65 protein-coding genes and 1 tRNA gene (2 of these 66 only partly in view) are annotated in these 54587 nt (G+C 71.0%); 6 read left to right on the top strand and 60 right to left on the bottom strand.

Annotated elements, in window-relative coordinates; all coding sequences use genetic code 11:
- Nucleotides 1-432, top strand: partial view of a hypothetical protein gene (locus ACFFKU_RS15360; RefSeq protein ID WP_380139218.1) — the final stretch only. It extends 1152 nt beyond the left edge of the window; only the last 432 of its 1584 coding nucleotides appear in the window; its start codon lies off the left edge, out of view; its stop codon occupies nucleotides 430-432.
- Between the two features lie 53 nt (nucleotides 433-485).
- Here ACFFKU_RS15360 and ACFFKU_RS15355 read toward each other — a convergent pair whose 3' ends face one another.
- The gene (locus ACFFKU_RS15355) at nucleotides 486-935 is read right to left on the bottom strand and encodes a cupin domain-containing protein (RefSeq protein WP_380139217.1); all 450 of its coding nucleotides are present in this window, start codon (nucleotides 933-935) and stop codon (nucleotides 486-488) included.
- Between the two features lie 114 nt (nucleotides 936-1049).
- Here ACFFKU_RS15355 and ACFFKU_RS15350 point away from each other — a divergent pair, with 114 nt between their 5' ends.
- Both ACFFKU_RS15350 and ACFFKU_RS15345 read left to right on the top strand, forming a co-directional pair.
- Nucleotides 1050-2123 (top strand): helix-turn-helix transcriptional regulator, encoded by a 1074-nt coding sequence (locus tag ACFFKU_RS15350; RefSeq protein ID WP_380139216.1) that lies wholly within the window; start codon nucleotides 1050-1052, stop codon nucleotides 2121-2123.
- Nucleotides 2124-2188: 65 nt separating this feature from the next.
- Entirely contained in the window at nucleotides 2189-3052 is an 864-nt protein-coding gene (locus ACFFKU_RS15345; RefSeq protein WP_380139214.1) for a phosphotransferase family protein, read from the top strand.
- Nucleotides 3053-3058: 6 nt separating this feature from the next.
- Here ACFFKU_RS15345 and ACFFKU_RS15340 read toward each other — a convergent pair whose 3' ends face one another.
- The 7 genes from ACFFKU_RS15340 to glmS form a co-directional block, all read right to left on the bottom strand.
- The gene (locus ACFFKU_RS15340; protein ID WP_380139213.1) at nucleotides 3059-3832 is read right to left on the bottom strand and encodes an alpha/beta hydrolase; all 774 of its coding nucleotides are present in this window, start codon (nucleotides 3830-3832) and stop codon (nucleotides 3059-3061) included.
- A complete protein-coding gene (tsaE, locus tag ACFFKU_RS15335) occupies nucleotides 3829-4401 on the bottom strand; it encodes a tRNA (adenosine(37)-N6)-threonylcarbamoyltransferase complex ATPase subunit type 1 TsaE (protein ID WP_380139212.1) in 573 nt (190 codons plus the stop codon). Before tsaE ends, ACFFKU_RS15340 begins: the two co-directional genes overlap by 4 nt.
- Nucleotides 4398-5378, bottom strand: a complete 981-nt coding sequence (locus ACFFKU_RS15330) for an alpha/beta hydrolase (protein ID WP_380139210.1) — start codon at nucleotides 5376-5378, stop codon at nucleotides 4398-4400. The genes tsaE and ACFFKU_RS15330 overlap by 4 nt, the downstream gene beginning before the upstream one ends.
- A gap of 35 nt (nucleotides 5379-5413) precedes the next feature.
- Nucleotides 5414-6577: an alanine racemase gene (gene alr, locus ACFFKU_RS15325; RefSeq protein ID WP_380139209.1), complete on the bottom strand. Its 1164-nt coding sequence runs from the start codon at nucleotides 6575-6577 to the stop codon at nucleotides 5414-5416.
- Between the two features lie 50 nt (nucleotides 6578-6627).
- Nucleotides 6628-8103 (bottom strand): bifunctional ADP-dependent NAD(P)H-hydrate dehydratase/NAD(P)H-hydrate epimerase, encoded by a 1476-nt coding sequence (locus tag ACFFKU_RS15320; protein ID WP_380139208.1) that lies wholly within the window; start codon nucleotides 8101-8103, stop codon nucleotides 6628-6630.
- Between the two features lie 31 nt (nucleotides 8104-8134).
- The gene (locus ACFFKU_RS15315; RefSeq protein ID WP_380139207.1) at nucleotides 8135-8488 is read right to left on the bottom strand and encodes a holo-ACP synthase; all 354 of its coding nucleotides are present in this window, start codon (nucleotides 8486-8488) and stop codon (nucleotides 8135-8137) included.
- Nucleotides 8489-8597: 109 nt separating this feature from the next.
- Nucleotides 8598-10475 (bottom strand): glutamine--fructose-6-phosphate transaminase (isomerizing), encoded by a 1878-nt coding sequence (glmS, locus tag ACFFKU_RS15310; RefSeq protein ID WP_380139206.1) that lies wholly within the window; start codon nucleotides 10473-10475, stop codon nucleotides 8598-8600.
- A gap of 94 nt (nucleotides 10476-10569) precedes the next feature.
- Here glmS and coaA point away from each other — a divergent pair, with 94 nt between their 5' ends.
- Nucleotides 10570-11583: a type I pantothenate kinase gene (gene coaA / locus ACFFKU_RS15305; RefSeq protein ID WP_380139204.1), complete on the top strand. Its 1014-nt coding sequence runs from the start codon at nucleotides 10570-10572 to the stop codon at nucleotides 11581-11583.
- Nucleotides 11584-11590: 7 nt separating this feature from the next.
- On the opposite strand, the gene ACFFKU_RS15300 is transcribed toward coaA, so the two are convergent.
- The 5 genes from ACFFKU_RS15300 to ACFFKU_RS15280 all read right to left on the bottom strand — a co-directional run bounded on the left by ACFFKU_RS15300 (nucleotide 11591) and on the right by ACFFKU_RS15280 (nucleotide 16693).
- A complete protein-coding gene (locus ACFFKU_RS15300; protein WP_380139202.1) occupies nucleotides 11591-12277 on the bottom strand; it encodes a GNAT family N-acetyltransferase in 687 nt (228 codons plus the stop codon).
- A 77-nt stretch (nucleotides 12278-12354) separates the two neighbouring features.
- Nucleotides 12355-13707 (bottom strand): phosphoglucosamine mutase, encoded by a 1353-nt coding sequence (gene glmM / locus ACFFKU_RS15295; RefSeq protein WP_380139200.1) that lies wholly within the window; start codon nucleotides 13705-13707, stop codon nucleotides 12355-12357.
- Between the two features lie 146 nt (nucleotides 13708-13853).
- Nucleotides 13854-14351, bottom strand: a complete 498-nt coding sequence (rpsI, locus tag ACFFKU_RS15290) for a 30S ribosomal protein S9 (protein WP_380139199.1) — start codon at nucleotides 14349-14351, stop codon at nucleotides 13854-13856.
- Between the two features lie 38 nt (nucleotides 14352-14389).
- A complete protein-coding gene (gene rplM, locus ACFFKU_RS15285; RefSeq protein WP_380139198.1) occupies nucleotides 14390-14833 on the bottom strand; it encodes a 50S ribosomal protein L13 in 444 nt (147 codons plus the stop codon).
- 165 nt (nucleotides 14834-14998) lie between these two features.
- Entirely contained in the window at nucleotides 14999-16693 is a 1695-nt protein-coding gene (locus ACFFKU_RS15280) for an ATP-binding cassette domain-containing protein (protein WP_380139197.1), read from the bottom strand.
- Nucleotides 16694-16815: 122 nt separating this feature from the next.
- Between ACFFKU_RS15280 and ACFFKU_RS15275 the strand changes: the two genes are divergently transcribed.
- Nucleotides 16816-17205 carry a RidA family protein gene (locus ACFFKU_RS15275; protein WP_380139196.1) on the top strand — a complete coding sequence of 130 codons (390 nt, stop codon included), beginning with the start codon at nucleotides 16816-16818 and terminating at the stop codon, nucleotides 17203-17205.
- Nucleotides 17206-17242: 37 nt separating this feature from the next.
- On the opposite strand, the gene ACFFKU_RS15270 is transcribed toward ACFFKU_RS15275, so the two are convergent.
- The 47 genes from ACFFKU_RS15270 to ACFFKU_RS15040 form a co-directional block, all read right to left on the bottom strand.
- Entirely contained in the window at nucleotides 17243-17731 is a 489-nt protein-coding gene (locus ACFFKU_RS15270) for a SixA phosphatase family protein (RefSeq protein WP_380139194.1), read from the bottom strand.
- 25 nt (nucleotides 17732-17756) lie between these two features.
- On the bottom strand, nucleotides 17757-18650 hold the full coding sequence (gene truA, locus ACFFKU_RS15265) for a tRNA pseudouridine(38-40) synthase TruA (RefSeq protein WP_380139380.1): 894 nt from the start codon (nucleotides 18648-18650) through the stop codon (nucleotides 17757-17759).
- Nucleotides 18650-19231, bottom strand: a complete 582-nt coding sequence (locus tag ACFFKU_RS15260; protein WP_380139192.1) for a DUF4276 family protein — start codon at nucleotides 19229-19231, stop codon at nucleotides 18650-18652. The genes truA and ACFFKU_RS15260 overlap by 1 nt, the downstream gene beginning before the upstream one ends.
- Nucleotides 19228-20418 (bottom strand): AAA family ATPase, encoded by a 1191-nt coding sequence (locus ACFFKU_RS15255; RefSeq protein ID WP_380139190.1) that lies wholly within the window; start codon nucleotides 20416-20418, stop codon nucleotides 19228-19230. Before ACFFKU_RS15255 ends, ACFFKU_RS15260 begins: the two co-directional genes overlap by 4 nt.
- 111 nt (nucleotides 20419-20529) lie before the next feature.
- Nucleotides 20530-21150 carry a 50S ribosomal protein L17 gene (rplQ, locus tag ACFFKU_RS15250; RefSeq protein ID WP_380139189.1) on the bottom strand — a complete coding sequence of 207 codons (621 nt, stop codon included), beginning with the start codon at nucleotides 21148-21150 and terminating at the stop codon, nucleotides 20530-20532.
- Between the two features lie 62 nt (nucleotides 21151-21212).
- Nucleotides 21213-22226 carry a DNA-directed RNA polymerase subunit alpha gene (locus ACFFKU_RS15245; RefSeq protein ID WP_380139187.1) on the bottom strand — a complete coding sequence of 338 codons (1014 nt, stop codon included), beginning with the start codon at nucleotides 22224-22226 and terminating at the stop codon, nucleotides 21213-21215.
- A 146-nt stretch (nucleotides 22227-22372) separates the two neighbouring features.
- Nucleotides 22373-22780, bottom strand: a complete 408-nt coding sequence (rpsK, locus tag ACFFKU_RS15240) for a 30S ribosomal protein S11 (RefSeq protein WP_380139185.1) — start codon at nucleotides 22778-22780, stop codon at nucleotides 22373-22375.
- Between the two features lie 119 nt (nucleotides 22781-22899).
- On the bottom strand, nucleotides 22900-23280 hold the full coding sequence (gene rpsM, locus ACFFKU_RS15235; RefSeq protein ID WP_380139183.1) for a 30S ribosomal protein S13: 381 nt from the start codon (nucleotides 23278-23280) through the stop codon (nucleotides 22900-22902).
- Nucleotides 23281-23471: 191 nt separating this feature from the next.
- Nucleotides 23472-23585 carry a 50S ribosomal protein L36 gene (rpmJ, locus tag ACFFKU_RS15230; RefSeq protein WP_380139181.1) on the bottom strand — a complete coding sequence of 38 codons (114 nt, stop codon included), beginning with the start codon at nucleotides 23583-23585 and terminating at the stop codon, nucleotides 23472-23474.
- Nucleotides 23586-23646: 61 nt separating this feature from the next.
- Entirely contained in the window at nucleotides 23647-23868 is a 222-nt protein-coding gene (infA, locus tag ACFFKU_RS15225; protein WP_166605559.1) for a translation initiation factor IF-1, read from the bottom strand.
- Nucleotides 23869-24077: 209 nt separating this feature from the next.
- Complete coding sequence (gene map / locus ACFFKU_RS15220) at nucleotides 24078-24893, bottom strand: type I methionyl aminopeptidase (RefSeq protein WP_380139180.1); 816 nt, start codon at nucleotides 24891-24893, stop codon at nucleotides 24078-24080.
- A gap of 66 nt (nucleotides 24894-24959) precedes the next feature.
- A complete protein-coding gene (locus ACFFKU_RS15215) occupies nucleotides 24960-25532 on the bottom strand; it encodes an adenylate kinase (RefSeq protein WP_380139179.1) in 573 nt (190 codons plus the stop codon).
- Nucleotides 25529-26830, bottom strand: coding sequence for a preprotein translocase subunit SecY (gene secY / locus ACFFKU_RS15210; RefSeq protein WP_380139178.1), 1302 nt, complete (start codon nucleotides 26828-26830; stop codon nucleotides 25529-25531). The genes ACFFKU_RS15215 and secY overlap by 4 nt, the downstream gene beginning before the upstream one ends.
- A 180-nt stretch (nucleotides 26831-27010) precedes the next feature.
- Nucleotides 27011-27472 (bottom strand): 50S ribosomal protein L15, encoded by a 462-nt coding sequence (gene rplO / locus ACFFKU_RS15205; RefSeq protein WP_380139177.1) that lies wholly within the window; start codon nucleotides 27470-27472, stop codon nucleotides 27011-27013.
- 1 nt (nucleotide 27473) lies between these two features.
- On the bottom strand, nucleotides 27474-27656 hold the full coding sequence (rpmD, locus tag ACFFKU_RS15200; protein WP_380139175.1) for a 50S ribosomal protein L30: 183 nt from the start codon (nucleotides 27654-27656) through the stop codon (nucleotides 27474-27476).
- A complete protein-coding gene (gene rpsE, locus ACFFKU_RS15195; RefSeq protein WP_380139173.1) occupies nucleotides 27656-28315 on the bottom strand; it encodes a 30S ribosomal protein S5 in 660 nt (219 codons plus the stop codon). Before rpsE ends, rpmD begins: the two co-directional genes overlap by 1 nt.
- 49 nt (nucleotides 28316-28364) lie before the next feature.
- The gene (gene rplR, locus ACFFKU_RS15190; protein ID WP_380139172.1) at nucleotides 28365-28742 is read right to left on the bottom strand and encodes a 50S ribosomal protein L18; all 378 of its coding nucleotides are present in this window, start codon (nucleotides 28740-28742) and stop codon (nucleotides 28365-28367) included.
- Nucleotides 28742-29281, bottom strand: a complete 540-nt coding sequence (rplF, locus tag ACFFKU_RS15185) for a 50S ribosomal protein L6 (protein WP_380139170.1) — start codon at nucleotides 29279-29281, stop codon at nucleotides 28742-28744. The genes rplR and rplF overlap by 1 nt, the downstream gene beginning before the upstream one ends.
- A 13-nt stretch (nucleotides 29282-29294) precedes the next feature.
- The gene (gene rpsH, locus ACFFKU_RS15180; protein WP_380139169.1) at nucleotides 29295-29693 is read right to left on the bottom strand and encodes a 30S ribosomal protein S8; all 399 of its coding nucleotides are present in this window, start codon (nucleotides 29691-29693) and stop codon (nucleotides 29295-29297) included.
- Between the two features lie 155 nt (nucleotides 29694-29848).
- Entirely contained in the window at nucleotides 29849-30034 is a 186-nt protein-coding gene (locus ACFFKU_RS15175) for a type Z 30S ribosomal protein S14 (protein ID WP_380139168.1), read from the bottom strand.
- Nucleotides 30035-30036: 2 nt separating this feature from the next.
- A complete protein-coding gene (rplE, locus tag ACFFKU_RS15170; RefSeq protein WP_380139167.1) occupies nucleotides 30037-30627 on the bottom strand; it encodes a 50S ribosomal protein L5 in 591 nt (196 codons plus the stop codon).
- Nucleotides 30627-31010, bottom strand: coding sequence for a 50S ribosomal protein L24 (gene rplX, locus ACFFKU_RS15165; RefSeq protein WP_380139165.1), 384 nt, complete (start codon nucleotides 31008-31010; stop codon nucleotides 30627-30629). Before rplX ends, rplE begins: the two co-directional genes overlap by 1 nt.
- Nucleotides 31011-31012: 2 nt before the next feature.
- Entirely contained in the window at nucleotides 31013-31381 is a 369-nt protein-coding gene (gene rplN / locus ACFFKU_RS15160; RefSeq protein ID WP_166613999.1) for a 50S ribosomal protein L14, read from the bottom strand.
- A gap of 127 nt (nucleotides 31382-31508) precedes the next feature.
- Nucleotides 31509-31802, bottom strand: coding sequence for a 30S ribosomal protein S17 (rpsQ, locus tag ACFFKU_RS15155; protein WP_380139163.1), 294 nt, complete (start codon nucleotides 31800-31802; stop codon nucleotides 31509-31511).
- The gene (rpmC, locus tag ACFFKU_RS15150) at nucleotides 31799-32047 is read right to left on the bottom strand and encodes a 50S ribosomal protein L29 (RefSeq protein WP_380139161.1); all 249 of its coding nucleotides are present in this window, start codon (nucleotides 32045-32047) and stop codon (nucleotides 31799-31801) included. Before rpmC ends, rpsQ begins: the two co-directional genes overlap by 4 nt.
- Nucleotides 32047-32466 (bottom strand): 50S ribosomal protein L16, encoded by a 420-nt coding sequence (gene rplP, locus ACFFKU_RS15145; RefSeq protein WP_380139160.1) that lies wholly within the window; start codon nucleotides 32464-32466, stop codon nucleotides 32047-32049. Before rplP ends, rpmC begins: the two co-directional genes overlap by 1 nt.
- A gap of 3 nt (nucleotides 32467-32469) precedes the next feature.
- A complete protein-coding gene (gene rpsC / locus ACFFKU_RS15140) occupies nucleotides 32470-33288 on the bottom strand; it encodes a 30S ribosomal protein S3 (RefSeq protein ID WP_380139158.1) in 819 nt (272 codons plus the stop codon).
- The gene (rplV, locus tag ACFFKU_RS15135) at nucleotides 33288-33668 is read right to left on the bottom strand and encodes a 50S ribosomal protein L22 (protein WP_380139157.1); all 381 of its coding nucleotides are present in this window, start codon (nucleotides 33666-33668) and stop codon (nucleotides 33288-33290) included. Before rplV ends, rpsC begins: the two co-directional genes overlap by 1 nt.
- Nucleotides 33669-33742: 74 nt before the next feature.
- The gene (rpsS, locus tag ACFFKU_RS15130; RefSeq protein ID WP_380139156.1) at nucleotides 33743-34024 is read right to left on the bottom strand and encodes a 30S ribosomal protein S19; all 282 of its coding nucleotides are present in this window, start codon (nucleotides 34022-34024) and stop codon (nucleotides 33743-33745) included.
- Nucleotides 34025-34039: 15 nt separating this feature from the next.
- Entirely contained in the window at nucleotides 34040-34876 is an 837-nt protein-coding gene (rplB, locus tag ACFFKU_RS15125) for a 50S ribosomal protein L2 (protein WP_380139155.1), read from the bottom strand.
- A gap of 59 nt (nucleotides 34877-34935) precedes the next feature.
- Nucleotides 34936-35238: a 50S ribosomal protein L23 gene (gene rplW, locus ACFFKU_RS15120; RefSeq protein WP_380139378.1), complete on the bottom strand. Its 303-nt coding sequence runs from the start codon at nucleotides 35236-35238 to the stop codon at nucleotides 34936-34938.
- A 5-nt stretch (nucleotides 35239-35243) separates the two neighbouring features.
- Nucleotides 35244-35942: a 50S ribosomal protein L4 gene (rplD, locus tag ACFFKU_RS15115; protein ID WP_380139153.1), complete on the bottom strand. Its 699-nt coding sequence runs from the start codon at nucleotides 35940-35942 to the stop codon at nucleotides 35244-35246.
- A 1-nt stretch (nucleotide 35943) separates the two neighbouring features.
- A complete protein-coding gene (gene rplC / locus ACFFKU_RS15110) occupies nucleotides 35944-36603 on the bottom strand; it encodes a 50S ribosomal protein L3 (protein WP_380139152.1) in 660 nt (219 codons plus the stop codon).
- A 14-nt stretch (nucleotides 36604-36617) separates the two neighbouring features.
- Entirely contained in the window at nucleotides 36618-36926 is a 309-nt protein-coding gene (gene rpsJ, locus ACFFKU_RS15105) for a 30S ribosomal protein S10 (protein ID WP_012084982.1), read from the bottom strand.
- Nucleotides 36927-37355: 429 nt separating this feature from the next.
- On the bottom strand, nucleotides 37356-38549 hold the full coding sequence (tuf, locus tag ACFFKU_RS15100; RefSeq protein ID WP_380139151.1) for an elongation factor Tu: 1194 nt from the start codon (nucleotides 38547-38549) through the stop codon (nucleotides 37356-37358).
- Between the two features lie 136 nt (nucleotides 38550-38685).
- A complete protein-coding gene (gene fusA / locus ACFFKU_RS15095; protein WP_380139149.1) occupies nucleotides 38686-40788 on the bottom strand; it encodes an elongation factor G in 2103 nt (700 codons plus the stop codon).
- A 66-nt stretch (nucleotides 40789-40854) separates the two neighbouring features.
- Nucleotides 40855-41325 carry a 30S ribosomal protein S7 gene (rpsG, locus tag ACFFKU_RS15090; protein ID WP_380139146.1) on the bottom strand — a complete coding sequence of 157 codons (471 nt, stop codon included), beginning with the start codon at nucleotides 41323-41325 and terminating at the stop codon, nucleotides 40855-40857.
- Nucleotides 41325-41699, bottom strand: a complete 375-nt coding sequence (gene rpsL / locus ACFFKU_RS15085; protein ID WP_012084987.1) for a 30S ribosomal protein S12 — start codon at nucleotides 41697-41699, stop codon at nucleotides 41325-41327. The genes rpsG and rpsL overlap by 1 nt, the downstream gene beginning before the upstream one ends.
- Nucleotides 41700-41998: 299 nt before the next feature.
- A complete protein-coding gene (locus ACFFKU_RS15080) occupies nucleotides 41999-45880 on the bottom strand; it encodes a DNA-directed RNA polymerase subunit beta' (protein WP_380139144.1) in 3882 nt (1293 codons plus the stop codon).
- A gap of 127 nt (nucleotides 45881-46007) precedes the next feature.
- Nucleotides 46008-49493, bottom strand: coding sequence for a DNA-directed RNA polymerase subunit beta (gene rpoB / locus ACFFKU_RS15075; protein ID WP_380139377.1), 3486 nt, complete (start codon nucleotides 49491-49493; stop codon nucleotides 46008-46010).
- Nucleotides 49494-49893: 400 nt separating this feature from the next.
- The gene (gene rplL / locus ACFFKU_RS15070) at nucleotides 49894-50277 is read right to left on the bottom strand and encodes a 50S ribosomal protein L7/L12 (protein ID WP_380139143.1); all 384 of its coding nucleotides are present in this window, start codon (nucleotides 50275-50277) and stop codon (nucleotides 49894-49896) included.
- 82 nt (nucleotides 50278-50359) lie between these two features.
- Entirely contained in the window at nucleotides 50360-50923 is a 564-nt protein-coding gene (gene rplJ / locus ACFFKU_RS15065; protein WP_380139142.1) for a 50S ribosomal protein L10, read from the bottom strand.
- A 344-nt stretch (nucleotides 50924-51267) separates the two neighbouring features.
- Nucleotides 51268-51984, bottom strand: coding sequence for a 50S ribosomal protein L1 (rplA, locus tag ACFFKU_RS15060; protein WP_380139141.1), 717 nt, complete (start codon nucleotides 51982-51984; stop codon nucleotides 51268-51270).
- A gap of 139 nt (nucleotides 51985-52123) precedes the next feature.
- On the bottom strand, nucleotides 52124-52558 hold the full coding sequence (gene rplK / locus ACFFKU_RS15055; RefSeq protein WP_380139140.1) for a 50S ribosomal protein L11: 435 nt from the start codon (nucleotides 52556-52558) through the stop codon (nucleotides 52124-52126).
- Nucleotides 52559-52715: 157 nt separating this feature from the next.
- Nucleotides 52716-53588 carry a transcription termination/antitermination protein NusG gene (gene nusG / locus ACFFKU_RS15050; protein WP_380139138.1) on the bottom strand — a complete coding sequence of 291 codons (873 nt, stop codon included), beginning with the start codon at nucleotides 53586-53588 and terminating at the stop codon, nucleotides 52716-52718.
- Nucleotides 53589-53665: 77 nt separating this feature from the next.
- Nucleotides 53666-53845, bottom strand: coding sequence for a preprotein translocase subunit SecE (gene secE / locus ACFFKU_RS15045; protein WP_380139375.1), 180 nt, complete (start codon nucleotides 53843-53845; stop codon nucleotides 53666-53668).
- 133 nt (nucleotides 53846-53978) lie between these two features.
- Nucleotides 53979-54051 (bottom strand) — tRNA-Trp (locus ACFFKU_RS15040).
- 114 nt (nucleotides 54052-54165) lie between these two features.
- Between ACFFKU_RS15040 and ACFFKU_RS15035 the strand changes: the two genes are divergently transcribed.
- A protein-coding gene (locus ACFFKU_RS15035) for a pyridoxal phosphate-dependent aminotransferase (RefSeq protein WP_380139137.1) crosses the window boundary here: on the top strand, nucleotides 54166-54587 show its 5' end (the start). 802 nt of this gene lie beyond the right edge of the window; 422 of the gene's 1224 nt are visible here — the first part of the coding sequence; it begins with the start codon at nucleotides 54166-54168; its stop codon lies off the right edge, out of view.

Here is a 54587-nt window from a genome sequence, read left to right as displayed (position 1 = left end):
GTGGCCGGCCTGGTGGGTGGGCTGGTGGGGCAGGCGACGGCCGTCCTCATCAGCCAGGGCCTTCGGACAGCCCTGGCCGCGCTCCGCGGCGAACGCGTCCCAGGCCCCACCCTGGACACCGACGACCTCGATCGACGTCTCGCCGTCCTGGAGGACGAGGCCGCCGCCGCCGTGGCCACGGCGGTCCTGCTCGGTGCGACGACCCGCGAGCTGGGCGAGGAGAGCGACGCCTACGTGGGTGTCGGCGTCAGTCCCCTGCTGGACGACGCGCTCGACGCCGTCACCGGGGCGGACCTGGACGAGGCGAGCGAGCGGGTGACCGAGATCTCCCGCTGCTTCGACGGCAAACCCCTCTTCATCACCGTCGACGAGTTCGACGCCTGGATGGCCGACCCGAGGACGACGCTGTCGCTGGACCCGAACCGGGCCTGACCGTCGAGGCAGCGACCCTCGACCGTCTCGCGCCGCCCGGACCGGGCGGGGCGTCAGTCGCGCGGCGGGAACATGCGCACCCCGTGGGCGGCGGTGTGCTCGGCCAGCGCCTCCGGCGCGGGCGGACCGTCCACGGTCAGCGCCGACATCCCGGCCAGGAAGTCGACGTGGCCGGCGCCGGTGGTGACCACCAGCACCTGCGCCGGGTCCGCCGTCGGGTTGCGGTAGCGGTGCGCCGTCCCGGACGGGACGTGGACCACGGTCCCGGCCGGGGCCGCGTGATCCTCCTCGCCGAGGGTGATGACCAGCTCACCGGCGACGACGACGAACACCTTGTCCCTCGACATGCTGTGCAGCGGTGAGCGTCCCTGCGGCCCGACCGTGGTGCGGACCAGCTCGTAGGCCTGCGCCGTGTCCTCGGCCCGGACGAGGGGTTCCATGACGGAACCCATCAGGGAGAAGGCGCCGAGCGCCTGGGCTGCGGTTCGGACCTGTGCCAGCATCGATGTCCTCCGGACGTGGTCCCGCCGGTCGGTCCGGTGGGTGCTCCCCAGCGTGGCCGGGGTCGACAGGCCGTTCCATCCCCTGTTCGCGGGGGTGGCGGGAAGGACCGGGCGATGTCGGGACGGGTCGATCCGGACGCCGTGGCCGCGCAGGTGCTGCGCGAGCTCCCGGCGGGGGGCGACCACCTCGACGTCCTGCGCGCGGCCGCCGCGGCGCTGCGCGGACGGCTCGGCTACGACGTGGCGGTGTGGGCCACGGTCGACCCGGTGACGACCATGTGGACGTCCTGCCTGCTGGACGGGATGGCCCGGGACCCGGCCCTGGAGGCGGCGGTCTTCGACAACGAGTACCGCGCCGACGACGTCCTCAAGCTCTCCGACCTGGCCGCCGCCGGTCGCAGCGGCACCGCCTGGAACGCGACGCGGGGCGACGTCACCACGAGCGTCCGGCACCGCGACCTGCTCGGACCCGCCGGCTTCGACGACGAGCTGCGCGTCGTCCTCACCGACGGGGTGACCCCGTGGGGTGCGCTGCTGCTGCTGCGCGGGGGCACGCCCTTCGACGCCGGCGAGACCCGCACCGTGGACGCGATGGCCCGCGGCCTGGCCACGGCCCTGCGCGGCGGCCTGCTGCGCGGAGGGTCCCCCGCCGCCCCGACCGGCACCGTGGGTCCCGCCGGGCTCGTGCTGTGCGGTCCGGACGGGTCGGTCACCGCCATGACGGACGAGGCCGCGGACCTGCTCGGTCGTTCCCGCGGCACGGCGACGGTGGAGGCACCGGGCGTCCGGGGGCTGCCGCAGGTCCTCGCCTCGGTGCTGGCCTCCCGTCGGGCCGGTGGGCCCAGCACCGCCTCGGCGCCCACCGACGACGGCCGCTGGCTGCTCTTCACCGCGACCAGCCTGGCCGGGACGGAGGCCGTGGCCGTCGAGCAGCTGCCCGCCCACCGCTGGGCCGACCTGCTGGTCCGCGGGCACGGACTGACCCCGCGGGAGCGCGACGTCCTGCTGCTGGTCGCGGCCGGCCGCACCAACCGGCAGGTCGCCTCCCAGCTCGGGATCAGCGACTTCACCGTCGGCGACCACCTCAAGGCCGTCTTCGCCAAGATGGGCGTCGGTAGCCGGGGGGAGCTCGTCGCGAGCCTCTTCCAGGACGCCTTCGCCCCGTTGCACCGTTCCGACGTCTGCTGACCGGCCCGCAGGAAGACGTCGGAAAGGCCTCCCCCGGTGGCGCCGGGCAGGCGATGCTACGGAGCGTGCCGAACGCGACGAGGACGGGCGGGGCCCTCGACTGGGTACGGAGCCAGGTGCGGCTGCGCGGCGCACCCCGGCTGCACAAGCACCGCCCCTGGTCGCGGGTGTGGGAGGTGCCGACCAGCGAGGGCGTGCGCTGGCTCAAGGCGTGCTCGCCCGCCACGGCGCACGAGGCCCGGTTGCTGCCGGCGCTCGCGGCGTGGGGGGTGCCCGGGGTACCGCGTCCGCTGGCCGCCGAACCCGACGCGGGTTACCTGCTGCTGGCCGACCACGGCGCGACCCTGAACAGCACCCGCGACGCGTCCCGACGCTGGCCGCAGGTGCTGGGCGGGTACGCCGCCGTGCAGCGTCGGGTCACCCCGCACGCCGCGGAGCTGCTCGCCCTCGGGGTGCCCGACCTGCGCCTGGGCGTGCTGCCGGACGTCGCCGCGGACCTGTTCTCCCGGTGGGCCCCCGGCCTCGCGGGCGAGGTCGCGCGGATCCGCGACGAGGCCGCCGAGCTCGCCGAGCTCGGTCCCCCGCCCACCCTGCAGCACGACGACCTGCACGACGGCAACGTCTTCGCCGCCGACCTCGCGGTGTTCGACTGGGGGGACGCCTGCGTCGGGCACCCCTTCTCCAGCCTGCTGGTGGCGTTGCAGGTGGACGACGCGGTGCACCCCTCCCCGGCCGCCCGCACGGCCTACCTGGCCGGGTGGGACCTCGCCCCCACCCGGCACGAGCGGGCCGTCGAGCTCGGCGTCCGCCTGGGCCGCATCAGTCGGGCGCACAGCTGGGAGCGGGCGCTCGCCGACTGGCCCGACCCGCCCGCGGCCTACGCCGGCGCGCCGGGCCACTGGTTGCGGACGCTGCAGACGACGGTGTGACCCCGGTCAGGTGGCCGGGGACGCGTCGAGGCGTCGGACGAACTCGACCGAGAGCCGCTCGACCTCGAGATGCTCACCGTCGCAGGTGATCTCGTGGAAACTCTCCTCGAACACGACCTCGGTGACGTCGATGGAGGAGATCCCGCGCAGCACGGTGGCGCTCGAGAGCGCCGGGACGACGTGGTCGACGCGGCTGCGCAGCAGCAGCACCGGCTGGGTCACCAGGGCCAGGTCGCGCCGGGTGTCGCGCCAGCCCCCGGTCGAGGAGACGAGCGCGCGCAGCGGCGTGCGGTCGTAGGCCCGCACCGGCCGGGCGGGGTTCTTCTGGTCCCCGGCGATGGCGGGCCAGGAGGGCAGGGTGCGACCGAGCACTGTCACCGCGGCCGTCCGCAGCGGGTCCAGGCGCACGGCCGGGTTGGCCAGGACCACCCCCGCGACCGCCTCGGGGTGCAGCTCGGCCAGGCGCAGGCACAGCGCCCCGCCCATCGAGATGCCGGCGACGACGACCCGGTCGTGGTCGGCGGCCAGTCGGCGCAGCTCGGCCCGCAGGGCACCGAGCCAGTCCGCCCAGGTCGTCGTGTTGCAGTCGGCGACGGTCGTGCCGTGGCCGGGCAGCCGCGGGGCGGACACGTCGAACCCCGCGGCGGCGAAGGCCTCGGCCCAGAGCCGCACCGACTGCGGAGAGGCGGTGAAACCGTGGCTGACCAGCACCGCGGTCCGCGAACCGGGTCGCGCCGAGAACGAGGCGACCTCCGGGTCCAGGTCCAGCAACCGGGTCATCGGCCCTCCTCGGGACTCGTGCTGCGGTCCGGCTCGGCGAGACCGGTCAGGACGCCCGCCCAGCGCCCGCCGATCCCGCGCAGGGTGACCTCGCGGGCCTCCACCGGCACCTCGGACGTCCCCTCGTCCGCCGACGCCCCGCTGCCGGGCAGCGTGCCGTGCGGGCGCACCAGGTCGACCTCGAGGCGCTCACCCGCCAGCTCCTCCACGAGTCCGCGCCCCCACTCCACGACGGTCACCGCCTCCTCGGTCGAGGCGTCGAGGTCGAGGTCGTCCAGCTCGGCGAGCGAACCGATGCGGTAGGCGTCGACGTGCACGAGCGGGGGGCCACCCCGCAGGGTGGGGTGGACCCGGGCGATGACGAAGGTGGGCGAGGTGACCGGACCCCGTACCCCGAGGCCCTCGGCGAGCCCCCGGGTCAGCGTGGTCTTGCCCGCCCCCAGGTCGCCCGCGAGGACGAGCAGGTCACCGGCCCGCAACCGGGCGCCCAACCGGGCGCCGAAGGCCGCGGTGGCCTCCGGGGTCGCCAACCGCACCGTCACCGGCCTCGGCGTCGCGTCGTCCGTCATGCCCGCACCCCCCGCCGCACGGTCCTCCGTCGTCGGGGCAGCGGGACCACCACCTGCTCCGGTGGCGGACCCGCGACCACCCCTCGTCCCACCCGGGCCAGCAGGCCGAGCAGCCGGGCGTTCACGACGTCGGGACGTTCCAGCAGGACGAGGTGGCCCGAGGCGCGGAGCAGGACGTGCTCGGCCCCCTCGATCGCGCCCGCCACGTCCGCGCCGTGCCCGGGCGGGACCATCCGGTCGCGCTCTGCGCTCAGCACGAGGACCGGCCGTCCGGCGAGCGCCGGCAGCGCGGCCGCGAGGTCCAGGGTGGCGAAGGCCGGGAGGAGGTCGGCGATGACGTCGACCGGGGTCGCGGCCATCATCCGGGCGACCGCCCGGACCAGCTCCGGCTCGACAGGACCCGCGAAGTTCCACCGGCGCAGCAACCGCTGCTCGAGGTCGGCCCCGGCCCGGCGGCCCCGTTCCAGGACGTCGAGGTGCTCGCGCCCCCGCTCCAGCGCGTTCTCCGCCCAGCGCAACAGGTGCCGGCCCAGCAACGGCAGACCGTGGTCGAAACCGGCGAGCCCCCCGGAGCTGGTGGCGATCAGCCCCACCCCGGCGACGCGCGGCAGCAGGTCGGGGCGGCGCGCGGCCAGTTCCATCACCGTCATCCCGCCGAGGGAGTGCCCGACCAGGACCACGGGCCCGTCGGGGACGACGGTGTCGAGGACCCGGCCGAGGTCGTCGGCCAACTGTCGGACCGTGATCGGGCCGGCCGGTCCACGGGTGGAGGCGCCGTGCCCGCGCAGGTCGGGCACGACCACCCGGTACCCCTCGCGCAGCGCGGTCAGCTGCTCCACCCAGCACTCGCCGGACAACCCGTAGCCGTGGACGAGGACGACCGTGGGTCGGGGAGCGCCGCTCGGGTCGGTCGCCTTGGTCGCGTCGGTCGGGCCCTCCACGAGCACCTGCAGCTCGGCCCCGTCGTCGGTGCGCACCCGGGCCACCTCGCCCCGGATCGGTTCGTCCCCGGTCACCACCGGTGCCGCCGGGGCACGCGGGGGCCGGCGATGCGGGTGACGATCTCGTAGGAGATGGTGCCCGCGGCCTCGGCCCAGTCCTGGGCGGTCGGCGCCCCGTCGTGGCCGTCGCCGAACACGACGACCTCGCTGCCGACCTCGGGCTCCTCGCCGCCGAGGTCGACGACGAACTGGTCCATGCAGATGCGTCCCGTGACCGGCCGCCGCGCGCCGGCGACCAGGACGGACCCGCCGGCAGTACCCGCGGGCGAGGGCCGCGAGGCGTGCCGCGGGATCCCGTCGCCGTAGCCGAGCGGGACCAGCCCGAGGGTGGTGGCCCGCGGGGTCGACCAGGTGAGGCCGTAGGAGACCCCCGTGCCGGCGGGGACCCGGCGCACGTGGGCGAGCCGGGACCGCAACGTCATCGCCGGCCGCAGCCCGAGCTCGGTCGAGGTCGCGAGCTGCGGGGCCGGGCTGAGCCCCCAGCAGGCGAGCCCGACGCGGACCAGGTCGAACCGGGACCCGGGCAGCAGCAGCGCGGCGGCCGAGTTCGCGTGGTGCAGCCGACCGGGGTCCAGGCCCGCCCCCCGCAGCTCGACGACGGCGTCGGCGAACGCGGCGAGCTGACGGGCGTTGGCCGGGTCGGCGGGCACGTCGGAGGAGGCCAGGTGGGCCCAGGTCCCGACGAGGCGGACCGCCCCCTCGGCGACCGCGCGGGACAGCTCGGCCAGCATCGCCGGGCGGTCCGGGTCGGCCACCCCGCCGCGGGACATGCCGGTGTCGAGCTCCAGGTGGACGCGGGCGGGGCGGCCCAGCGCGCGGGCGGCCGCGACGACGGCGGCCAGGGACCAGGGCGCGGCGACCGAGAGCTCGACGTCGGCCGCGACGGCCACCGTGAGATCGTCCCCGGGGATGAGCAACCAGGCCAGGACGGGGGCCTCGATCCCCCCCGCCCGCAGGGCCAGGGCCTCGGCGACGGTGGCGACCCCCAGGCTGGTCGCCCCGCCGTCCAGGGCGGCCCGCGCCGCGGGCAGGGCCCCGTGCCCGTAGGCGTCGGCCTTGACGACGGCCATGACCTCGGCCGCGCCGACGGTCGCCCGGACCGCGGCCACGTTGTCGCGGACCGCGCCGAGGTCGACCACCACCTCGCTGCCGGTCTGCGTCGCGGTCGTCTCCACGGCCAGCACGCTACTGCGGCGGGCGGGGTCGGGCCGGGCGGACCCGCACCTCACCAGCCGGGCAGCGAGGTCAGGGCCGCGGGCACGGCGTCGGCGACGTCGCGCGCCGCGACCGGCCCCCCGGCGGCGGCCAGGGCCGCGGCCCGGCCGTGCACGACGGCGGCCACCGCGGCCAGCTCGGCCGCGCGGGTCGGGTCGGCCGCCAGCGCCCCGGCGTGCCCGGCCAGGACCGTGCCCAGGATCCCGGCCAGCACGTCGCCCGCCCCGGCGGTCGAGAGCCAGGGGGTGGCCGAGGCGGCGGTGACCACGTCCCCGCCGGGCCCGGCGACGGTCGTCACCGTCCCCTTCAGCAGGACGGTGGCCCCCGTCGCGCGGGCCGCGTCGTGGGCGTGGGCGGCCGGGTCGGCCTCGACCGCGGCGCGGTCGACGTCGCGGCCCAGGGTGGCGAGCAGGCGCGCGAGCTCCCCCGCGTGCGGGGTGAGGACGTGCTGCGGCGCGAGGCCCTCCGGCAGCCGGGCGAGCGCCCCGGCGTCGACGACGGCGGGTTCCCCGGAGGCGAGGGCCGCGGCGATCCTGGCCCCCTGCTCCTCGTCGTCGGGCGCGACCCCCGGGCCCAGCACCCAGGCCTGGACGCGTCCCGGGCCGACCACGACCTCCGGGCGGACGTGCCGGACGAGTTCGGCCGGGTGCGCCGGACCGCCGTAGCGGACCATCCCGGCCCCGGCCCGGACCGCGCCCTCGACGGCGAGGACGGCCGCGCCCGTGTAGTCGGCACCCCCGGCGACGACACCGACGACCCCGCGCGAGTACTTGTCGTCCTCCGGCCGGGCCCGCCGCCACGCGCGGGCCGCGTCGACCGGCTCCAGCCGGCGCACGGACGGGGCCGGCAGCTCCCCGGTGATCCCGATGTCGACGACCACGAGCCGCCCGCAGGTGCGGGCCGCCGGTCCGAGCAGGTGGCAGGGCTTCGCCGTGCCGAAGGTGAGGGTCACGTCGGCGGGCAGCACCGCCGCGTCCAGGCGGCCGGCATCGGCGTCGAGACCGCTGGGGAGGTCGAGGGCGAGCACGACCGGTCCGCCGTCGGCGTCCAGCGCCGCGGGCAGGGGCCGCAACGGCTCGCGCAGGCCGCCGCTGCCACCGATGCCGGCGATCCCGTCGAGCAGCAGGTCGGCCTCCGCGCAGAGGGCGGTGTCCTCGGGGGCGAAGGGCCGGACCCGGGCCCCGGCGGCGCGAGCGGCGGCGGCGCCCGCGGCGTGGACCCGCCCGGAGGTCGTGAGCACCAGGACGTCGGCCCCGCGCCGGGCGGTGCGGGCGGCGGCGAAGAGCGCGTCCCCCCCGTTGTCCCCGGCCCCCGCCAGCACGACGACCCGGCGGCCGACCACGCCCCCGGCGACCTCGCGCAGGATGCGGGCGCTCTCCACGTCCACGGCCGCGGCCGCCCGCTGCATGAGCAGACCCGCGGGGAGGCGGGCCATGACCCGGCCCTCGGCGGCCCGGACCTGGGCGACGGTGTGCGCCGCGATCACGCGGTCACCGGCTCACCGGCGGCTCGACCGGTCATCGCCCTTCGGCTACCACCATCGCGGTGGCGATGCCGGCGTCGTGGGAGAGCGAGAGGTGGAACTTCTCCACCCCCTGGCGACGGGCCTCCTCGGCCGCGCTGCCCTTGATGACGATCTCCGGGCGGTGCCCGGTGTCGCGCTCGACGAGCACGTCGGTCCAGACCAGGCCGACCGGGGCGCCGAGGGCCTTGGCGACGGCCTCCTTGGCGGCGAACCGGGCGGCCAGCGACTCCGCGGGCAGCCCCCGCTCACCGTCGCCGAACAACCGCTCCAGCAACCGCGGCGTGCGCTCGACCTGCCGGACGAACCGGGCGATGTCGACGACGTCGATGCCGATCCCGACGATCACGTGGCCACCCCGAGGCTCATCTCTGCTCCCTGACGACGATTGCCGCCACAGTGCCACGCGCCCCGACGCGCCCGCCGACCGGGGTCCGCGAGCGGCCCCGGCCGGGCGGTCACTCGACGGTGACGGACTTGGCCAGGTTCCGGGGCTGGTCGACGTCGAGCCCCTTGGCCGCGGCCAGCTCGCAGGCGAACACCTGCAACGGGACCACCGCGAGCAGCGGGGAGAGCAACGTCGAGGTCTGCGGGATGCGGATGACGACGTCGGCGAACGGCTCGACCGCGGTGTCCTCCTGCTCCGCGATGACCAGCGTCCGGGCGCCCCGGGCCCGGACCTCCTGGATGTTGGAGACCACCTTGGAGTGCAACGAGTCCCGGCCGCGGGGCGAGGGCACGACCACGAACACCGGCTGCCCCTCCTCGACCAGGGCGATCGGGCCGTGCTTGAGCTCCCCGGCCGCGAAACCCTCGGCGTGGATGTAGGCGAGCTCCTTGAGCTTCAGGGCCCCCTCCATCGCGACCGGGTAGCCGACGTGCCGTCCGAGGAACAGCACCGAGCGGGTGTCGGCCATGGACCGGGCGATGCCACGGACCTGCTCCAACCCGTCGAGGACCTCCTGCACCTGGGCGGGGATCTGGGCCAGTTCGTCCAGGACGACCTTGATCTCGTCGGCGAACTTGTTGCCGCGCACCTGGGCCAGGTACAGACCGAGCAGGTAGCAGGCCGCGATCTGGGCCAGGAACGCCTTGGTCGAGGCGACGGCGATCTCGGGGCCGGCGTGGGTGTAGAGGGCGGCGTCGGACTCGCGCGGGATCGTGGACCCGTTGGTGTTGCAGATGGCGAGGACCTTGGCCCCCTGCTCCCGGGCGTGCCGGATCGCCATGATCGTGTCCATGGTCTCCCCGGACTGGGAGATGGCCACGACCAGGGTGCGCTCGTCGACGACCGGGTCGCGGTAGCGGAACTCGTGGGCCAGTTCCACCTCGCACGGGATCCGGCACCAGTGCTCGATCGCGTAACGGGCCACCTGACCCGCGTAAGCGGCTGTGCCGCAGGCGATGATGACGACCTTGGAGACGCTGCGCAGCTCGGCCTCGGACACCTTCATCTCGTCCAGGACGAGTTTCCCGGCCGGGTCGGTGCGACCGAGCAGGGTGTCGGCGATGGCCTGCGGCTGGTCGTGGATCTCTTTGGCCATGAAACTCGGGAAACCACCCTTCTCGGCGGCGGCCGCGTCCCAGTCCACGTGGAACCGGCGGCCCTCGACGGGGGAACCGTCGAACCCGGTCACCACGACGGAGTCCGGGGTGATGGTGACGACCTGGTCCTGGCCGAGTTCGAGCGCCTCGCGGGTGTGGGCGATGAACGCCGCCACGTCGGAGCCCAGGTAGTTCGCACCCTCCCCCAGCCCGACCACCAGCGGGGAGTTCCGGCGCGCCCCCACGATGACGTCGGGGGCGTCGGCGTGGACCGCGAGCAGGGTGAAGGCCCCCTCCAGCCGCGCGCAGACCGCCCGCATGGCCTCGGTCAGGTCGCCCAGCTCGGTGACGGCCGCCCCGAGCAGGTGCGCGACGACCTCGGTGTCGGTCTCAGAGGTGAAGGGGACGCCCGCCTCGACGAGTTCCGCCCGGAGCACCGCGAAGTTCTCGACGATGCCGTTGTGGATGACCGCCGTCCGCCCGGAGGCGTCGGTGTGCGGGTGCGCGTTGGCGTCGGTGGGACCGCCGTGGGTCGCCCAGCGGGTGTGCCCGATGGCGGTCGAGGAGACCGGCAGCGGGTCGGCCTCGAGGGCCGCGACGAGGTTGCCGAGCTTGCCCGCGCGCTTGCGGACGTCCACCCCGGCGGACGTCACGACGGCGATGCCGGCCGAGTCGTAGCCGCGGTACTCCAGCCGCCGCAGGCCTTCGAGGACGACCGCGGTGCCCGCTCCGCCGACGGGGGCGGGCGAGGTCTCGGGCAGGGTTCCGACGAATCCGACGATGCCGCACATGGGACCGAGGGTAGAGGGCGCGCCGCCCCGGACGGAGCAGACCGCTCCGGTCCGAGGACGCCGAGGGGCGCCCGGTGGCGCTACCTTTCCCCCAGTGAGTGCCGAGCCGACCACCGGGACGACCCGCACGCCCCCGGCGGCGCGCGGGTTGAGCCGCGAGGCCCGGGAGCAGTCGCCCTACGTGGTCCTCGACCGGCAGGACTGGAGCCGGTTGCGGGCCTCGACGCCGATGACGCTGACCGCTGAGGACCTGGCCCGCCTGCGGGGTCTGGGCGACCGCATCGACCTGCGCGAGGTCGAGGACGTCTACCTGCCGTTGTCGCGGCTGCTCACCCTCTACGACCGGGCCGTGGGCAGCCTGCACTCGGCCACCTCGACGTTCCTCGGCGACATCGGCGAGAACGCCGACCGTACCCCGTTCGTCATCGGGGTCGCCGGGTCCGTCGCCGTCGGCAAGTCGACGACCGCGCGCATCCTGCGCGAACTGCTCTCGCACTGGCCGGAGACCCCGCGCGTGGAGCTCGTCACCACCGACGGGTTCCTGCTGCCCAACGCCGAGCTCGACCGACGCGGCATCCTGCACCGCAAGGGTTTCCCCGAGTCCTACGACCGCCGGGCCCTGCTCCGGTTCGTCTCCGCGGTCAAGTCCGGGGCGCCCGAGGTGCGGGCCCCGGTCTACTCCCACCTGACCTACGACATCGTGGCGGGCGCCGAGATCGTGGTGCGCCGGCCCGACGTCCTCATCGTGGAGGGGCTGAACGTGCTGCAACCGGCCCGGGTGCGGGCCGACGGGACCCAGGGCGTGGCCGTCAGCGACTTCTTCGACTTCTCCGTCTACGTGGACGCCCGTACCGAGGACGTCCGGTCCTGGTACGTCGACCGGTTCCTGCGGCTGCGGCAGACCGCGTTCAGCAACCCCGAGTCCTACTTCCACCGCTACGCGGCGCTGACCGACGTCCAGGCCGTCGACCGCGCCGAGCAGATCTGGGCGACCATCAACGGACCCAACCTGGTCGAGAACGTCCGGCCGACCCGGGGGCGGGCCACGCTCGTGCTGGCCAAGGACTCCGACCACTCGGTGAGCCGGGTCCGGCTGCGCAAGCTCTGAGCGCGGCTCAGCCGCCCGCCGTCCCCTCCGGGCGCAGGGCGGCCAGCGCGGGCCCCGCTCCCGTGACCTCGACCCGGGCACCACGGTCCCGCCCGTCCCGCCAGGCCGCACGGTCCAGCCGCAGGCGCTGCGCGAGCACGCGGGCCCCCTCGCGGACCTCGACCTCGAGGCCGTCGTCGGCGTAGCCGAGACCGTGCGAGACCGCGAGGCTGGCCGGGTTGTCCACGAAGGCCGAGCTGGTGGCCGTGTCCGCGCCGAGGTGGTCGAAGGCCAGGGCCAGGACCGCGACGCGCATGGCCCGGCCGGTCCCCCGACCCTGGTGGGCGCGCCCGAGCCACGACCCGGTCCCGACCTCGCGCCGGACCGGGAAGTGCCGGGCGCTCAGCGACTGGGTGCCGACGACCACCCCGTCGCGGCGCACGACGAACTCGAGCCGCCAGTCCTCGGGCCTCCAACCGGCCCAGGCGCCGACCTGCCAGTCGAAGGTCCGCCGGGCCCGTTCGGCCGGCTCGCAGCGGGTCCAGGGCGTCGTGAAGGGCATGAGGGCCTCGTCGTGCACGCCCTCGGCCGCGACCGCGGCGAGCGCGACCACGCCCTCGAGGTCCCCGGTCCGCAGCTCGACCTCGGCCCCGTCGGACGTCGTGGTCCGCAGTCGCAGGGCCGCGAAGGGGTAGAGGTCGGCGGGAAGCGTCATGCGCTCCAGCTCAGCCGTCGCCCGACCCGCCGGTCAACGGCTTTCGCCCCCGGCCGAGCGCGGGTGCCCGGCGGGCGTCAGTGGCCGAGCCGGGCCCGCACGACGTCGGCCAGCGAGTGGGCGACGGCCTCGGCGTGGGACTGCTCCGCGGCCTCCACCATGACCCGGACCAGCGGCTCGGTGCCCGAGGGGCGCAGCAGGACCCGACCGGTCTCGCCCAGCTCGCGCTCGGCGGCGGCCACGGCGGCGTTGACCTCGTGGTCGACCGCGGCCCGGGAGCGGTCCACGCCGCCGACGTTGACCAGCACCTGGGGCAGCTTGTGCATGACCCCGGCGAGGTCGGCGAGGCTGCGCCCCGTCTCGGCCATCCGGGAGAGCAGCTGCACGGCGGTCAGCAGCCCGTCCCCCGTGCTCGCGTGCGCGGGCAGGACGACGTGACCGGACTGCTCCCCGCCCAGGGCGTAACCGCCCTCGGTGAGCGCCTCGAGGACGTAGCGGTCGCCGACCGCGGTCTCGATCATCCGGATGCCCTCGCGCTGCATGGCCAGGCGCAGCCCCAGGTTGCTCATCACGGTGGCGACGAGGGTGTCGGCGGTGAGCCGGCCCCGCTCCTTCAGCGCGACGGCCAGGATCGCCATGATCTGGTCCCCGTCGACGACCTGTCCGTCGGCGTCGACCGCCAGGCAGCGGTCGGCGTCGCCGTCGTGAGCGATGCCCAGGTCGGCGCCGTGCTCACGGACGGCGGCGGCCAGCGGGGCGAGGTGGGTGGACCCGACCCCGTCGTTGATGTTGAGACCGTCGGGCGTGGCGGCCAGGGCGGTGACCCGCGCCCCCGCCCGCTGCAGCACGCGGGGGGCGACGGCGCTCGCCGCGCCGTGGGCGCAGTCCAGCACGACGTGCAGGCCGGACAGGTCGTGCTCCACGGTGGCGAGCACGTGCTCGACGTAGCTGTCGCGGGCGGCGGCCTCGACGCCGCCGCCGTTCTCCACCCGACCGACGTCGGCCCCGGTGGGGCGGTTGCGGGACCCGGAGTGGAAGGTGCGCTCGATCGCGTCCTCGACGTCGTCGGGCAGCTTGGCCCCGCCGCGGGCGAAGATCTTCAACCCGTTGTCGGGCATCGGGTTGTGCGAGGCGGAGAGCATGACGCCGAAGTCGGCGTCGCCGACCGCGACGAGGTGGGCCAGGGCCGGGGTGGGCACGACGCCGACGTCGCGCACGTCCACGCCTGCGCTGGCGAGGCCGGCGACGACCGCCGCGCTCAGGAACTCCCCCGAGGCCCGGGGGTCGCGCCCGACGACCGCGAAGGGGCGCCCGCCGTCCTGGCGGCCGAGGACGGCGGCGGCCGCCGCCGAGAGCCCCAGTGCCATCTCGGCGGTCAGGTCGACGTTGGCCAACCCCCGCACGCCGTCGGTCCCGAAGAGTCGCCTCACGCGCCTCGTTCCTCTCTGTGCTCCCGCGGCGGTGCGCGCCGAGGGCTGGATGACAGTACCGAGCGGGAAGGGCCCCGACGCAGAACGGCCCCGGGGATGTCCCCGGGGCCGTTCGGCCGTCCGCCGTGCTCAGGGCACGGGCGGGATCAGCGCTTGCTGAACTGAGGCGCCTTGCGGGCCTTCTTGAGACCGGCCTTCTTGCGCTCGGTCGCGCGCGGGTCGCGGGTCAGGAACCCGGCCTTCTTCAGCGCCGGGCGGTTCGCCTCGACGTCGATCGCGTTGAGCGAGCGGGCCACGCCGAGGCGCAGGGCGCCGGCCTGACCGGACGGGCCACCGCCGTGGATGCGGGCGATGACGTCGAAGGAGCCCTCGAGCTCGGTGACCCGGAACGGCTCGTTGACGAGCTGCTGGTGCACCTTGTTCGGGAAGTAGCTGTCGAGGTCACGACCGTTGATCGACCACTTGCCGGAGCCGGGGACGATGCGGACGCGGGCGACGGCCTCCTTGCGACGGCCGGTGGCCGCGCCGGGGGCGATGATGCTGTTGCCACCGGTCCGCGGCTGGGCGGACTCGGAGGTGTAGGTACCGGTGAAGTCGTCGGACTCGGTGATGTCCTCGACGGTCTCGGTGGTGTACTCGGCCACGATTCTCCTCAGTCAGTTCGCAGTGGGCGCGACAGCACTCACTGCGCGACCTGGGTCAGCTCGAAGGGCTGCGGCTGCTGGGCCGCGTGCGGGTGCTCGGGGCCGGCGTACACCTTGAGCTTGGAGAGCACCTGGCTGCTGAGCGAGTTCTTCGGCAGCATCCCGCGGATCGCCTTCTCGACGGCGCGCTCCGGGTTCTTCTCCAGCAGCTCGGTGTACTTGGTGGCCTTGAGACCACCCGGGTACCCGGAGTGCCGGTAGGCGATCTTCTGGTCCCGCTTGGAACCGGTCAGCGCGACCTTCGCGGCGTTGACGATGATGACGAAGTCGCCACCGTCCACGTGGGGGGCGAAGGTCGGCTTGTGCTTGCCGCGCAGCAGGATCGCCGTCTGCGACGCGAGACGGCCGAGGACGACGTCCTCGGCGTCGATGACGAACCAACGGCGGTCGATGTCGCCCGGCTTCGGGGTGAACGTACGCACGGGACTAGCCCAACTCCTCGGGAACGATGGCTCTCCGGCCCCCGCCTGGGGCCGCTCCTTCGTGACGACGAGGGGCGAGCACTGCGCGGGCACAACGACCAGTGACGATACCCGCGCGTGGGGACCGGGGTCAAAACGGTGCCCGGACGGCACCCCGGACAGCGCTCAGCGGGCCCGGGCCACCCGCTCCACGTCCCACACCGGCGTGGGCGACTCGACCACCCGCCCGTCGGCCCCGAAGACGAGGAAGCGGTCGAAACCGCGGGCGAACCACCGGTCGTGGGTCACCGCGACGACGGTGCCCTCGAAGGCCTCCAGCGCCAGCTCCAGGGCCTCGGCCGAGTGCAGGTCCAGGTTGTCGGTCGGCTCGTCCAGCAGCAGCAGGGTCGCCCCGGACAGCTCCAGCAGCAGGATCTGCACGCGCGCCTGCTGCCCGCCCGAGAGGTGCTCGAAGCGCTGCTCGGCGGCCGCCGCGAGGCCGTAGCGGTCCAGCGCGCGCGAGGCCGCCTCCCGGTCCAGCCCGGAGCGGTGGTCGGTCCCCCGGTGCAGGATCTCCAGCAGGGTCCGCCCGAGCAGCTCCGGTTGCGCGTGGGTCTGGGCGAACCAGCCCGGTCGCACGCGGGCCCCCAGGCGGGCCGATCCGGTGTGCGCCACCGGTTCCAGGACGACCTCCTCGACCGGGCGGTGCTCGGCGTCGGGGTCGCTGCCGCCGGCCGCCAGCAGCCGCAGGAAGTGCGACTTGCCCGATCCGTTGGAACCGAGCACGGCCACCCGGTCGCCGAACCACAGCTCGGCGTCGAAGGGCCGCATCAGCCCGGTCAGCTCCAGCCGTTCGCAGACCACCGCCCGGCGTCCCGTGCGCCCGCCGCGCAGCCGCATCCGGACGTCCTGCACGCTCGGCGGGGCCTGCGGGGGGCCGGCCTCCTCGAACTTGGCCAGACGGGTCTGCGCCGCGGCGTAGCGCGAGGACATCCCGTCGTTGAACTTGGCCTTCTCGCGCAGGCTGAGCACCAGGGCGCGCAGCTTGACGCGCTCCTCCTCCCAGCGCCGGCCGAGCTCCTCCAGGCGCTCCCCCCGCGCCGTGCGCGCCTCGCCGTAGGAGGCGAACGACCCGCCGTGCACCCAGGAGACCGCCCCGGCCGCCCCCGGCTCCAGGGTCACGATGCGGTCGGCCGCGGCGCTCAGCAGCTCCCGGTCGTGGCTGACCAGCAGCACCGACTTCGGCGTCGCCCGCAGCTGCTCCTCCAACCAGCGCTTGCCCGGCACGTCGAGGTAGTTGTCCGGCTCGTCCAGCAGCAGCACCTGGTCGGGCCCGCGCAGCAACGCCTCCAGGGCCAGCCGCTTCTGCTCCCCGCCCGACAGGGTCCGGACCAGGCGGTTCCGGCAGTCCTCGAAGGACATCCCCAGCGCCGCCGCCGTGCACTCGTCCCAGCCGACCTCGGCGTCGTAGCCCCCGGCGTCGCCGAAGTCGGCCAGGGCCTGGGCGTAGCGCAGCTGGTCGCGCTCGCTCTCGGTCTCGATCATGGCGAGCTCGGCGCGCTCGACCGCGGCGCCGGCGGCCCGCAGGGCGGGCGGGGCCAGGGACAGCAGCAGCTCCCCGACCGAGGTGGTGTCGCGCACCGAGCCGATGAACTGCCGCATGACGCCCAGGCCGCCGCTGCGGGCGATCGCCCCCTCCTGCAGGGGCTCGTCCCCGGCGATCAGCCGCAGCAGGGTGGTCTTGCCGGTGCCGTTCGGGCCGACCAGGGCGGTCGTCGAGCCGTCGGCGACCCGGAAACCCACCTCGTTCAGCAGCGGGCGCCCGTCGGGCAGCTCGTGCGAGACGTTCGCGACGTCGACATGTCCTCCGGGTGCGCCCACGCGGCCAGTCTGCCCGGCCCGGCAAGCCCTTTTGCCCACGTGACCGGGGCGTGGTGGGGGGCGTGGTGGGGTGCGTGGTGGGGGGCGTGGTCGGGACGCGGTGGGGACGCGATGATCGGGGTATGAGACCTCGCCAGCTCGTGTCCTCCGGCGGCCCCTGGGAGGCCGTGGTCGGCTACTCGCGCGCGGTCCGGGTCGGCGACCGGGTCGCGGTGGCCGGGACCACGGCGGCCCGGCCCGAGGGCGGGGTCGTGGGACCGGACGACCCGGGCGAGCAGACCCGGGAGGCGCTGCGGCGCATCGCCGCGGCCCTCGAGGGGGTCGGGGCCGGGCTGGAGCACGTCGTCCGCACCCGGATCATGGTCACCGACATCAGCCGGTGGGAGGAGGTGGGCCGGGCCCACGGGGAGGTGTTCGCCGACGTCCGCCCCGCCTCCACGATGGTCGAGGTGTCCGCGCTGATCGCCCCGGAACTGCTGGTCGAGATCGAGGCGGACGCGATCGTCGACTGACCGCCCCCGGACCCGCCGCCGCGGCAGGGACCCGGCATCACTCCCCGGCGCGGGGGGTGTGCTCCAGGCGCAGCGCGCAGCTGGTCGAGTCGGCGTCGGCCCATTCCCCGCTCACGTCGAGGACGGCGATCCCCGTCGTGCGCAGCTGGACCATCCGCCCGCTCAGGCTGCTGACCAGGTCCGAGAGGCCGGGGTTGTGCCCGACGAGCACCACGACCGCGTCGGGGCGGGCGGTGTCGAGCCCGCGCACGATGCGCAGGAGGTCGCCGAGGCTCGCCTCGTAGATGCGCTCCTCGTCGACGACGGCGGCCGCCTTGCCCCAGGACTGCAGCAGGCGGGCGGTCGTCTCCTCGGTGCGCCGGGCCGGCGACGTGAGGACGAGGTCGGGGCGGTCGATGGTGGCCGCCAGCCACCGTCCCGCCTCCTCGGCGTCGGCGCGGCCGCGCTCGGACAGGGGGCGGGCGATGTCCTGCAGGCCGAGCGGGGTCTCGGCCTTGGCGTGACGGACGACGACGAGCGTGGGCACGGGGACACTGTCCACCAGCCCGGGATCAACCCCCAAGCCGGGGCGGCGCGTCGCCCGTCTGGTCGCAGCCGGGCAGCTCCCGCACGGCCCGGGCCTGCAGGACGCGGGCGGCGAGGAGGTGGTCGGCGGGGTAGGCGACCTCCTCGAGCGTGAGCCCGTGGGCGGGCACCACGGCGACGGCGGGGTCGCGGACCGCGGCGGCGAGCACCCGGGCCGGCCACCCCCGGTCGCGCCGCCCGTCTCCCACGGCCAGCGCGCAGCCGACCAGCGCGCGCACCATCGAGTGGCAGAAGGCGTCGGCCCGCACGTCGGCCACCAGCAGGCCGGCGTCGGCGCCCTCCTCGACCCGCCGCCAGGAGTAGCGCAGCAGCGTCCGCACCGTCGTGGCCCCCTCGCGGGGCTTGCAGAAGGCGGCGAACTCGTGCAGCCCGACGAGGGCCTGGACGGCCTCGTCCATGGCCGCGGCGTCGAGCGGGCGGCGGTGGTGCAGGACGTCGAAGCGGCGCAGCGGGGGCACCCCGCCCGGGGCGTCCGACACGCGGTAGGCGTAGCGCCGCCGGGTGGCCGCGAACCGGGCGTCGAAGCCCTCCGGCGCCCGACGCACCCCGTGCACCCGGACGTCGGGCGGCAGGACCCCCGCCAGCCGGGTCACCAGCGCCTCCTCGGGGGCCCGGGAGGACCGGCCGGGCACCCGGGCCAGGGCGTCCTCCTCGACGTCCACGTGGGCCACCTGGGCCCGCGCGTGGACCCCGGCGTCCGTCCGGCCGGCGACGACCAGGCGGGGAGCGGGATCGGTCCGCAGGACCCGACCCACCGCCTCGGTGAGGACCCCCTCCACCGTCCGCAGCCCCGGCTGCAGGGCCCACCCGGCGAACGCGGTCCCGTCGTAGGCCAGGTCCAGCCGCAGCCGGGTTGGCATCACGCAACCACCAGTCGACCCACCGCCTGTATCAGGTGTCGAAAAGAACTGCTTCCCCTTTCCGCGCTATTGATGTCTATGCATGCACAAAAAGCCGGCTGATGCAGCGTTTCGCGATACGGCTGTAGCATATGACGCGACAGTGTCTCCTTGGCCCCTCGCCGGGCCTCAGGATGCTCGACATCAAGGGCCGTCAATTTGACGCTCCGATGCGAGGTCAAAGATTGCATCGCAGCCAAAAACCAGGCTTCAAACTCTCGGACCGCAACAACCACCTCGATCGTCCCCGCAGCTCTAGCGACTGACAGAACCTGTGCACACAATTCCTCGGCGTCGTCGTCATCCGAGTCCAGGAGGACGAGGACTCCTCCCGATCCGTCCTGCTGCACCCGGCGCCGCTGGAGCTCCACGGCGCGCCCTAAGTGCTCTTCCTTCAGCATGCGCCCGCGCGGCAAACGATGGGGTCGCTCGATGATAACCGGACCAGAACCGGAGAAACGTTCGCTCACAATGCGACGCAGAAGGACAGGCACCGCAAGTTCATCTCCCTGCCCCTCCACGATAGAGGCAATTGTGGTCACGAGGCGAACAACTTCAACTGATCGGGCTGCAGGGCCTCAGCCGGTCGCAATTGGTCCACCCGAAGCAACTCTCCCGCCGTAAAAAGACCCTCCCGCAGGACACTGGCTGCGGCGGCGTCAGGCCGGGAGACCGCAGTCTCTCCCCGACGCGAGGTGACGGCCACGATTGACTCCGGTCCCACCGTCGGCGAGTCCAAGAGATCCGGGCTATGGCTCGTGGCCAGTACCTGTCTAGTTTCCGATGCCACTTGGAGGGCTTCGAGTAGCGTCCCGGACGCCGCAGGGTGTAGTGCCGCCTCAGGTTCCTCAATACCCACGGGTGAACGCACAGGAGCAGCTCCCGCGAAAAGCGCCGCCAGGGCGCCGAGGGCGCGCAGGGTTCCGTCACTCATCGATGTCGCTGCGAACGTCCATGAGGCGTCGGAGCCATCAACCTCCTGCCGGAAGGATAGAGTCTCATAGGCGCCAAGGGGACTACGCTCCACCGCGACAATTCCGGGAACAACCGCGGCCAGGTAGGCATCAATATCTGCCTTAACCTCGGGGCGCTCTCGCGAAAGACGCGTCAGGACACTGGCGATGTTTCCCCCATCGCGCCGGAGCAACTCCCCGGGGTCAGGAATCTGGGGAGGTCGCATGACTTCGGGATTGAGGTTGTAGACGTTCATACCTGCCAGTCCGTCAAAAGCCTCACGGAAGGCCGGAAGACCGGACGCCGACGCGAGCAACAGTCGGTCTGGAGTGGATCGCGGCAGCTGACCCAAGGACGAATGGACTACCTCCCCAGACCGGACGCGGTAGCTGACAGGGTCCGCACCAAAGGCAACCGGGGTGATCGAGCAGTCTTCCTTGGTCACCCGGAAATCGCCGCCGCCGACAGCTCCCACCTCAAAGCTATACTTACCGGAACAGGTAGGTCCCTGGAAGTCGAGAGAGATGCCGAAATGGCGGGGATGACCTGTGGAACGGCGGCGCACCTCTTGCACGCCACCCCGCTCACGCAGAGCGTTGTCTAGGTTCTCGTTCAACGACTGCGCTGTGAGTCGGAGACTGTCGAGGACGTTACTTTTCCCAGCCCCATTCGGCCCGACTAGGAAGGTTAGGGCTCCGAGCTTGACCGCACAGGCAGGGATGCTCCGGAAGTTGCGCAGCCGCAACTGGGTCACGTCGAAACGTCCGGGAGCCATGACCCGATCGTACGACCCGACTCCACTTGCCCGGCACCAGCATCCCCAGGCACGAAGGGAACGAGCCCGCCCTCCCCGGAGGGAGGGCGGGCTCGTCAGGACCGGTCAGGCTCAGGCCTGGTCCTTCTTCTCGTCGCTCGGGTCGGCCTCGGCGGCGTCGACCTCGACGGTCTCCACGGGGGCGTCGCCCTCGGGGAGGGTGTCGGGCTGCTCGATGCTGCCCGGCTCCACGTCGGTCGCCTCGGTCGAGGTGGTCGCCTCGGTCGAGGTGGTCGCCTCGGTCGAGGTGGTCGCCTCGTCCTGCTCGGTCGCGGCCGGGGCCGAGGCCGCGGCGGCCGCGGAGGCCTCACGGACGACGGCCTGCTTCGGGCTGACGGGCTCCTCGACCAGCGCGATGACGGCCATGGGGGCGTTGTCGCCCTTGCGGGGGCCGATCTTCACGATGCGGGTGTACCCGCCCTGCCGCTCCGCCATCGCCGGGGCGATCTCGGTGAACAGGAAGTGCACGACGGACTTGTCGCGGATGGTCTTCATCACCTGCCGGCGCGACGCGAGGTCGCCCTTCTTGGCGAAGGTGACCAGCTTCTCCGCGAACGGGCGGAGACGGCGGGCCTTGGCCTCCGTCGTGGTGATGCTGCGGTGCTCGAAGAGCGCGGTCGCGAGGTTGGCCAGGATGAGCCGCTCGTGCGCCGGCCCGCCGCCGAGCCGCGGACCCTTGGTGGGGGTGGGCATGGTTGTCGATCTCCTCGGATGGACCCGCGACCCTCAGGCGAGGGTTGCGGGAGGGCGGACGGTCAGAGCTGCTCGTCCTCGGCGAAGGACTGGTCGTCCTCCTCGAAGTCGTTGACGACGGCGGAAGGATCGAACCCGGGGGGCGAGTCCTTCAGGTGCAGGCCCATGCCGACGAGCTTGGCCTTCACCTCGTCGATGGACTTCTGGCCGAAGTTGCGGATGTCGAGCAGGTCGGCCTCGCTGCGCGAGACCAGTTCGCCGACGGTGTGGATGCCCTCGCGCTTGAGGCAGTTGTAGGACCGGACGGTGAGGTCCAGCGCCTCGATCTCGAGCGCGAGGTCCGCGGCCAGCGCCGCGTCGGTGGGCGAGGGGCCCATGTCGATGCCTTCGGCCTCGACGTTGAGCTCGCGGGCCAGGCCGAACAGCTCGGTCAGCGTCTTGCCGGCCGAGGCGACCGCGTCACGCGGGGTGATCGCGTGCTTGGTCTCGACGTCGACCACGAGGCGGTCGAAGTCGGTGCGCTGCTCGACGCGGGTGGCTTCGACCTTGTAGGTGACCTTGAGCACCGGCGAGTAGATCGAGTCGATCGGGATCCGACCGATCTCCTGCTCACCGGACTTGTTCTGCGCCGCGGAGACGTAGCCCCGGCCGCGCTCGACGGTCAGCTCCAGCTCGAGCTTGCCCTTGCCGTTGAGGGTCGCGATGTGCAGCTCGGGGTTGTGCACCTCGACACCGGCCGGCGGCGCGATGTCGGCGGCGGTGACCGCACCCGGGCCCTGCTTGCGCAGGTACATGACGACCGGTTCGTCGTGCTCGGAGGAGACGACGAGGTTCTTGATGTTGAGGACGATCTCGGTGACGTCCTCCTTCACCCCCGGGACGCTGGTGAACTCGTGGAGCACACCGTCGATCCGGAGGCTGGTGACCGCTGCACCGGGGATGGACGAGAGCAGCGTCCGGCGCAGCGAGTTGCCGAGGGTGTAGCCGAAGCCCGGCTCCAGCGGTTCGATGACGAACCGCGAGCGGTACTCGTCGACGACGTCCTCGGTGAGGGTGGGGCGCTGTGCGATCAGCACGGAGGGTTCCTTCCCGCGGGCGTCCGCCATATGACGCCCCGCACGCCCGTTCGGCTTCGGTCCACCGACGGGGTCTGACTTCGTACGTGATGACACCCCGGCGGGCGGCGGATCCCTCCGCCGACCCGTCGGGGTTCGCGCTCAGCTCAGACGCGCCGGCGCTTGGGCGGCCGGCAGCCGTTGTGCGGGCTGGGGGTGACGTCGGAGATCGCGCCGACCTCGAGGCCCGTGGCCTGCAGCGAGCGGATGGCGGTCTCGCGGCCCGAGCCCGGGCCCTTGACGAAGACGTCGACCTTGCGCATGCCGTGCTCCTGCGCCCGACGCGCGGCGGCCTCGGCGGCCATCTGCGCGGCGAACGGGGTCGACTTGCGCGACCCCTTGAAGCCGACCTGTCCGGCCGACGCCCACGCGATGACGGCGCCGGTCGGGTCGGTGATCGAGACGATGGTGTTGTTGAACGTGCTCTTGATGTGAGCGTGCCCGTGGGCGACGTTCTTCTTCTCCTTGCGGCGCGGCTTGCGCGCCGCGGTGGCCTGACGGCTCTTGGGAGGCATGTGTCCGGAACTCCTGGGGACGAGGTAGCGATCGAGGGCGGGCCGCGGGAGGACCCGGGAGGCGACCGCCGCGGCCGTCGACGGTCAGCGGGTGACCGGCTCGGGGCGGCGGATGCGCGTTACTTGCGCCCGGCCTTCTTCTTGCCGGCCACGGTGCGCTTCGGGCCCTTGCGGGTACGCGCGTTGGTCTTGGTGCGCTGGCCGCGGACGGGCAGACCCCGGCGGTGCCGGAGGCCCTCGTAGCAACCGATCTCCACCTTGCGGCGGATGTCGGCGGCCACCTCGCGGCGGAGGTCACCCTCGACGCGGTAGTTGCCCTCGATGTAGTCGCGCAGGGCGACCAGGTCGTCGTCCGTGAGGTCGCGGACACGGGTGTCGGGGCTGACGCCGGTGGCGTCCAGCGTCTCCTTCGCCCGGGTGCGTCCGACGCCGTAGATGTAGGTGAGCGCGATCTCCAGCCGCTTCTCGCGGGGGAGGTCGACGCCGACGAGACGTGCCATGCGGTTCGGTCCTGCTTCCGTTCGCGGAGGTCTGTCGCAGCACCGTCCCCGTCCTCGTCCGGCGGGTCCCCGGCCTCCGACCGGGGGTGTCGCCCGCGCGCGGCGCCAGGTCCTGGCGGCGCGCACCGGGCGGGTGCTGCGATGGTCTGCCGTCGGCTGCGTCCGACGGCGGGTCCTGCTGGGGGTCTGCGTCAGCCCTGGCGCTGCTTGTGTCGCAGGTTGTCGCAGATGATCATGACCCGGCCGTTGCGGCGGATCACCTTGCACTTGTCGCAGATCTTCTTGACGCTCGGCTTGACCTTCATCGTGTCTCCGGTCGTGCCGTGCCCGGGACCGGCGGGATGCCGACCACGCTCACGGCGGCGGTCACTTGTAGCGGTAGACGATGCGCCCGCGGGACAGGTCGTACGGGCTGAGTTCCACCACGACCCGGTCCTCGGGGAGGATCCGGATGTAGTGCTGCCGCATCTTGCCCGAGATGTGCGCGAGCACCTTGTGACCGTTGCTCAGCTCGACGCGGAACATCGCGTTCGGCAGGGCTTCGACCACGGTGCCTTCGATCTCGATGACGCCGTCCTTCTTCGGCATGTCCTCCGCTTTTCCGTGGGTGGCAATCGGGGTGGTGTTACCTCACTCCGCCACCCCTGGGGGCGCGTGGACCATGTGCAGAAAGCAGAACACAGCGACACGACAGAAGGCATGGCGGACCGACAGGCAAGCTTACGCGACGTCGACGCGCAGACGAAATCGGCGGTACCGGCGGCCCCCGCGGCCCACGGCCGGGGTGCGTCGGAGCGTCAGGACGTCTCCGCCGGCACCCGGACGCCGAGCGCCGCGAGCTCGTCGCGGCCCCCGTCCGGGGCGGTGAGGACCCAGAGGCCCTCGTCCAGGACCGCGACCGTGTGCTCCCAGTGCGCGGCGCGGGCCCCGTCGGTGGTGACGACCGTCCACTCGTCGTCGAGCACGTCGGTCTCGTCGCCCCCGCGGGTGCACATGGGTTCGATCGCCACGACCAGACCGGGCTTGATCCGCGGCCCGCGCTCGCGCACGCGGTAGTTGAGGACCTCCGGCGCCTGGTGCATGGCCGTACCGATCCCGTGACCGGTGTAGCCGTCGACGATGCCGAGCCGGCCGGCGACCGCGTCCTCGACGGCTCCCCCGACCTCGTTCAACCGGCCCCGACCGTCCAGGGCGGCGATCCCCCGCCACATGGCCTGCCGGGTGACCTCCACGAGCTCGGCGTCGCCCTCGTCGCGCGGCTCGCCGACGATCTCGGTCCAGGCCGAGTCGCCGTGCCACCCCTCCACGATCGCCCCGCAGTCGACGGAGACCACGTCCCCCTCGGCCAGCACCTGCTCCCCCGGGATCCCGTGGACGACCACGTGGTTCACCGAGATGCAGGTCGAGGCCGGGTAGCCGTGGTAGCCGAGGAAGCTCGGGGTGCCGCCGCCGCCGCGGATGACCTCCGCGGCGACGGCGTCGAGCTCACGGGTGCTGATCCCCGGGCGCAGCGCGGCCCGCACGCTCTCGAGCGCGGCCGCCGTCAGCAGACCGGCCGTGCGCATCAGCCCGATCTGCTCGGGGGTCTTGAACTCGATGCGTTCGCGCGCCATGGGTCCGTATCGCTCGTCGGTCGGGGGTGGTGGGCCGGACCGGGGTCCGGCCGGGGGGCGCGGGCGTCAGCGCTCGACGCCCAGGGCGTCCAGCAGGCGGCCGGTCACGTCCTCGACGGAGCCGAGGCCGTCGACGCTGTGCAGCAGGCCGCGCTCGCCGTAGACGTCGACCAGCGGCGCGGTCTGCTCCAGGTAGACCTTCTGCCGGTTGCGGATGACGTCCTCGGTGTCGTCGCTGCGCCCCTCGAGGCCCGCGCGCTTGCTGAGCCGGGCCACCAGCTCGTCGCTGTCGGCGGTGATCTCGAGCACGGCGTCCAGCTTGGTGCCCGCGGCCCGCAGCATCGAGTCGAGCTCGGTGACCTGGTCGGTCGTGCGGGGGTAGCCGTCGAGGATGAAGCCCTCGGTCGCGTCGGCGTGGGAGAGCCGGTCGGCGACCATCGCGTTGGTCACGGAGTCGGGGACGTACTCACCCTTGTCCATGTACCCCTGCGCGGTCCGTCCCAGCTCGGTCCCTTCCTTGACGTTGGCGCGGAAGATGTCGCCGGTCGAGATGGCCGGCACGCCCAGGCGCTCGGCGAGGAGCTTGGCCTGGGTGCCCTTGCCGGCACCGGGGGGACCGAGCAGAACGAGTCGCTTCATCGCAGGAACCCTTCGTAGTTGCGTTGCTGAAGTTGGGACTCGATCTGCTTCACCGTCTCGAGGCCCACGCCGACGATGATCAGGATCGACGTCCCCCCGAAGGGGAAGTTGGCGTTGGCGTTGAAGGCTACGAGAGCGATGAGGGGTAGGAGGGAGATCAGACCCAGATAGATGGATCCGGGCAGTGTGATCCTCGTCAAGATGTAGTCGAGGTACTCGGCCGTGGGCCGCCCGGCGCGAACGCCGGGGATGAAGCCGCCGTACTTGCGCATGTTCTCGGCGACCTCGTCCGGGTTGAACGTGATCGCGACGTAGAAGAACGCGAAGAAGATGATCATGAGGAAGTAGGCGGCCATGTAGATGGGGTGGTCGCCCCGGGCCAGGTGGACGTTGATCCACTGCACCCAGCCCGCGTTCGGGTCGTTGAACTGCGCCAGCAGGGCCGGGAGGTAGAGCAGCGACGAGGCGAAGATGATCGGGATGACCCCGGCCATGTTGACCTTCAGCGGGATGTAGGTGGAGCTGCCGCCGTACATGCGCCGGCCCACCATGCGCTTGGCGTACTGCACCGGCACCCGGCGCTGGGACTGCTCGACCGCGACGACGGCGGCCACGACGACGAGGCCGACCAGGATCACACCGGCGAAGGTCATCCAGCCGTTCTCCTGGGCGATGGCCCACAGCGAGGTCGGGAACCCGGCGGCGATCTGGGTGAAGATCAGGAGCGACATGCCGTTGCCGACCCCGCGCTCGGTGACCAGCTCCCCCAGCCACATGATCAGGCCGGTCCCCGCGGTCATGGTCAGGACCATGAGGGCCAGGGTCTGCACGGACTGGTCGGGGATGACCTGGGCGGTGCAGTCGGTCTGGAAGAGCCGCGCAGGGTCGCGTGCGATCGACACGTAGGTCGTCGACTGCAGGATGGCCAGCGCGATCGTGAGGTAGCGCGTGTACTGGGTCAGCTTGCTCGTGCCCTGCTGACCCTCCTTCTTCAGCTCCTCGAACTTGGGGATCACCACGGTCAGCAGCTGGATGATGATGCTGGCCGTGATGTAAGGCATGATCCCGAGCGCGAAGACGGACAGCTGCAGCAGCGCCCCGCCGGAGAACAGGTTCACCAGACCCAGCAGGCTGTTACCGGTCTCGGCCTGCGCGATGCACTGCTGCACCGCGGAGTAGTCCACCCCCGGGGTCGGCACGAACGAGCCGACGCGGACCAGGACGATGATGCCGAGGGTGAAGAAGATCTTGCGGCGCAGGTCCGGCGTGCGGAACGCGCGGCCGAGAGCGGTGAGCACGACAACCTCCTGCGCCGCACCGGCGCGGAGCCGGCGGCGACTGGGACGGACGAGAACGGAGCGGCCGACCCGGAGACCGGGGACAGCCTGATGAGGAACCCTACAGGGCCAAAACAGTGACGCGGCGACACCGAACGATTACTCGATCGGTGCCGCCGCGTCAGGACCTGCGGGAGCTGCTCACAGCGCGGTGGTGGTCCCACCGGCCGCAGCGATCTTCTCCGCCGCCGAGGCGGAGAACTTGTGCGCACTGACCTGCAGCGCGACCGTGGCCTCGCCCTTGCCGAGGACCTTGACCAGGTGGCCGTCGCGGACCGCGCCGCGAGCGACCAGCTCGGCCGGGGTGACCTCGCCACCCTTGGGGAAGAGGGCGCTCAGCTTGTCCAGGTTCACCACCTGGTACTCGACCCGGAAGGGGTTCTTGAAGCCCCGGAGCTTGGGCAGCCGCATGTGCATCGGCATCTGCCCGCCCTCGAAGCCCGCGGGCACCTGGTAGCGCGCCTTGGTCCCCTTGGTACCGCGACCGGCGGTCTTCCCCTTGCTGCCCTCACCACGGCCGACCCGCTGCTTGGCGGTCTTGGCCCCCGGCGCGGGACGCAGGTGGTGCACCTTCAGGACGTGATCGCCCGGAGTGCCTGCCATGTCAGTCAACCTCCTCGACGGTCACGAGGTGCGCGACCGTCGTCGCCATACCGCGGAACTCGGGGCGGTCCTCCTTGAGGACCGTCTGCCCGATCTTGTGCAGCCCGAGGCTGCGCAGGGTGTTCCGCTGGTTGTCCTTGCCGCCGATGGCGGACTTGACCTGGGTGATCTTCAGCTTCGCCATCAGGCGGACACCCCCGCGGCACGCGCCTTGAGCAGGGCGGCCGGGGCCACCTGCTCGACGGACAGACCACGGCGCGCCGCGACCTGCTCGGGACGCTCGAGGCCCTTCAGCGCCGCCACCGTCGCCTGGACGATGTTGAGCGCGTTGTCGCTGCCGAGCGACTTGGAGAGCACGTCGTGCACCCCGGCGCACTCGAGCACGGCGCGGACCGGACCACCGGCGATCACACCGGTACCCGGGGAGGCCGGGCGCAGCATGACCACGCCGGCCGCCTTCTCACCCTGGATGGGGTGCGGGATGGTGCCCTGGATGCGGGGCACGCGGAAGAAGTTCTTCTTGGCCTCCTCGACACCCTTGGCGATCGCCGCGGGCACCTCCTTGGCCTTGCCGTAGCCGACACCGACGGTGCCGTCGCCGTCGCCCACGACCACGAGGGCCGTGAAGCTGAAGCGACGACCGCCCTTGACGACCTTGGCGACGCGGTTGATGGTGACCACGCGCTCCACGAAGTTGCTGCGGTCGCCCTGGTCACCACCACGGCGGTTGTCGCGGCCGCCGTCACGGCCACCGCGCTGACCGCGGTCGTTGCCACCGCGGTCGTTGCCACCACGGTTGTCGCCGCCGGCCGCACCGGCGCCTCGGCGCTGGGGTCCAGGCATCAGACGTTCCTCATTCCATCGACGGTAAAGAACACGGGGGTGGGGCTGATCACAGGGTCAGCCCCGCTTCCCGGGCGCCGTCGGCGATCGCCGCGACGCGGCCGGCGTACCGGTTGCCACCGCGGTCGAAGACCACGGAGTCGATCCCGGCTGCCTTGGCCCGCTCGGCGACGAGCGCGCCGACCGCACGAGCCTTGGCCGACTTGTCGTCGGAGGACGAACGCAGGTCCGCCTCCATGGTCGAGGCCGAGGCCAGCGTGTGGCCCGCGGCGTCGTCGATGACCTGCACGAAGACGTGGCGGGTCGACCGGGTGACGACCAGGCGCGGCCGCACGGCGGTGCCCACGACCTTCTTGCGGACCCGGGTGTGGCGACGCTTGCGCGAGGCTGCGGTGCCCTTCTGGGTCCGCTGCGTGGAGAGAGCCATCACTTACCAGCCTTTCCGACCTTGCGGCGGATCTGCTCGCCGGCGTAGCGCACGCCCTTGCCCTTGTACGGGTCGGGCTTGCGGAGCTTGCGGATGTTCGCAGCGACCTCGCCGACCTGCTGCTTGTCGATGCCCGCGACCGAGAACTTCGTGGGGTTCTCGACGGCGAACGTGATGCCGGCCGGCGCCTTGATCAGGACCGGGTGGCTGAAGCCGAGCGCGAACTCCAGGTCGGAGCCCTTGGCGGCGACGCGGTACCCGGTGCCGACGATCTCGAGCTTCTTCTCGTAGCCGGCGGTCACCCCGGTGACCATGTTGGCCACGAGGGTCCGGGTGAGCCCGTGCAGCGAGCGCGAGCTGCGCTCGTCGTCGGGACGGGAGACGGTGAGGACACCGTCCTCCCCGCGCTCGACGGAGATGGGCGCGGCGACCACGTGGGTCAGCTCGCCCTTGGGGCCCTTGACCGTGACGGTCGAGCCGTCGATGGACACGTCCACCCCGGCCGGGACCTGGATCGGGAGTCGTCCGATTCGCGACATGGTTACTCCTCCCTCACCAGACGTAGGCGAGGACTTCCCCACCCACGCCCTTCTTGTTGGCCTGCTTGTCGGTCAGCAGCCCGGAGGACGTGGACAGGATCGCCACGCCCAGGCCGCCGAGCACGCGGGGCAGGTTGGTCGACTTCGCGTAGACCCGCAGACCGGGCTTGGAGACGCGCCGCAGACCGGCGATCGCCCGCTCCCGGTTGGGGCCGAACTTCAGGTTCATCGTCAGCTTCTTGCCGACCTCGGCGTCCTCGACGGTCCAGGACTGGATGTAGCCCTCGGCCTGAAGGATCTCCGCGATGTGCGACTTCAGCTTGCTGTACGGCATCGAGACGCTGTCGTGGTACGCCGAGTTGGCGTTGCGCAGACGCGTCAGCATGTCCGCGATGGGGTCGGTCATCGTCATCGGGCTCGTCCGCCCTTCCTCGCCGGGGTTTCCGCCGCCCGCCGTGCTGTGCACGGCGAGGCGGCCGGACCTTCGGCGTCCTGTACGAAAAGTATGGTCACCAGTTGCTGCTCGGAACCCGGGGCCCGGGTTCCGCATGCCTCACGAACGAGAACTCACCAGGAGCTCTTGGTCACACCCGGGAGCTCCCCGCGGTGCGCCATATCGCGCACGCAAACTCGGCAGAGGCCGAACTTGCGGTAGACAGCGTGCGGACGACCGCAGCGCTGGCAACGGGTGTAGCCGCGAACCTTGAACTTCGGCTTGCGGGCTGCCTTGGTGATGAGAGCGGTCTTCGCCACGGTCAGTTCTCCTTGAAGGGGAAGCCCAGCGCACGGAGCAGGGCACGGCCCTCGTCGTCGGTCTTCGCCGTCGTCACGACCGTGATGTCCATACCGCGAACCCGGTCGATCTTGTCCTGGTCGATCTCGTGGAACATGGACTGCTCGTTGAGACCGAAGGTGTAGTTGCCGTTGCCGTCGAACTGCTTCGGCGACAGGCCACGGAAGTCGCGGATGCGCGGGAGCGCCAGCGACAGCAGACGGTCCAGGAACTCCCACATGCGGTCGCCGCGCAGCGTGGTGTGCGCACCGATCGGCATGCCCTCACGGAGCTTGAACTGGGCGATGGACTTGCGCGCCTTGGTGATCTGCGGCTTCTGGCCGGTGATCACGGTGAGGTCGCGCACGGCCCCGTCGATCAGCTTGGAGTCGCGAGCGGCCTCGCCGACACCCATGTTCACCACGACCTTGACCAGGCCGGGGATCTGCATGACGTTGCCGTAGGAGAACTGCTCGTGCAGCTGACCCCTGATCTCGTCGCGGTAGCGCTGCTTGAGGCGCGGCAGCGACCGGGTCTCGGTCGAGGTCTCGGTGGTGGCGGTCTCAGTCGTCATCAGATGTCCTTACCCGAGCGCTTGGCGACGCGGGTGCGGACGGTCTTGGTACGACCGTTGCGCTCGACCTGCTCCTCGCGGATGCCGACGCGGGTCGGCTTGTTGGTCTCCGGGTCCACCAGCTGCACGTTGCTGATGTGGATCGGGGCCTCGAAGACCTCGATCCCGCCGGCCACACCCGGGCGAGCCTTGGTGTGACGCTTCAGCTGGTTCACGCCCTCGACGACGACGCGCTGGGTGTCCGCCAGGACGTCCAGGACGCGACCCTGCTTGCCGAGGTCGGAGGTCTTGGTGCCGTCGTCGTTGCGACGACCGCGCACGCGGGTGATGACCTGGACCAGGTCACCCTTCTTGATACGGATCTTCGGCGTCTTCGCGCTCATGCTCACAGCACCTCCGGAGCCAGCGAGATGATCCGCATGAAGCGCTTCTCACGCAGTTCACGACCCACGGGCCCGAAGATTCGGGTGCCGCGCGGGTCGCCGTCGGCGCGGAGGATCACCGCGGCGTTCTCGTCGAAGCGGATGTAGGAACCGTCGGCACGCCGACGCTCCTTCTTGGTACGGACGATGACGGCCTTGACCACATCGCCCTTCTTCACGTTGCCACCCGGGATGGCGTCCTTGACCGTGGCCACGATGACGTCACCGATGCCCGCGTAGCGGCGGCCGGAACCACCGAGCACGCGGATGCACAGGATCTCCTTGGCACCCGTGTTGTCGGCGACCTTGAGCCGCGACTCCTGCTGGATCACTCTCTACTCCTTCGTCTCGCCGGTTCTCGGTACCCCACCGGTTCCCGGAAGGGGCACGAGCCTGACGGAACGGACATGGACTCGTGCTGGTGGCCGGCCCGCGCGGACGCGGGCCGGTCCACCGTCGTCACTTGGCGCGCTCGAGGACCTCGACGACGCGCCAACGCTTGGTCGCCGACAGCGGCCGGGTCTCGGCGATGAGGACGAGGTCCCCCACGCCGGCGGTCTCGACCTCGTCGTGCGCCTTGACCTTGGTCGTGCGGCGGATGACCTTGGCGTAGAGCGGGTGCTTCACGCGGTCCTCGACCTCGACGACGACGGTCTTCTGCATCTTGTCGCTGACGACGTAGCCGCGGCGCGTCTTGCGGTAGCCGCGCTCGTCGGTCGCCGGAGCGGTCTCGCTCGCGGTGTTCTCGCTCACTTGGCGGCCTCCTTCGTGATCGGCGCCTCGGTGATGCCGAGCTCGCGCTCGCGCATCGTCGTGTAGATGCGGGAGATGTCCCGCTTGACGGCCTTCAGCCGGCTGTTGTTCTCCAGCTGACCGGTCGCGGACTGGAAGCGGAGGTTGAACAGCTCCTCCTTGGCCTTCTTCAGCTCGGCGACGAGCTTGGCGTCGTCGAACTCACGGAGCTCGGTAGCGCCGAGCCCCTTGGTCCCGACGGACATCAGGACTCACCACCCTCGCGACGAACGATCTTGCACTTGACGGGAAGCTTGTGGATGGCGCGGGTGAGCGCCTCCGAGGCAACCTTCTCGTTGGGGAACGACAGCTCGAACATGACGCGTCCGGGCTTGATGTTCGCGATCCACCACTCCGGCGAACCCTTGCCGGAACCCATGCGGGTCTCGGCCGGCTTCTTGGTCAGCGGACGGTCCGGGTAGATGTTGATCCAGACCTTGCCGCCACGACGGATGTGACGGGTGATCGCGATACGGGCGGACTCGATCTGACGGTTCGTGACGTAACCGCCCTCGACCGCCATGATCCCGTACTCACCGAAGGTGACCCGGGTGCCGCCGCTGGCCGCACCACGCCGCGTGGGGTGGTGCTGCTTGCGGTGCTTGACTCGGCGTGGGATGAGCACGGCTCAGGCCTCCGTTCCAGTGGTCGGCGCCGCCGCCGCGGGGGCGGCGTCACCGGCGGGAGCGGCAGCGGCCTCGGCCGCGGGCGCCTGCTCCTGCGTCGGACGGCGACGCGGGCCGCGGTCGCCACGCTCACCGCGACGCGGGGCGCGCGGGGCCTGGGCCTGCGACTGGGCCAGCTCACGGCTGGTCACGTCACCGTGGTAGATCCAGACCTTCACGCCGATGCGGCCGAAGGTCGTGCGCGCCTCGTAGAAGCCGTAGTCGATGTTCGCGCGCAGCGTGTGCAGCGGCACACGACCCTCGCGGTAGAACTCCGAACGGCTCATCTCGGCGCCGCCGAGACGACCCGCGCAGGCGACGCGGATGCCCTTGGCGCCCGAGCGCATCGAGGTCTGCATCCCCTTGCGCATGGCGCGACGGAACGAGACGCGGCTCGCGAGCTGCTCGGCGATCCCCTGGGCCACCAGCTGCGCGTCGACCTCGGGGTTCTTGACCTCGAGGATGTTCAGCTGGACCTGCTTGCCGGTGAGCTTCTCCAGCTCACCGCGGATGCGGTCGGCCTCCGCACCACGACGGCCGATGACGATGCCCGGCCGGGCGGTGTGGATGTCGACACGGACCCGGTCGCGGGTGCGCTCGATCTCGACCTTGGAGATGCCGGCCCGCTCCATGCCCTTGGACATGAGCTTGCGGATCGCGACGTCCTCCTTGACGTAGTCGGCGTAACGCTGACCCGTCTTGGTCGAGTCGGCGAACCACCGGCTCTTGTGATCGGTCGTGATGCCCAGTCGGAACCCGTGCGGGTTGACCTTCTGTCCCATCAGCGGGTCCTCCTCGTCTTCTTGGCGCCGGGCACCTTGGGCGCGACGACCACGGTGATGTGGCTCGTGCGCTTGAGGATGCGTCCCGCGCGGCCCTGGGCGCGGGGACGGAACCGCTTCATCGTCGGGCCCTCGTCCACGTGGATCGCCTGCACGACGAGCTCGTTCGGGTCGAACGCCTCGGAGTGCTTGTCCGCGAGGAACTTGGCGTTCGCGATCGCGGACTCGACGAGCTTCCGCACCGGTTCGGCGGCCGCCTGCGGGGCGAACGACAACACGGCGACGGCCTCGGTGGCCTGCTTGCCCCGGACGAGGTCGACGACTCGGCGCGCCTTCTGGGGCGTGACGCGGAGGTACCGCGTCTGCGCCTTGGCTTCCATCCCTGTCCTGCCTTCTGATCTTGAGTCTTCAGCGAACGTCCGGCTCGGAGTCGAGCCGGGGTGAGCGGGTCTGCTCAGCGACGACGACCCTTGCGGTCGTCCTTCTCGTGCCCCTTGAACGTGCGGGTGGGCGCGAACTCGCCGAGCTTGTGGCCCACCATCGACTCCGTCACGAAGACGGGGTGGTGCTTGCGGCCGTCGTGGACCCCGAACGTGTGGCCCAGGAAGTCCGGCGTGATGACCGAACGGCGGGACCACGTCTTGATGATGTTGTGCGTGCCGGCCTCGTTCTGGACGTCCACCTTCTTCTGCAGGTGGTCGTCGACGAACGGGCCCTTCTTCAGACTACGAGGCATCCCTCAGGCTCCCTATCAGCGCTTCTTGCCGGTACGGCGGCGACGGACGATGAGCTTGTCGCTCTCCTTGCCCGGACGCCGGGTACGGCCTTCAGCCTGACCCCACGGGCTGACCGGGTGACGACCACCGGAGGTCTTACCCTCACCACCACCGTGCGGGTGGTCGATCGGGTTCATGGCGACACCGCGGACGGTCGGGCGCTTGCCCTTCCACCGCATGCGGCCGGCCTTGCCCCAGTTGATGTTCGACTGCTCGGCGTTGCCGACCTCGCCGATGGTGGCGCGGCAGCGGACGTCGACGTTGCGGATCTCGCCGGAGGGCATGCGCAGCTGGGCGAAACGACCCTCACGGGCGACCAGCTGGACGCTCGAACCCGCGGAGCGGGCGATCTTCGCGCCGCCACCGGGACGGAGCTCGATGGCGTGGATGACCGTACCGACCGGGATGTTGCGCAGCGGCAGGTTGTTGCCGGGCTTGATGTCGGCGGCGGGGCCGGCCTCGATCGGGTCGCCCTGCTTCAGCTTGGCCGGGGCGATGATGTAGCGCTTCTCGCCGTCGGCGTAGTGCAGCAGCGCGATGCGCGCGGTGCGGTTCGGGTCGTACTCGATGTGCGCGACCTTGGCCGGCACGCCGTCCTTGTCGTGACGACGGAAGTCGATGACGCGGTAGGCACGCTTGTGGCCACCACCGATGTGACGGGTGGTGATGCGACCGGTCGAGTTACGACCACCGGTCTTGCTGAGCGGACGGATGAGGGACTTCTCCGGCTCCGACCGCGTGATCTCGACGAAGTCGGCGACGGACGAGCCACGGCGGCCCGGCGTCGTCGGCTTGTACTTGCGGATTCCCATGGTGATGCGTCCTCGGGTTCGAAGGTTGTCTACGGCAGAGGTGCGAGGCCGGGAGGGCCTCAGGCGACCGAGCCGCCGAAGATGTCGATCGTGCCCTCGCGAAGCGTCACGATGGCCCGCTTGGTGTCCTTACGCTTCCCGGTCCCGGTCCGCGTACGACGCGTCTTGCCCTGGCGGTTGATGGTGTTGACGGACGACACCTTGACGCCGAAGACGGACTCGACCGCGACCTTGATCTCGGTCTTGTTCGCCCGCGGGTCGACCAGGAACGTGTACTTGCCCTCGTCGATGAGCGAGTAGCTCTTCTCGGAGACGACCGGCGCGAGCAGGATGTCGCGCGGGTCCTTCTGCGTGCCGCCGATGGCGCTCACAGGGTGCTCCCTTCGGACTCTGCCGCGACAGCGGAAGCGCTCTTGCGAGGCCCGGCGACGAACGCGTCGAGCGCGGCGCGGGTGAAGACCACGTCGTCGCTCTTCACGACGTCGTAGGTGTTGAGCTGGTCCGCCGGCAGGACGTGCACGGTGTCCAGGTTGCGCAGGCTGCGCAGCGAGATCTCGTCGTCGCGGGTCAGCACGATGAGCACGTGCTTGCGGCCCGAGAGCGTCTCGACCAGCTTGGCCGCGCTGCGGGTGGAGGGCTTGTCCCCGAAGGAGAACGCCTCGACGACGTGCAGCCGGTCGTGGCGCACGCGGTCGGAGAGGACCCCGCGCAGGGCGGCGGCCTTCATCTTCTTGGGGGTGCGCTGCGAGTAGTCACGCGGCTGGGGCCCGTGGACGACGCCACCGCCGGTGAACTGCGGGGCGCGCAGCGAACCCTGACGGGCGCGGCCGGTGCCCTTCTGCTTGTAGGGCTTCTTGCCACCACCGCGGACGTCGCCGCGGGTCTTGGTGGCGTGCGTACCCTGGCGCGCGGCGGCGAGCTGGGCCGTCACGACCTGGTGGATCAGCGGGATGCTGACCTGCCGGGCGAAGTCCTTCGCGGGCAGCTCGACGGTCCCGTTGGTGCCACCGTCGGCGGTGCGCAGCGGGACGACGACGGACTCGGTGGTCTCGGAAGACGTGGTCATGTCAGGCCTCCTTCACGCGCGCCTTGGCGGCGTTCTTGACGAGCACCACACCACCGCGAGGACCGGGGACGGCGCCCGCGATCAGCAGCAGGCCCTTCTCGGCGTCGACGGCGTGGACCGTCAGGTTCTGGGTCGTCTGGCGCACGCCACCCATGCGGCCGGCCATGCGCAGGCCCTTGAAGACCCGGCCCGGGGTGGCGCAACCGCCGATGGAACCGGGCTTGCGGTGGTTGCGGTGCGCACCGTGCGAGGCGCTGACACCGGCGAACCCGTGGCGCTTCATGACGCCCGCGAAGCCCTTGCCCTTGGTGGTGCCCACGACGTCCACGGTCTGCCCGGCGGCGAACACCTCGGCGGTGATCTCCTGCCCGGCGGTGTAGGACGCGGCGTCGGTGGTGCGCAGCTCGACCAGATGACGGCGCGGCGCGACGCCGGCCTTGTCGAAGTGGCCGCTGGCGGGCTTGTTCGCCTTGCGGGGGTCGATGACCCCGGCGGCGAGCTGGACGGCCTCGTAGCCGTCGGTGGTAGTGGTGCGGATCTGGGTCACGACGTTCGGCTCGACCTTGACCACCGTCACGGGCACGAGGCGGTTGGCCTCGTCCCACAGCTGGGTCATGCCGAGCTTGGTGCCGAGCACCCCTCGCACTTGCCTGTCGCTCATCGTCTGCTAATCCCTCAGAGCTTGATCTCGATGTCGACGCCGGCCGGGAGGTCGAGCCGCATGAGCGAGTCCACCGTCTTGGGGGTCGGGTCGATGATGTCGATGAGGCGCTTGTGCGTGCGCATCTCGAAGTGCTCGCGGCTGTCCTTGTACTTGTGCGGCGAGCGGATGACGCAGTACACGTTCTTCTCGGTCGGCAGCGGCACGGGTCCGGCCACGGAGGCGCCGGTCCGGGTCACCGTGTCGACGATCTTGCGCGCCGAGCTGTCGATGACCTCGTGGTCGTAGGCCTTCAGCCTGATGCGGATCTTCTGTCCCGCCATGGCGTCGTCTGTCTCTCTCTCTTCGTACCGCTACTGGTCTCGCGCGCGGCGCGGAACCGGTGTCCGGCTCCGACCCCCGAGGTCGGGCGTGTCGTGCTCGCGCACAGAACTCGCCCTCGCCCGGTTGCCCGGTGGTCCTCTTCAGGTCTCAACCGACCGCCGCCCGATCGATCCGGTCGACGCTCGCGGCTGCTGCGACAGCGAGCCCACCCGAAGGCGTGGCTCAGCACTCTGTCGCACAGCAACCCGGACAGTCTGCCACGCGAGGTGCACCGAAGGCCAATCGGGGCCCTGGCCACCGGCACATGCGCTGTCCTGCAGTGCGATCCACCCCAGGCGCACGAGCGGGGCGGGTCCTGGTCGGACCCGCCCCGCTCGTCACACCCGAGGTCGATCCGGAACGGCCCCGAGGGGCCGCCCCGTCTCAGATCACTTGAGGATCTTGACGACCCGGCCGGCGCCGACGGTGCGGCCACCCTCACGGATCGCGAACTTCAGGCCCTCTTCCATCGCGATGGGCTGGATGAGGTCGACCTTCATCTCGGTGTTGTCACCGGGCATGACCATCTCGGTGCCGTCGGGCAGCGTGACGACGCCGGTGACGTCGGTCGTCCGGAAGTAGAACTGCGGACGGTAGTTGTTGTAGAACGGCGTGTGCCGGCCACCCTCGTCCTTGGACAGGATGTAGGACTGCGCCTCGAACTCGGTGTGCGGGGTGATCGAGCCGGGCTTGACCACGACCTGACCGCGCTCCACGTCCTCGCGCTTGAGACCGCGCAGCAGCAGCCCGACGTTCTCGCCGGCCTGGCCCTCGTCGAGGAGCTTGCGGAACATCTCGACGCCGGTCACGGTCGTCTTCTGCGACTTCGGCCGGATGCCGACGATCTCGACCTCCTCGTTGACCTTGAGGATGCCGCGCTCGATACGACCGGTCACCACGGTGCCGCGGCCGGTGATCGTGAAGACGTCCTCGATCGGCATGAGGAAGGGCTGGTCGACCGCACGCTCGGGCTGCGGGATCGCGGTGTCGACCGCGTCCATCAGCTCGAGGAGCTTGCCGCCCCACTCCGCGTCGCCCTCGAGGGCCTTGAGCGCCGAGACGCGCACGACCGGGACGTCGTCGCCCGGGAACTCGTACGACGAGAGGAGCTCACGCACCTCCATCTCGACGAGCTCGAGGAGCTCCTCGTCCTCGACCATGTCGGCCTTGTTGAGGGCCACGACGATGTAGGGGACGCCGACCTGGCGGGCCAGGATGACGTGCTCCTTCGTCTGCGGCATGGGACCGTCGGTCGCCGCGACCACCAGGATGGCGCCGTCCATCTGCGCCGCACCGGTGATCATGTTCTTGATGTAGTCCGCGTGACCCGGGCAGTCGACGTGCGCGTAGTGACGCGCCTCGGTCTGGTACTCGACGTGCGCGATGGAGATGGTGATACCGCGCTGGCGCTCTTCGGGCGCCTTGTCGATCATGTCGAATGCCGAAGCCTGGTTCAGGTCCGGGTACTTGTCGTGCAGCACGCGGGTGATGGCCGCCGTCAGCGTCGTCTTCCCGTGGTCGATGTGACCGATGGTGCCGATGTTGACGTGCGGCTTAGTCCGCTCGAACTTCGCCTTCGCCACTGGGGGTCCTCCTCGGGACTATCGCTTCTGCCCCGCCCGGTGGATCGGGAGGGTGAGTTGTTCCGGACCCACCGTCTCAGGTGGCCGGGGTCGTACCCGCCGGGGGGTGTGTCACCCCCCGGCGGTGAGTCGGGGACTACTCCCCACGAACCTTCTTGACGATCTCCTCGGCGACGTTCCGGGGAACCTCGCTGTAGGAGTCGAACTGCATGGAGTAGACCGCACGACCCTGGGTCTTGGACCGGAGGTCGCCGACGTAGCCGAACATCTCCGACAGCGGGACGGTGGCCTTGACGAGCTTGGCCCCGCTGACGTCCTCCATCGACTCGATCTGCCCACGGCGGCTGTTGAGGTCACCGATCACCTCGCCCATGTAGTCGGCGGGGGTACGGACCTCGACGGCCATGACCGGTTCGAGCAGGACCGGGTCGGCGCGCTTGACGGCCTCCTTGAGGACCATCGAGCCCGCGATCTTGAAGGCCATCTCGGAGGAGTCGACGTCGTGCGCCGCCCCGTCGAGCAGGCTGGCCTTGATGCCGACGAGCGGGTAGCCCGCGACGACACCGAGCTGCATGGCGTCCTGGATGCCCGCGTCGACCGAGGGGATGTACTCCCGCGGGACGCGACCACCGGTCACCTTGTTGGCGAACTCGTAGAACGTGCCGTCGGAGGTGTCGAGCGGCTCGATGGTCACCTGGACCTTCGCGTACTGCCCGGACCCACCCGTCTGCTTCTTGTGGGTGTAGTCCATCTTCTCGACGGCCCGGCGGATGGTCTCGCGGTAGGCGACCTGCGGCTTGCCGACGTTGGCCTCGACCTTGAACTCGCGCTTCATGCGGTCCACGAGGATGTCGAGGTGGAGCTCGCCCATCCCCTTGATGATGGTCTGGCCGGTCTCCTGGTCGAGCTCGACCTGGAAGGTCGGGTCCTCCTCGGCCAGACGCTGGATCGCGGTGCCCAGCTTCTCCTGGTCGCCCTTGGTCTTGGGCTCGATGGCCACGGAGATGACGGGCTCGGGGAACGTCATCGACTCGAGCACGACCTGCTGCGCGGGGTCGCTCAGCGTGTCGCCGGTCGTGGTCTCCTTGAGCCCGATCATGGCGTAGATGTGGCCCGCGCGGGCCTCCTCGATCGGGTTCTCCTTGTTGGAGTGCATCTGGAAGAGCTTCCCGATGCGCTCCTTCTTGCCCTTGGTCGAGTTCACGACGCCGGTGCCGGCCGCGATGCGACCGGAGTACACGCGCACGTAGGTGAGCTTCCCGAAGAACGGGTGGGCCGCGACCTTGAACGCGAGGGCGGAGAAGGGCTCCTCGGAGTCCGGCTTGCGGATGATCTCGACGCTCTCGTCGCCGACCTTGTGGCCGATCATCGGCTTCACGTCGAGCGGCGAGGGCAGGTAGTCGAGGACCGCGTCGAGCATGGGCTGGACGCCCTTGTTCTTGAACGCGGAGCCGCAGAAGATCGGGTAGACCTCGCTGGCGATGGTCAGCTTCCGGACGGCGGTCTTGATCTCCTCGGGGGTGATCTCCTCCCCGCCCAGGTACTTCTCCAGCAGCGCCTCGTCGGTCTCGGCGACGCGCTCGAGCAGCTTGGTCCGGTACTCCTCGGCCTGCTCCTGGAGCTCGGCCGGGATCTCTTCCTTCTCGTACGCCTCGCCCTTGGCGGTGTCCCCGCGCCAGGTCAGGGCCCGCATGTAGACGAGGTCGATGACCCCGAGGAAGTCGTTCTCGGCCCCGATCGGCAGCTGCATGACCAGCGGCTCGGCGCCCAGGCGGTCGACGATGGTCTTCACGGTGAAGTAGAAGTCCGCGCCCAGCTTGTCCATCTTGTTGACGAAGCAGATGCGGGGGACGTCGTACTTGTCCGCCTGCCGCCACACGGTCTCGGACTGGGGCTCGACCCCCTCCTTGCCGTCGAAGACGGCCACCGCGCCGTCGAGGACGCGCAGCGACCGCTCGACCTCGACCGTGAAGTCGACGTGGCCGGGCGTGTCGATGATGTTGATCTGGGAGCCCTCCCAGAAGCAGGTGGTGGCGGCGGAGGTGATGGTGATCCCCCGCTCCTGCTCCTGCTCCATCCAGTCCATCGTGGCCGCGCCGTCGTGGACCTCACCGATCTTGTAGTTGATCCCCGTGTAGAAGAGGATCCGCTCGGTGGTGGTGGTCTTGCCGGCGTCGATGTGGGCCATGATGCCGATGTTGCGGACCTTGGTCAGGTCGGTCAGCACGTCCTGTGCCACGTCGTTACTGCCTCTTCCCTGGGATCGCGGAGGTGGATCGGCGGAGCGTTCGCACGCCCGCTGGGGTCACCAGCGGTAGTGCGCGAAGGCCCGGTTGGACTCGGCCATCTTGTGGGTGTCCTCGCGGCGCTTCACCGCGGCACCGAGCCCGTTGGAGGCGTCGAGGATCTCGTTGAGCAGACGCTCGGTCATCGTCTTCTCGCGACGCTGACGGGCGTAGCCCACCAGCCAGCGCAGGGCCAGCGTGGTGGAACGGCTCGGACGGACCTCGATCGGCACCTGGTAGGTCGAGCCACCGACACGGCGGGACTTGACCTCGAGGGCCGGCTTCACGTTGTCGAGCGCGCGCTTGAGCACGACGACCGGGTCGCCGCCCGTCTTGTCACGGGCGCCTTCGAGCGCGCCGTACACGATCCGCTCGGCGACGGACTTCTTGCCGTCGAGGAGGATCTTGTTGACGAGCTGCGTGACCAGCGGCGACTGGTACACCGGGTCGACGACGAGGGGACGCTTGGGAGCGGGACCCTTGCGCGGCATCAGCTCTTCTCCTTCTTCGCGCCGTAACGGCTGCGAGCCTGCTTGCGGTTCTTGACACCCTGGGTGTCGAGCGAACCGCGAACGATCTTGTAGCGGACCCCGGGGAGGTCCTTCACGCGGCCGCCGCGGACCAGGACCATCGAGTGCTCCTGGAGGTTGTGGCCGACACCGGGGATGTAGGCGGTGACCTCGATGCCGGACGTGAGCTTCACGCGGGCGACCTTGCGCAGCGCCGAGTTCGGCTTCTTCGGGGTCGTGGTGTAGACGCGGGTGCACACGCCGCGTCGCTGCGGGCTGCCCTTGAGCGCGGGCGTCTTGGTCTTGACGACCTTGTCCTCCCGGCCCTTGCGGACCAGCTGCTGGATGGTGGGCACCCTGTCTCCGTAATCCTTATCGATCTGTGTGGTCGGCCTGACTTAAGGCCTGACGCGCGGCCCGTCCGGAGCCTGCGCCGTCTAGCCTCCGCCGACCCACGAGGTCGGGCGTGTCTTCGTCTGCCACAGCGGCGTCCGTCGACCCTCCGACATCCTGTCGAGTTGTCTCCGGGCGCAGTCGTGCCAGGCGGTAACGAGGCTACCTGTTGAGCTGTAGCAGGGTCAAAACGACCGAGGTCGCCCGACCCCGGGCCGGTCCCGTTCCCCTGCAGGGGAACGGGACCGACCTGGTGAGCAGGTCAGCGGTAGTCGCTGCTGCCGTAGTCGTACTCCTCCAGCGGGACGGCCTGGCCGGCCCCCACGCCGAACTGCGCGTAGTCGACGTCGTCGTAGCCCGGCACGGAGTACATCTGCGCCTTGGCCTCCTCGGTCGGCTCCACCCGGATGTTGCGGTACCGGGGCAGGCCCGTACCGGCCGGGATGAGCTTGCCGATGATGACGTTCTCCTTGAGCCCGAGCAGCGGGTCGCTCTTGCCCTCCATCGCCGCGTTGGTGAGGACGCGGGTGGTCTCCTGGAAGGAGGCCGCGGACAGCCACGAGTCGGTCGCGAGCGACGCCTTCGTGATGCCCATGAGCTCCGGACGGCCGGAGGCCGGCTGGCCACCCTCCGCCATCACCCGACGGTTCTCCTCCTCGAAGCGGGCCCGCTCGACGAGTTCACCGGGCAGCATCTCCGAGCCGTTCTGCTCGATGATCGTGACCCGCTTGAGCATCTGCCGGACGATGACCTCGATGTGCTTGTCGTGGATCGACACGCCCTGGGAGCGGTAGACCTCCTGGACCTCGTCCACGAGGTGCATCTGCACCCGACGCGGCCCGAGGATCCGCAGCACCTGCTTCGGGTCGATGGCGCCCTGGACGAGCTTCTGCCCGACCGTGACCTGCTGACCGTCCTCGATGAGCAGACGCTGCCGCTTGGTCACCGGGTAGGCGATCTCCTCGCCACCGTCGTCGGGGGTGACGACGATGCGCCGGCCCTTGTCGGTGTCCTCGAGGGTGACCTTGCCGGGCACCTCCGAGATCGGCGCGTTCCCCTTCGGGGTCCGGGCCTCGAACAGCTCGACCACACGCGGCAGACCGTGCGTGATGTCACCGGACTCCGACGCCGCACCACCGGTGTGGAACGTCCGCATCGTCAGCTGGGTGCCGGGCTCACCGATCGACTGCGCGGCGACGATCCCGACGGCCTCGCCGATGTCGACCAGCTTGCCGCTGGCCAGCGAACGCCCGTAGCACTGGGCGCAGGTGCCGACGCGGGACTCGCAGGTCAGGACCGAACGGACCTTGACCGACTCCACCCCGCGACGCAGCAGGGCGTCGATGACGACGTCACCGAGGTCCTCGCCGGCCGCCAGCACGACCTCGCCGTCGACGACCACGTCGGTCGCCAGGGCGCGGGCGTACACGCTGGTCTCGACGTCGTCGTGACGCGCGAGCGAACCGTCGGAGTTCTTCTGCGCGATCGGCATCTCCAGGCCGCGGACGGTGCCGCAGTCGTCCTCGCGGACGATGACGTCCTGGGAGACGTCGACCAGACGACGCGTCAGGTACCCGGAGTCGGCGGTCCGCAGCGCGGTGTCCGCCAGCCCCTTGCGGGCGCCGTGGGTCGTGATGAAGAACTCCAGCACGGTCAGGCCCTCGCGGAACGAGGCCTTGACCGGACGCGGGATGATTTCGCCCTTCGGGTTCGCCATCAGGCCGCGCATACCGGCCAGCTGACGCATCTGCATCCAGTTACCGCGCGCCCCCGAGCTCACCATGCGGTGGATCGTGTTGTGCGTCGGCATGGCCTTCTCGAGGTCCTTGGCGACCTCGTTCGTGGCCTGGGTCCAGATCTCGATGAGCTCCTGGCGACGCTCGTCGTCGGTGATCAGACCGCGCTCGTACTGCTGCTGGACCTTCTCGGCCTTGGCCTCGAAGCGCTCCAGGATCTCCTGCTTGTTCGGCGGGGAGACGACGTCGGCGATGGAGACCGTCGTGCCCGAACGGGTGGCCCAGTGGAAACCGGCCTCCTTGAGGGCGTCGAGGGTGGCCGCGACCTGGACCTTCGGGTAGCGCTCGGCGAGGTCGTTGACGATCGCCGAGAGGCGCTTCTTGTCCACGACCGCGTCGACGAACTCGTAGTCCACCGGCAGGGCCTCGTTGAACAGGGCCCGACCGAGGGTGGTCTGGACCAGCAGGTCCTGGCCGGGGGTCCAGTCCTCGGGCAGGTCCCAGCTCTCCGGCGGCACGACGCCCGGCATCCGGATCCCGACCTTGGCGCCCAGGTGCAGCTCGCGGGCGTCGAAGGCCATGATCGCCTCGGCGACCGACCCGAAGGTGCGGCCCGTGCCCGGGGTGTCCTCGCGCTCGGCGGTCAGGTGGTAGATCCCGATGATCATGTCCTGGGTGGGCATGGTCACGGGACGACCGTCGGCCGGCTTGAGGATGTTGTTCGAGGACAGCATGAGGATGCGGGCCTCGGCCTGCGCCTCGGCCGACAACGGCACGTGCACGGCCATCTGGTCGCCGTCGAAGTCCGCGTTGAACGCGGTGCAGACGAGCGGGTGGATCTGGATGGCCTTGCCCTCGACCAGCTGCGGCTCGAACGCCTGGATGCCCAGACGGTGCAGCGTGGGCGCACGGTTCAGCATGACCGGGTGCTCGGTGATGACCTCGGACAGGACGTCCCAGACCACCGGGCGGGCGCGCTCGACCATGCGCTTGGCCGACTTGATGTTCTGCGCGTGGGACAGGTCCACGAGGCGCTTCATCACGAACGGCTTGAACAGCTCCAGCGCCATCTGCTTGGGCAGACCGCACTGGTGCAGCTTCAGCTGGGGGCCGACGACGATGACCGAACGGCCCGAGTAGTCGACGCGCTTGCCGAGCAGGTTCTGCCGGAAGCGCCCCTGCTTGCCCTTGAGCATGTCCGAGAGCGACTTCAACGGGCGGTTGCCCGGGCCGGTCACCGGACGCCCACGGCGGCCGTTGTCGAACAGCGCGTCGACGGCCTCCTGCAGCATCCGCTTCTCGTTGTTGACGATGATCTCGGGCGCACCGAGGTCGAGCAGACGCTTCAACCGGTTGTTGCGGTTGATGACGCGGCGGTACAGGTCGTTGAGGTCGGAGGTCGCGAACCGGCCACCGTCGAGCTGCACCATCGGCCGCAGGTCCGGCGGGATGACCGGGACGCAGTCCAGGACCATGCCCTCGGGGCTGTTGCGGGTGGTGAGGAACGCGGAGACGACCTTGAGGCGCTTGAGCGCCCGGGTCTTCCGCTGCCCCTTTCCGGTCGCGATGATCTCGCGGAGGTTCTCGGCCTCGGCGTCCAGGTCGAAGCTCTGCAGACGCTTCTGCAGGGCCGCGGCCCCCATCCCGCCCTCGAAGTAGAGCCCGAAGCGCTCGCGCATGGCGCGGTAGAGCACCTCGTCGCCCTCGAGGTCCTGGACCTTGAGGGTGCGGAAGCGGTCCCACACGGTGGCGAGGCGGTCGATCTCGGCGTCGGCACGACGACGGATCTGGGCCATCTCGCGCTCGGCGGACTCGCGCACCTTGCGGCGCACGTCGCTCTTGGCGCCCTCGGCCTCGAGCTCGGCCAGGTCGGTCTCGAGCGTCTTGGCACGGGCGTCGACGTCGGCGTCGCGACGGTTCTCGACCTCGCGCTTCTCGACCTCGATCTGGGCCTCGAGGGAGGAGAAGTCGCGCTGACGACCCTCCTCGTCGACCGAGGTGATCATGTAGGCCGCGAAGTAGATGACCTTCTCGAGGTCCTTCGGGGCCAGGTCGAGGAGGTACCCGAGACGGCTCGGGACGCCCTTGAAGTACCAGATGTGGGTGACGGGAGCGGCCAGCTCGATGTGGCCCATCCGCTCACGACGCACCTTGGCGCGCGTCACCTCGACGCCGCAGCGCTCGCAGATGATGCCCTTGAAGCGGACGCGCTTGTACTTGCCGCAGTAGCACTCCCAGTCCCGGGTGGGGCCGAAGATCTTCTCGCAGAAGAGCCCGTCCTTCTCCGGCTTCAGGGTGCGGTAGTTGATGGTCTCCGGCTTCTTGACCTCGCCGTGGGACCAGGTGCGGATGTCCTCCGCGGTCGCGAGGCCGATCCGCAGCTCGTCGAAGAAATTGACGTCGAGCAACGCAGTCTTCTTTCTGTCGCAAGTCTTCTGAGGTCTGACGTTCCGAGGAACCCTCGGTGGCGAGGGCTCCGTTGGGGTCGGCGGCGGGGGCCGGGAGAGCGGTCACGCTCCCCCGGCACCCCGTCCGTCAGACCTCTTCGACGCTGCTCGGCTCCCGCCGGGCGAGGTCGATGCCCAGTTCTTCGGCCGCCCGGAAGACGTCCTCGTCGCTGTCGCGCATCTCGATGGCCATGCCGTCGGAGGACAGCACCTCCACGTTCAGGCAGAGCGACTGCATCTCCTTGATGAGCACCTTGAAGCTCTCGGGGATGCCCGGCTCGGGGATGTTCTCGCCCTTGACGATGGCCTCGTAGACCTTCACGCGACCGGACACGTCGTCGGACTTGATGGTGAGCAGCTCCTGCAGCGCGTAGGCCGCGCCGTAGGCCTCGAGCGCCCACACCTCCATCTCGCCGAAACGCTGACCACCGAACTGCGCCTTACCACCCAGCGGCTGCTGCGTGATCATCGAGTACGGGCCGGTCGAACGCGCGTGGATCTTGTCGTCGACCAGGTGGTGCAGCTTCAGGATGTACATGTAGCCGACCGAGACCGGGTCCGGGAACGGCTCGCCGGAGCGACCGTCGAACAGCCGGGCCTTGCCGTCACCCTGCACGAGGCGGTCGCCGTCACGGGTGAGCGCGGTCGAGGACAGCAGCCCCGTGATCTCCTCCTCGCGGGCACCGTCGAAGACGGGGCTGGCGATGCGGGAGCCGGCGGGCGCCTCGCGGATCTCCTCGGGGATGAGCGCGGCCCAGTCCGGCTGGTCCTCGATCTTCCAGCCGCGCGAGGCGATCCAGCCCAGGTGCAGCTCCAGGACCTGACCGACGTTCATCCGGCTCGGCACGCCGAGCGGGTTGAGGATCACGTCGACCGGGGTCCCGTCCTCGAGGAACGGCATGTCCTCGACGGGCAGGATCTTGGAGATGACGCCCTTGTTGCCGTGCCGACCGGCCAGCTTGTCACCGTCGGTGATCTTGCGCTTGTTGGCCACGTAGACGCGCACCAGCTGGTTCACGCCCGGGGGCAGCTCGTCACCCTCGTCGCGGTCGAAGACCTTGACGCCGATGACCGTCCCGGTCTCACCGTGGGGCACCTTGAGGGAGGTGTCGCGGACCTCGCGGGCCTTCTCGCCGAAGATCGCGCGCAGCAGCCGCTCCTCCGGGGTCAGCTCGGTCTCACCCTTGGGCGTGACCTTGCCGACCAGGAGGTCGCCGTCGCGGACCTCGGCCCCGATCCGGATGATCCCGCGCTCGTCGAGGTCGGCCAGGACCTCCTCGGCGACGTTGGGGATGTCCCGGGTGATCTCCTCGGGGCCCAGCTTGGTGTCGCGGGCGTCGACCTCGTGCTCCTCGATGTGGATCGAGGACAGGACGTCGTCCTGCACGAGGCGCTGCGACAGGATGATCGCGTCCTCGTAGTTGTGACCCTCCCAGGGCATGAACGCCACCAGCAGGTTGCGGCCCAGCGCCATCTCGCCGCCGTCGGTCGAGGGACCGTCGGCCAGCACGGTGCCGACCTCGACCCGCGCGCCCTCGGAGATGAGGACCCGCTGGTTGTAGGCCGTGCCGTGGTTGGACCGGCGGAACTTCGCGACCTTGTAGGAGGTCTGCGAACCGTCGTCGTTGGAGACGGTGACCAGGTCGGCGGAGACCTCGGTGGCGACCCCGGCCTTCTCGGCCGTGATGACGTCACCGGCGTCGACCGCGGCGCGGTACTCCATGCCGGTCCCGATGAGCGGGGCCTCGGTGCGGACGAGCGGCACCGCCTGACGCTGCATGTTGGAACCCATGAGCGCGCGGTTGGCGTCGTCGTGCTCGAGGAACGGGATCATCGCGGTGGCGACGGAGACCATCTGGCGGGCGGCGACGTCCATGTAGTCGACGTCGTCGCGCGGGACGAACTCGGTCTCACCACCCTTGGCGCGCACCAGGACGCGGGCCTCGGCGAACCGACCCTCGGCGTCCAGCGGAGCGTTCGCCTGCGCGATGACGAACCCGTCCTCCTCGTCGGCGGTGAGGTAGTCGACCTCGTCGCTGACCTTGCCCTCGACGACCTTGCGGTACGGGGTCTCGATGAACCCGAACGGGTTGATCCGCCCGTAGCTCGACAGCGACCCGATCAGACCGATGTTGGGGCCCTCGGGGGTCTCGATCGGGCACATGCGGCCGTAGTGCGAGGGGTGGACGTCACGGACCTCCATGCCGGCCCGCTCCCGGGACAGACCGCCCGGCCCGAGCGCGGAGAGACGGCGCTTGTGGGTCAGACCCGCGAGCGGGTTGGTCTGGTCCATGAACTGCGAGAGCTGGCTGGTCCCGAAGAACTCCTTGATGGAGGCCACGACGGGACGGATGTTGATCAGCGTCTGGGGCGTGATCGCCTCGACGTCCTGGGTGGTCATCCGCTCGCGGACGACGCGCTCCATCCGGGACAGGCCGGTGCGGACCTGGTTCTGGATGAGCTCGCCGACGCTGCGAAGACGACGGTTGCCGAAGTGGTCGATGTCGTCGACCTCGACGCGGACGTCGACCGGCTCACCGTTGCGGGTCCCCGGCATCGAGGTCTCGCCGGCGTGCAGCTTCACCAGGAACTTGATGGTGGAGACGATGTCGTCGACGGAGAGGACGCTGTTGACCAGCGGCTGCTCCTGCCCCAGCTTCTTGTTGACCTTGTAGCGGCCGACCTTGGCGAGGTCGTAGCGCTTGGGGTTGAAGTAGAGGTTGTCGAGCAGGTTGCGCGCGGCCTCCTGGGTCGGCGGCTCGCCCGGGCGCAGCTTGCGGTAGATGTCCAGCAGCGCGTCCTCGACGCCCGTGGTGTGGTCCTTCTCCAGCGTGGAGATCATCGACTCGTAGTCGGCGAACTCCTCGCGGATCTGCGACTCGCTCCAGCCCAGGGCCTTGAGCAGCACCGTGACCGACTGCTTGCGCTTGCGGTCGACGCGGACGCCGACGGTGTCGCGCTTGTCGATCTCGAACTCCAGCCAGGCACCGCGCGAGGGGATGATCTTCGCGGTCCAGGTGTCGCGGTCGGAGGTCTTGTCCGGCACGCGCTCGAAGTAGATGCCGGGCGAACGCACCAGCTGGGAGACGACGACGCGCTCGGTCCCGTTGATGACGAAGGTGCCGCGCTGGGTCATGAGCGGGAAGTCGCCCATGAACACCGTCTGGCTCTTGATCTCGCCGGTGGTGGTGTTCATGAACTCCGCGGTCACGAACAGCGGGGCGGCGTAGGTGAGGTCGCGCTCCTTGCAGTCGTCCAAGGAGTACTTGGCCGGCTCGAAGCGGTGGTCGCGGAACGACAGCGACATGGACCCGGAGAAGTCCTCGATCGGGGAGATCTCCTCGAAGATCTCCTCCAGACCGGAGGTCTGCGGGACGTCGAGGCCGCCGGAGCGCGAAGCCTCGACGCGGTCCTGCCACCGCTTGTTGCCGAGCAGCCAGTCGAAGCTGTCCGTCTGCAGGGCCAGGAGGTCCGGGACCTCCAGCGGTTCACGGATCTTGCCGAAGGAGTACCGACCGGAGACGGTCCGGGCCGAGTTGGTGCTGGGTGCGGACGCTGTGGGCGAGGCGGCCAAGAGGGGTCCTTCCACGGGCCTGCTGGATCAATCGGGCGATCGTGTGAGCGCTGACCCGCCCCACCTGGTCGTCCCACGGGTCGACGACCGGCTATATGACATCTGGGCAGCGCAAATCGACACGATACCCGCGCAGGGCGCGGCTGTCCACCCGCCTCCGAAGCGGTCCATGATCGCCCCGTCGGTTCCGCGGGCCTCGGCGACGAGGACCCGGGTGCACCGGTAGGTCGATCGAGAACGAGGATGACCCCAGCGGGACGTCCCGTCAAGGCGAACGCGCCACGGGCCCGTCGGATGGGCGTCCTTCCGGCCCCGGACGCACGAAGGGCGGCCGAGCACGGATGCTCGACCGCCCTGCGTGGGGCCCTCCCCCGCGGTCAGACCGCCGGGGAGGCAGGGGTCACTTGAGGGTGACGGTGGCGCCGGCGGCCTCGAGAGCGGCCTTGGCCTTCTCGGCGGCGTCCTTGGCGACCTTCTCGAGGACGGGCTTGGGGGCGCCGTCGACGAGGTCCTTGGCCTCCTTCAGGCCGAGGGAGGTCAGGGCGCGCACCTCCTTGATGACACCGATCTTCTTGTCACCGGCGGCCTCGAGGATGACGTCGAACTCGTCCTGCTCCTCGGCGGCCTCGGCCGGGGCGGCGGGGCCACCGGCGGCGGCGACGGCCACGGGGGCGGCCGCGGTGACGTCGAAGGTCTCCTCGAACTGCTTCACGAACTCGGAGAGCTCGATGAGGGTGAGCTCCTTGAACGCGTCGATGAGCTCGTCGGTGCTGAGCTTCGCCATGGTGGCGGTCCTTCCTGGTCGTTGCCGGCGCGCGAGGACCGCGGTGCCGGCGGGGGTTTGACTACTGGTCGTGCGGGGACGCTCAGGCGTCCGCGGGCTCCTCGGCGGGAGCCTCGGCGGCAGCGGGAGCACCCGCGGCCTGCTTCTCGCGCAGCGCTTCCACGGTCCGGACGGTCTTGGACAGCGGAGCCTGGAACAGCGCGGCCGCCTTGGTCTGCGACGCCTTGAGGACGCCGGCGACCTTGGCGAGCAGCACCTCGCGGGACTCGAGGTCGGCCAGGGCGGTCACGTCGGCCGCGCTGATGGCGCGACCTTCGAGGAGTCCACCCTTGACGACCAGCTGGGGGTTGGCCTTGGCGAAGTCACGCAGGCCCTTGGCCGCCTCGACCGGGTCACCGGCGACGAAGGCGATCGCGGTGGGGCCGGACAGCTGCCCCTCGAAGGCCGTGACTCCGGCCTCCTTCGCCGCGATGGTGGCGAGCGTGTTCTTCAGGACCGCATAGGTCGTTTCCTGACCCAGCGAACGACGCAGCTCGGTGAGCTGGGCGACGGTCAACCCCCGGTACTCGGTGAGCACCGCAGCGGTGGAACCGTTGAACAGCGCGGTGATCTCCTTCACCGCCGCTGCCTTGTCGGCGCGTGCCATGGGCCCTCCCTTCGTTGAGTAGCGGGGAGCCGGACGGGCCCCGAACGCACGGAACGCCCCGGCGCAGGCGCGCGGGGCGTTCACCGGACCCTCTGTCTGACGGGGTCCGACTCGACTCAGCTCACCTGCGCAGGTCGTCCGTGGAGCGGAACCTTCTGCCGTCCTGCGAGCGGGCTCGCGGTCCGGCGACCGGCGGTCTTCGGTGCTCCAAGGTTACACGGGAATCTGCGAGCCCCGGACCACGCGCCGGCCACGCGTCGGCCGACCGCCGGACAGGAGGAACGCAGAAGGGCGGGACCGGTTGCGCGGCAACCGGTCCCGCCCTCCTTGGAGCGGTGCGGGGATCAGACCGCCGCGGACTCCTCGGCGACGTTGCGGGTCACGGCCGGGTCGACCGGGATGCCCGGGCCCATCGTGGTGGCGATGGTCGCCTTGCGCAGGTAGCGCCCCTTCGAGGACGACGGCTTGAGCCGCAGGATCTCGTCGAGCGCCGCACCGTAGTTCTCGGCGAGCTGGGTGTCCGAGAAGGACGCCTTGCCGATGACGAAGTGCAGGTTGGCGTGCTTGTCGGTGCGGAACTCGATCTTCCCGCCCTTGATCTCGGTGACGGCCTTGGCGACGTCCATCGTCACGGTGCCGGTCTTCGGGTTCGGCATCAGACCACGGGGGCCCAGCACCTTGCCCAGACGCCCGACCTTGCCCATCAGGTCCGGGGTGGCGACGGCGGCGTCGAAGTCCAGACGCCCGGCCGCGACCTCGGCGATGAGCTCGTCGCCACCGACGACGTCGGCGCCGGCGGCCTCGGCCTGGGCGGCGCGCTCACCGACGGCGAAGACCAGCACGCGGGCGGTCTTGCCGGTGCCGTGCGGCAGGTTGACGGTGCCGCGGACCATCTGGTCGGCCTTGCGGGGGTCGACCCCGAGGCGGAAGGCCACCTCGACGGTCGCGTCGTACTTGGTGGTCGAGGTCTCGCGGGCCAGCTTGACGGCCTCGAGCGGGGTGTAGAGGTTGTCCGCGTCGATCTTCTCGACGGCGGCGCGGTAAGCCTTGCTGCGCTTCACTTCTGACTCCTGATGGGTTGCGGGAGGGTGTGGTCGGACGGGCCGCGCGCGGCCCTGCCACGGTGCTGCTCGGTCGTGCGGGGTGCTGCCCGGTCCTGCCGACCGGCCGCCGGGAGACCCGGCGGCCGGTCGCGGTGGATCAGTCCGAGACGGTGATGCCCATGGAACGGGCGGTGCCCGCGATGATGCGCGAGGCCATCTCGATGTCGCGGGCGTTGAGGTCCTGCAGCTTCTGCTCGGCGATCTCGCGGACCTGGGCGCTGGTGAGGTTCGCGACCTTGGTCTTGTGCGGCTCCCCGGAGCCCTTCGCGACGCCGGCGGCCTTCTTGATGAGCTCCGCGGCCGGCGGGGTCTTGGTGATGAAGGTGAACGAGCGGTCCTCGTAGACCGTGATCTCGACGGGGATGACGTTGCCGCGCTGCGACTCGGTCTGCGCGTTGTACGCCTTGCAGAACTCCATGATGTTCACGCCGTGCTGACCGAGCGCGGGGCCGATCGGCGGAGCCGGGTTCGCCATGCCCGCCTTGATCTGGAGCTTGATCAGGCCGGCGACCTTCTTCTTCTTGGGGGGCATGCGCTTCCCTCTCTCTGCAGACGTGACGACCGTTCGGTGCCCGCGGATCGGGCGACGAGGGGTTGTGGTCGTCAGGAGCGATTCTACGGCGTGGCCGGGGATGCCCCGGCACGCCAGCGAGCCCCGGCCGGGGACCGGGGCTCGCTCGACGTCGGGGTCAGATCTTGGCGACCTGGTTGAAGCTGAGCTCCACCGGGGTCTCGCGACCGAAGATCGAGACGAGCACCGTGAGCTTCTGCCGCTCCGGGGCGATCTCGGAGATCGTCGCCGGGAGGGTCTCGAAGGGGCCCTCCATGACCGTGACGGACTCGCCGATCTCGAAGTCGACGACCTTGGGCGCGGGGGCCGCGGCGGCGCCGCCACCGGTCCCGACCGCACCGGCCTTGACCTTGGTCTCGAGCGCGGGGGCCAGCATCGAGAACACCTCGTCGGTGCTCAGCGGCACCGGCTGGTGGGTGTTGCCGACGAACCCGGTCACCCCGGGGGTGTGCCGCACGGCGCCCCACGACTCGTCGGTCAGGTCCATGCGGACCAGCACGTAGCCGGGGATGCGGACGCGGCGGACGTTCTTGCGCTGGCCGTTCTTGACCTCGACGACCTCTTCCATGGGCACCTCGACCTGGAAGATGTAGTCCTCCATGTTGAGGGAGGTCATCCGGGTCTCGAGGTTGGTCTTCACGCGGTTCTCGTAGCCCGCGTAGGAGTGGATGACGAACCACTCGCCGGGCATGCGGCGCAGCTTCTTGCGGAACTCCTCGGCCTCGTCGACCTCGTCGTCCTCGGCCGCGACGGCGTCACCCTCGGCGGCGACGTCGACGTCGGCGGACTCGTCGTCGGTCGCGTCCACGGGGGGCTCGGGCTCGGCGGACGCGGGACCGTCCGCGTCCTCGGCGGCGGCCGCGTCGGCCTCGGCGTCGGCGCGCACGTCGTCGGCGTCGTAGGTCTCCACGTCGACGAAGGACTCCTCGCCGGACGTCTCCTCACCGGTGAGGGCGTCGTGCTGCTCGGGCTCGGAGGACTGCGTGGACACGGGGCTGACCTGCTTCCTGAAGACGGCTGGCGTCGACGACGCGACGGCGGGGGCGGGGCTGGAGCTGTCCGGCGGGGTCAGGACCCGGACCCGAAGACCAGCAGGACCAGCTTCCCGATGCCGTAGTCCAGCGTGGACACGAACAGCATCATCACCGCGACGAAGACCAGGACGACGCCGGTGTAGCTCAGCAGGTCCTTGCGGGTGGGCCAGACGACCTTGCGCAGCTCCTCGACCACCTGGCGCAGGAAGAGCATGAGACCCGTCCGGCCCTTCGGCTGCGCCGGACGGTCGTCGGTCGTGGCCTCGCTCACGTCGAACCAGCTCCCCGGGTACCGAATGACTCGTCGTGCCTGACGCCCCCCGCTGGGACGCACGCGATGGTGCTCGCAGGGCAGGAGGGACTCGAACCCACAACCGCCGGTTTTGGAGACCGGTGCGCTACCAATTGCGCCACTGCCCTGTACCGACGACCGGACCGCCCCGCAGGGTGATCGGACGTCGCTCGGGCCACTGTAGGCGAGGACCGCACCGCCCGTCGAACCGCCCCGCGAGGGCAGGTGGGAGGATGCGGCTCGTGAGCGAGCCGACGCCCCCCGCCCCCGCCCGTCTCTCCGCCCGCGTCGCGGGCATCGCCGAGTCCGCGACCCTCGCGGTCGACGGCAAGGCGAAGGCCCTCAAGGCCGCCGGACGGCAGGTCATCGGGTTCGGGGCGGGCGAGCCCGACTTCCCCACGCCGAAGGAGATCGTGCAGGCCGCGGTCGACGCCTGCACGGACCCGGCCAACCACCGCTACACCCCGGCCGGGGGTCTGCCGGCCCTGCGCGAGGCGATCGCCGCGAAGACCGCGCGCGACTCGGGGTACGAGGTCACCGCGAGCCAGGTGATCGTCACCAACGGCGGCAAGCAGGCCGTCTACCAGGCGTTCGCCGCCCTGCTCGACCCGGCCGACGAGGTCCTGCTGCCCGCGCCCTACTGGACGACCTACCCCGAGGCGAT

The sequence above is a fragment of the Kineococcus gynurae genome (assembly GCF_042433995.1).
GTDB lineage: Bacteria > Actinomycetota > Actinomycetes > Actinomycetales > Kineococcaceae > Kineococcus > Kineococcus gynurae.
This window is presented reverse-complemented; position numbering and strand designations above follow the sequence as displayed.

Bases quoted from the DNA above. Each gene is read 5' to 3' on its own strand.
- ACFFKU_RS15355 (WP_380139217.1), bottom strand. From the start codon at position 935: ATGCTGGCACAGGTCCGAACCGCAGCCCAGGCGCTCGGCGCCTTCTCC.
- ACFFKU_RS15350 (WP_380139216.1), top strand. From the start codon at position 1,050: ATGTCGGGACGGGTCGATCCGGACGCCGTGGCCGCGCAGGTGCTGCGC.
- ACFFKU_RS15340 (WP_380139213.1), bottom strand. From the start codon at position 3,832: ATGACCCGGTTGCTGGACCTGGACCCGGAGGTCGCCTCGTTCTCGGCG.
- tsaE (WP_380139212.1), bottom strand. From the start codon at position 4,401: ATGACGGACGACGCGACGCCGAGGCCGGTGACGGTGCGGTTGGCGACC.
- glmS (WP_380139206.1), bottom strand. From the start codon at position 10,475: ATGTGCGGCATCGTCGGATTCGTCGGAACCCTGCCCGAGACCTCGCCC.
- ACFFKU_RS15300 (WP_380139202.1), bottom strand. From the start codon at position 12,277: ATGACGCTTCCCGCCGACCTCTACCCCTTCGCGGCCCTGCGACTGCGG.
- ACFFKU_RS15275 (WP_380139196.1), top strand. From the start codon at position 16,816: ATGAGACCTCGCCAGCTCGTGTCCTCCGGCGGCCCCTGGGAGGCCGTG.
- truA (WP_380139380.1), bottom strand. From the start codon at position 18,650: ATGCCAACCCGGCTGCGGCTGGACCTGGCCTACGACGGGACCGCGTTC.
- ACFFKU_RS15255 (WP_380139190.1), bottom strand. From the start codon at position 20,418: ATGGCTCCCGGACGTTTCGACGTGACCCAGTTGCGGCTGCGCAACTTC.
- rplQ (WP_380139189.1), bottom strand. From the start codon at position 21,150: ATGCCCACCCCCACCAAGGGTCCGCGGCTCGGCGGCGGGCCGGCGCAC.
- rpsK (WP_380139185.1), bottom strand. From the start codon at position 22,780: ATGCCTCCCAAGAGCCGTCAGGCCACCGCGGCGCGCAAGCCGCGCCGC.
- rpsM (WP_380139183.1), bottom strand. From the start codon at position 23,280: ATGGCACGTCTCGTCGGCGTCGACCTCCCCCGCGAGAAGCGGCTGGAG.
- rpmJ (WP_380139181.1), bottom strand. From the start codon at position 23,585: ATGAAGGTCAAGCCGAGCGTCAAGAAGATCTGCGACAAGTGCAAGGTG.
- infA (WP_166605559.1), bottom strand. From the start codon at position 23,868: ATGCCGAAGAAGGACGGCGTCATCGAGATCGAAGGCACCGTGGTCGAA.
- map (WP_380139180.1), bottom strand. From the start codon at position 24,893: ATGGCGCGCGAACGCATCGAGTTCAAGACCCCCGAGCAGATCGGGCTG.
- ACFFKU_RS15215 (WP_380139179.1), bottom strand. From the start codon at position 25,532: ATGAAGCGACTCGTTCTGCTCGGTCCCCCCGGTGCCGGCAAGGGCACC.
- rplO (WP_380139177.1), bottom strand. From the start codon at position 27,472: ATGGCAGGCACTCCGGGCGATCACGTCCTGAAGGTGCACCACCTGCGT.
- rpmD (WP_380139175.1), bottom strand. From the start codon at position 27,656: ATGGCGAAGCTGAAGATCACCCAGGTCAAGTCCGCCATCGGCGGCAAG.
- rpsE (WP_380139173.1), bottom strand. From the start codon at position 28,315: ATGCCTGGACCCCAGCGCCGAGGCGCCGGTGCGGCCGGCGGCGACAAC.
- rplR (WP_380139172.1), bottom strand. From the start codon at position 28,742: ATGGCTCTCTCCACGCAGCGGACCCAGAAGGGCACCGCAGCCTCGCGC.
- rplF (WP_380139170.1), bottom strand. From the start codon at position 29,281: ATGTCGCGAATCGGACGACTCCCGATCCAGGTCCCGGCCGGGGTGGAC.
- rpsH (WP_380139169.1), bottom strand. From the start codon at position 29,693: ATGACGATGACCGACCCCATCGCGGACATGCTGACGCGTCTGCGCAAC.
- rplE (WP_380139167.1), bottom strand. From the start codon at position 30,627: ATGACGACTGAGACCGCCACCACCGAGACCTCGACCGAGACCCGGTCG.
- rplX (WP_380139165.1), bottom strand. From the start codon at position 31,010: ATGAGCGCGAAGACGCCGAAGATCCGTATCAAGAAGGGTGACCTGGTC.
- rpmC (WP_380139161.1), bottom strand. From the start codon at position 32,047: ATGTCCGTCGGGACCAAGGGGCTCGGCGCTACCGAGCTCCGTGAGTTC.
- rpsC (WP_380139158.1), bottom strand. From the start codon at position 33,288: ATGGGACAGAAGGTCAACCCGCACGGGTTCCGACTGGGCATCACGACC.
- rplV (WP_380139157.1), bottom strand. From the start codon at position 33,668: ATGGAAGCCAAGGCGCAGACGCGGTACCTCCGCGTCACGCCCCAGAAG.
- rpsS (WP_380139156.1), bottom strand. From the start codon at position 34,024: ATGCCTCGTAGTCTGAAGAAGGGCCCGTTCGTCGACGACCACCTGCAG.
- rplB (WP_380139155.1), bottom strand. From the start codon at position 34,876: ATGGGAATCCGCAAGTACAAGCCGACGACGCCGGGCCGCCGTGGCTCG.
- rplD (WP_380139153.1), bottom strand. From the start codon at position 35,942: ATGACCACGTCTTCCGAGACCACCGAGTCCGTCGTCGTCCCGCTGCGC.
- rplC (WP_380139152.1), bottom strand. From the start codon at position 36,603: ATGAGCGACAGGCAAGTGCGAGGGGTGCTCGGCACCAAGCTCGGCATG.
- rpsJ (WP_012084982.1), bottom strand. From the start codon at position 36,926: ATGGCGGGACAGAAGATCCGCATCAGGCTGAAGGCCTACGACCACGAG.
- rpsG (WP_380139146.1), bottom strand. From the start codon at position 41,325: ATGCCGCGCAAGGGTCCCGCTCCCAAGCGTCCCCTCGTCGTCGACCCG.
- rplL (WP_380139143.1), bottom strand. From the start codon at position 50,277: ATGGCGAAGCTCAGCACCGACGAGCTCATCGACGCGTTCAAGGAGCTC.
- rplJ (WP_380139142.1), bottom strand. From the start codon at position 50,923: ATGGCACGCGCCGACAAGGCAGCGGCGGTGAAGGAGATCACCGCGCTG.
- rplK (WP_380139140.1), bottom strand. From the start codon at position 52,558: ATGCCCCCCAAGAAGAAGAAGGTCGCCGGCCTGATCAAGCTCCAGATC.
- secE (WP_380139375.1), bottom strand. From the start codon at position 53,845: ATGCTCTTCCTGCGCCAGGTGGTCGAGGAGCTGCGCAAGGTCGTCTGG.